58 protein-coding genes and 1 pseudogene (2 of these 59 cut by a window edge) are annotated in these 54,618 nt (G+C 68.9%); 22 read left to right on the forward strand and 37 right to left on the reverse strand.

Going from position 1 to position 54,618, the window contains the following annotated elements; all coding sequences use genetic code 11:
• Nucleotides 1–494, forward strand: the 3' end of a protein-coding gene (locus tag AB0J16_RS04465; RefSeq protein ID WP_358534537.1) for a serine hydrolase domain-containing protein. Its footprint begins 715 nt before the window's first position; 494 of the gene's 1,209 nt are visible here — the last part of the coding sequence; its start codon lies off the left edge, out of view; the stop codon is at nt 492–494.
• Nucleotides 495–550: 56 nt separating this feature from the next.
• Here the strand turns inward: AB0J16_RS04465 and AB0J16_RS04470 are convergent, their stop codons facing one another.
• Nucleotides 551–793, reverse strand: a complete 243-nt coding sequence (locus tag AB0J16_RS04470) for a hypothetical protein (RefSeq protein WP_358534539.1) — start codon at nt 791–793, stop codon at nt 551–553.
• On the reverse strand, nt 706–1,113 hold the full coding sequence (locus AB0J16_RS04475) for a helix-turn-helix domain-containing protein (protein ID WP_358534541.1): 408 nt from the start codon (nt 1,111–1,113) through the stop codon (nt 706–708). The genes AB0J16_RS04470 and AB0J16_RS04475 overlap by 88 nt, the downstream gene beginning before the upstream one ends.
• Before the next feature lie 76 nt (nt 1,114–1,189).
• On the opposite strand from AB0J16_RS04475, the gene AB0J16_RS04480 reads away from it, so the two are divergent.
• Both AB0J16_RS04480 and AB0J16_RS04485 read left to right on the forward strand, forming a co-directional pair.
• A complete protein-coding gene (locus AB0J16_RS04480) occupies nt 1,190–2,395 on the forward strand; it encodes an MFS transporter (protein ID WP_358534543.1) in 1,206 nt (401 codons plus the stop codon).
• 222 nt (nt 2,396–2,617) lie between these two features.
• Nucleotides 2,618–3,508 (forward strand): lipase family protein, encoded by an 891-nt coding sequence (locus AB0J16_RS04485; protein ID WP_358534545.1) that lies wholly within the window; start codon nt 2,618–2,620, stop codon nt 3,506–3,508.
• A 276-nt stretch (nt 3,509–3,784) separates the two neighbouring features.
• Here AB0J16_RS04485 and AB0J16_RS04490 read toward each other — a convergent pair whose 3' ends face one another.
• Genes AB0J16_RS04490 through AB0J16_RS04505 form a run of 4 tightly spaced genes read right to left on the reverse strand, consistent with a single transcriptional unit; the run spans nt 3,785 to nt 6,937 of the window.
• Nucleotides 3,785–4,174, reverse strand: a complete 390-nt coding sequence (locus AB0J16_RS04490) for an Rrf2 family transcriptional regulator (protein ID WP_358534547.1) — start codon at nt 4,172–4,174, stop codon at nt 3,785–3,787.
• A complete protein-coding gene (locus AB0J16_RS04495) occupies nt 4,174–5,028 on the reverse strand; it encodes an ABC transporter permease (protein WP_358534549.1) in 855 nt (284 codons plus the stop codon). The genes AB0J16_RS04490 and AB0J16_RS04495 overlap by 1 nt, the downstream gene beginning before the upstream one ends.
• 53 nt (nt 5,029–5,081) lie before the next feature.
• Nucleotides 5,082–5,900 carry an ABC transporter ATP-binding protein gene (locus AB0J16_RS04500; RefSeq protein ID WP_358534551.1) on the reverse strand — a complete coding sequence of 273 codons (819 nt, stop codon included), beginning with the start codon at nt 5,898–5,900 and terminating at the stop codon, nt 5,082–5,084.
• A 5-nt stretch (nt 5,901–5,905) separates the two neighbouring features.
• Nucleotides 5,906–6,937: an ABC transporter substrate-binding protein gene (locus AB0J16_RS04505; protein WP_358534553.1), complete on the reverse strand. Its 1,032-nt coding sequence runs from the start codon at nt 6,935–6,937 to the stop codon at nt 5,906–5,908.
• A gap of 117 nt (nt 6,938–7,054) precedes the next feature.
• On the opposite strand from AB0J16_RS04505, the gene AB0J16_RS04510 reads away from it, so the two are divergent.
• Nucleotides 7,055–7,771, forward strand: coding sequence for a class I SAM-dependent methyltransferase (locus AB0J16_RS04510; RefSeq protein ID WP_358534555.1), 717 nt, complete (start codon nt 7,055–7,057; stop codon nt 7,769–7,771).
• Between the two features lie 25 nt (nt 7,772–7,796).
• Here AB0J16_RS04510 and AB0J16_RS04515 read toward each other — a convergent pair whose 3' ends face one another.
• The gene (locus AB0J16_RS04515) at nt 7,797–9,164 is read right to left on the reverse strand and encodes an LCP family protein (protein WP_358534557.1); all 1,368 of its coding nucleotides are present in this window, start codon (nt 9,162–9,164) and stop codon (nt 7,797–7,799) included.
• A gap of 126 nt (nt 9,165–9,290) precedes the next feature.
• Here AB0J16_RS04515 and AB0J16_RS04520 point away from each other — a divergent pair, with 126 nt between their 5' ends.
• Entirely contained in the window at nt 9,291–10,148 is an 858-nt protein-coding gene (locus AB0J16_RS04520; RefSeq protein ID WP_358534559.1) for a class I SAM-dependent methyltransferase, read from the forward strand.
• Here the strand turns inward: AB0J16_RS04520 and AB0J16_RS04525 are convergent.
• The 5 genes from AB0J16_RS04525 to AB0J16_RS04545 all read right to left on the reverse strand — a co-directional run bounded on the left by AB0J16_RS04525 (nt 10,103) and on the right by AB0J16_RS04545 (nt 15,138).
• Nucleotides 10,103–11,005, reverse strand: coding sequence for an NAD-dependent epimerase/dehydratase family protein (locus AB0J16_RS04525; RefSeq protein WP_358534561.1), 903 nt, complete (start codon nt 11,003–11,005; stop codon nt 10,103–10,105). The genes AB0J16_RS04520 and AB0J16_RS04525 overlap by 46 nt on opposite strands.
• Nucleotides 11,002–12,240, reverse strand: a complete 1,239-nt coding sequence (locus AB0J16_RS04530; protein WP_358534563.1) for a cytochrome P450 — start codon at nt 12,238–12,240, stop codon at nt 11,002–11,004. Before AB0J16_RS04530 ends, AB0J16_RS04525 begins: the two co-directional genes overlap by 4 nt.
• On the reverse strand, nt 12,237–13,193 hold the full coding sequence (locus AB0J16_RS04535) for a ketoacyl-ACP synthase III (RefSeq protein WP_358534565.1): 957 nt from the start codon (nt 13,191–13,193) through the stop codon (nt 12,237–12,239). The genes AB0J16_RS04530 and AB0J16_RS04535 overlap by 4 nt, the downstream gene beginning before the upstream one ends.
• A 138-nt stretch (nt 13,194–13,331) precedes the next feature.
• Entirely contained in the window at nt 13,332–14,312 is a 981-nt protein-coding gene (locus AB0J16_RS04540; protein WP_358534567.1) for a polyprenyl synthetase family protein, read from the reverse strand.
• 445 nt (nt 14,313–14,757) lie between these two features.
• Nucleotides 14,758–15,138 carry a hypothetical protein gene (locus tag AB0J16_RS04545; protein WP_358534569.1) on the reverse strand — a complete coding sequence of 127 codons (381 nt, stop codon included), beginning with the start codon at nt 15,136–15,138 and terminating at the stop codon, nt 14,758–14,760.
• On the opposite strand from AB0J16_RS04545, the gene AB0J16_RS04550 reads away from it, so the two are divergent.
• Nucleotides 15,131–15,838, forward strand: a complete 708-nt coding sequence (locus AB0J16_RS04550; protein ID WP_358534571.1) for a hypothetical protein — start codon at nt 15,131–15,133, stop codon at nt 15,836–15,838. The two genes, AB0J16_RS04545 and AB0J16_RS04550, sit on opposite strands and share 8 nt — an antisense overlap.
• Nucleotides 15,839–16,206: 368 nt before the next feature.
• On the forward strand, nt 16,207–17,160 hold the full coding sequence (locus AB0J16_RS04555; protein ID WP_358534573.1) for a serine hydrolase domain-containing protein: 954 nt from the start codon (nt 16,207–16,209) through the stop codon (nt 17,158–17,160).
• A gap of 68 nt (nt 17,161–17,228) precedes the next feature.
• Here the strand turns inward: AB0J16_RS04555 and AB0J16_RS04560 are convergent, their stop codons facing one another.
• Complete coding sequence (locus tag AB0J16_RS04560) at nt 17,229–18,188, reverse strand: zinc-binding dehydrogenase (protein WP_358534575.1); 960 nt, start codon at nt 18,186–18,188, stop codon at nt 17,229–17,231.
• 84 nt (nt 18,189–18,272) lie between these two features.
• Here AB0J16_RS04560 and AB0J16_RS04565 point away from each other — a divergent pair, with 84 nt between their 5' ends.
• On the forward strand, nt 18,273–18,887 hold the full coding sequence (locus AB0J16_RS04565; protein ID WP_358534577.1) for a helix-turn-helix domain-containing protein: 615 nt from the start codon (nt 18,273–18,275) through the stop codon (nt 18,885–18,887).
• 205 nt (nt 18,888–19,092) lie between these two features.
• Here AB0J16_RS04565 and AB0J16_RS04570 read toward each other — a convergent pair.
• Nucleotides 19,093–19,215: pseudogene (locus AB0J16_RS04570) on the reverse strand (IS701 family transposase); the annotation flags it as partial.
• A 190-nt stretch (nt 19,216–19,405) separates the two neighbouring features.
• Between AB0J16_RS04570 and AB0J16_RS04575 the strand changes: the two are divergent.
• Entirely contained in the window at nt 19,406–20,719 is a 1,314-nt protein-coding gene (locus AB0J16_RS04575) for a cytochrome P450 (protein WP_358534579.1), read from the forward strand.
• Nucleotides 20,720–21,160: 441 nt separating this feature from the next.
• Here AB0J16_RS04575 and AB0J16_RS04580 read toward each other — a convergent pair whose 3' ends face one another.
• The 3 genes from AB0J16_RS04580 to AB0J16_RS04590 form a co-directional block, all read right to left on the reverse strand.
• Complete coding sequence (locus tag AB0J16_RS04580) at nt 21,161–22,267, reverse strand: CU044_5270 family protein (protein WP_358534581.1); 1,107 nt, start codon at nt 22,265–22,267, stop codon at nt 21,161–21,163.
• A complete protein-coding gene (locus AB0J16_RS04585) occupies nt 22,267–22,854 on the reverse strand; it encodes an RNA polymerase sigma factor (RefSeq protein ID WP_358534583.1) in 588 nt (195 codons plus the stop codon). The genes AB0J16_RS04580 and AB0J16_RS04585 overlap by 1 nt, the downstream gene beginning before the upstream one ends.
• Before the next feature lie 203 nt (nt 22,855–23,057).
• Nucleotides 23,058–23,927, reverse strand: coding sequence for a LysR substrate-binding domain-containing protein (locus tag AB0J16_RS04590; protein ID WP_358534586.1), 870 nt, complete (start codon nt 23,925–23,927; stop codon nt 23,058–23,060).
• Between the two features lie 71 nt (nt 23,928–23,998).
• On the opposite strand from AB0J16_RS04590, the gene dapA reads away from it, so the two are divergent.
• Complete coding sequence (gene dapA, locus AB0J16_RS04595; RefSeq protein WP_358534588.1) at nt 23,999–24,874, forward strand: 4-hydroxy-tetrahydrodipicolinate synthase; 876 nt, start codon at nt 23,999–24,001, stop codon at nt 24,872–24,874.
• Nucleotides 24,875–24,888: 14 nt separating this feature from the next.
• On the opposite strand, the gene AB0J16_RS04600 is transcribed toward dapA, so the two are convergent.
• Nucleotides 24,889–26,034, reverse strand: coding sequence for an FAD-dependent monooxygenase (locus AB0J16_RS04600; RefSeq protein WP_358534590.1), 1,146 nt, complete (start codon nt 26,032–26,034; stop codon nt 24,889–24,891).
• A gap of 51 nt (nt 26,035–26,085) precedes the next feature.
• Here AB0J16_RS04600 and AB0J16_RS04605 point away from each other — a divergent pair, with 51 nt between their 5' ends.
• Nucleotides 26,086–26,562 (forward strand): MarR family transcriptional regulator, encoded by a 477-nt coding sequence (locus tag AB0J16_RS04605; RefSeq protein ID WP_358534592.1) that lies wholly within the window; start codon nt 26,086–26,088, stop codon nt 26,560–26,562.
• A gap of 72 nt (nt 26,563–26,634) precedes the next feature.
• Here the strand turns inward: AB0J16_RS04605 and AB0J16_RS04610 are convergent, their stop codons facing one another.
• From AB0J16_RS04610 to AB0J16_RS04620, 3 genes are all read right to left on the reverse strand, one after another.
• Complete coding sequence (locus tag AB0J16_RS04610; protein WP_358534845.1) at nt 26,635–31,452, reverse strand: DNA repair ATPase; 4,818 nt, start codon at nt 31,450–31,452, stop codon at nt 26,635–26,637.
• Between the two features lie 90 nt (nt 31,453–31,542).
• A complete protein-coding gene (locus AB0J16_RS04615; RefSeq protein ID WP_358534594.1) occupies nt 31,543–33,639 on the reverse strand; it encodes a flotillin family protein in 2,097 nt (698 codons plus the stop codon).
• Nucleotides 33,639–34,193 (reverse strand): hypothetical protein, encoded by a 555-nt coding sequence (locus AB0J16_RS04620; protein ID WP_358534596.1) that lies wholly within the window; start codon nt 34,191–34,193, stop codon nt 33,639–33,641. Before AB0J16_RS04620 ends, AB0J16_RS04615 begins: the two co-directional genes overlap by 1 nt.
• Before the next feature lie 132 nt (nt 34,194–34,325).
• On the opposite strand from AB0J16_RS04620, the gene AB0J16_RS04625 reads away from it, so the two are divergent.
• Entirely contained in the window at nt 34,326–35,294 is a 969-nt protein-coding gene (locus AB0J16_RS04625) for an NADP-dependent oxidoreductase (protein WP_358534598.1), read from the forward strand.
• Between the two features lie 57 nt (nt 35,295–35,351).
• On the opposite strand, the gene AB0J16_RS04630 is transcribed toward AB0J16_RS04625, so the two are convergent.
• The gene (locus tag AB0J16_RS04630; RefSeq protein ID WP_358534600.1) at nt 35,352–35,852 is read right to left on the reverse strand and encodes a CGNR zinc finger domain-containing protein; all 501 of its coding nucleotides are present in this window, start codon (nt 35,850–35,852) and stop codon (nt 35,352–35,354) included.
• A gap of 124 nt (nt 35,853–35,976) precedes the next feature.
• On the opposite strand from AB0J16_RS04630, the gene AB0J16_RS04635 reads away from it, so the two are divergent.
• Complete coding sequence (locus AB0J16_RS04635; RefSeq protein ID WP_358534603.1) at nt 35,977–36,837, forward strand: alpha/beta hydrolase; 861 nt, start codon at nt 35,977–35,979, stop codon at nt 36,835–36,837.
• 14 nt (nt 36,838–36,851) lie between these two features.
• Here the strand turns inward: AB0J16_RS04635 and AB0J16_RS04640 are convergent, their stop codons facing one another.
• Nucleotides 36,852–37,766, reverse strand: coding sequence for an aminoglycoside phosphotransferase family protein (locus AB0J16_RS04640; RefSeq protein WP_358534605.1), 915 nt, complete (start codon nt 37,764–37,766; stop codon nt 36,852–36,854).
• Between the two features lie 68 nt (nt 37,767–37,834).
• On the opposite strand from AB0J16_RS04640, the gene AB0J16_RS04645 reads away from it, so the two are divergent.
• Nucleotides 37,835–38,086: a hypothetical protein gene (locus AB0J16_RS04645; RefSeq protein WP_358534607.1), complete on the forward strand. Its 252-nt coding sequence runs from the start codon at nt 37,835–37,837 to the stop codon at nt 38,084–38,086.
• A gap of 2 nt (nt 38,087–38,088) precedes the next feature.
• Nucleotides 38,089–38,511 carry a hypothetical protein gene (locus AB0J16_RS04650; protein WP_358437180.1) on the forward strand — a complete coding sequence of 141 codons (423 nt, stop codon included), beginning with the start codon at nt 38,089–38,091 and terminating at the stop codon, nt 38,509–38,511.
• A 64-nt stretch (nt 38,512–38,575) separates the two neighbouring features.
• Here the strand turns inward: AB0J16_RS04650 and AB0J16_RS04655 are convergent, their stop codons facing one another.
• From AB0J16_RS04655 to AB0J16_RS04680, 6 genes are all read right to left on the reverse strand, one after another.
• Entirely contained in the window at nt 38,576–39,601 is a 1,026-nt protein-coding gene (locus AB0J16_RS04655) for an MBL fold metallo-hydrolase (RefSeq protein ID WP_358534609.1), read from the reverse strand.
• Nucleotides 39,602–39,881: 280 nt separating this feature from the next.
• Nucleotides 39,882–40,136: a hypothetical protein gene (locus AB0J16_RS04660; protein WP_358534611.1), complete on the reverse strand. Its 255-nt coding sequence runs from the start codon at nt 40,134–40,136 to the stop codon at nt 39,882–39,884.
• Entirely contained in the window at nt 40,133–40,399 is a 267-nt protein-coding gene (locus AB0J16_RS04665) for a hypothetical protein (protein ID WP_358534613.1), read from the reverse strand. Before AB0J16_RS04665 ends, AB0J16_RS04660 begins: the two co-directional genes overlap by 4 nt.
• 123 nt (nt 40,400–40,522) lie before the next feature.
• Nucleotides 40,523–41,785, reverse strand: coding sequence for a hypothetical protein (locus tag AB0J16_RS04670; RefSeq protein WP_358534615.1), 1,263 nt, complete (start codon nt 41,783–41,785; stop codon nt 40,523–40,525).
• Between the two features lie 85 nt (nt 41,786–41,870).
• Complete coding sequence (locus AB0J16_RS04675) at nt 41,871–42,749, reverse strand: 1,4-dihydroxy-2-naphthoyl-CoA synthase (protein ID WP_225301384.1); 879 nt, start codon at nt 42,747–42,749, stop codon at nt 41,871–41,873.
• 9 nt (nt 42,750–42,758) lie between these two features.
• The gene (locus AB0J16_RS04680) at nt 42,759–43,271 is read right to left on the reverse strand and encodes a PadR family transcriptional regulator (protein WP_358534617.1); all 513 of its coding nucleotides are present in this window, start codon (nt 43,269–43,271) and stop codon (nt 42,759–42,761) included.
• A 76-nt stretch (nt 43,272–43,347) separates the two neighbouring features.
• Here AB0J16_RS04680 and AB0J16_RS04685 point away from each other — a divergent pair, with 76 nt between their 5' ends.
• Nucleotides 43,348–43,932 carry a hypothetical protein gene (locus AB0J16_RS04685; RefSeq protein ID WP_358534619.1) on the forward strand — a complete coding sequence of 195 codons (585 nt, stop codon included), beginning with the start codon at nt 43,348–43,350 and terminating at the stop codon, nt 43,930–43,932.
• A 30-nt stretch (nt 43,933–43,962) separates the two neighbouring features.
• On the opposite strand, the gene AB0J16_RS04690 is transcribed toward AB0J16_RS04685, so the two are convergent.
• Nucleotides 43,963–45,165, reverse strand: a complete 1,203-nt coding sequence (locus AB0J16_RS04690) for an alpha/beta hydrolase (protein WP_358534621.1) — start codon at nt 45,163–45,165, stop codon at nt 43,963–43,965.
• Nucleotides 45,166–45,280: 115 nt separating this feature from the next.
• Nucleotides 45,281–45,613, reverse strand: coding sequence for a metalloregulator ArsR/SmtB family transcription factor (locus tag AB0J16_RS04695; RefSeq protein ID WP_358437194.1), 333 nt, complete (start codon nt 45,611–45,613; stop codon nt 45,281–45,283).
• An 86-nt stretch (nt 45,614–45,699) separates the two neighbouring features.
• Here AB0J16_RS04695 and AB0J16_RS04700 point away from each other — a divergent pair, with 86 nt between their 5' ends.
• Nucleotides 45,700–45,870: a DUF3073 domain-containing protein gene (locus tag AB0J16_RS04700; RefSeq protein ID WP_358437197.1), complete on the forward strand. Its 171-nt coding sequence runs from the start codon at nt 45,700–45,702 to the stop codon at nt 45,868–45,870.
• On the opposite strand, the gene AB0J16_RS04705 is transcribed toward AB0J16_RS04700, so the two are convergent.
• On the reverse strand, nt 45,833–47,119 hold the full coding sequence (locus tag AB0J16_RS04705; RefSeq protein WP_358534623.1) for a cytochrome P450: 1,287 nt from the start codon (nt 47,117–47,119) through the stop codon (nt 45,833–45,835). The two genes, AB0J16_RS04700 and AB0J16_RS04705, sit on opposite strands and share 38 nt — an antisense overlap.
• A gap of 68 nt (nt 47,120–47,187) precedes the next feature.
• Between AB0J16_RS04705 and AB0J16_RS04710 the strand changes: the two genes are divergently transcribed.
• Nucleotides 47,188–47,784: a TetR family transcriptional regulator gene (locus AB0J16_RS04710; RefSeq protein ID WP_358534625.1), complete on the forward strand. Its 597-nt coding sequence runs from the start codon at nt 47,188–47,190 to the stop codon at nt 47,782–47,784.
• A 60-nt stretch (nt 47,785–47,844) separates the two neighbouring features.
• On the opposite strand, the gene AB0J16_RS04715 is transcribed toward AB0J16_RS04710, so the two are convergent.
• The 4 genes from AB0J16_RS04715 to AB0J16_RS04730 form a co-directional block, all read right to left on the reverse strand.
• The gene (locus AB0J16_RS04715; protein ID WP_358534627.1) at nt 47,845–49,251 is read right to left on the reverse strand and encodes an LCP family protein; all 1,407 of its coding nucleotides are present in this window, start codon (nt 49,249–49,251) and stop codon (nt 47,845–47,847) included.
• 114 nt (nt 49,252–49,365) lie between these two features.
• Complete coding sequence (locus AB0J16_RS04720) at nt 49,366–49,632, reverse strand: DUF6510 family protein (protein ID WP_357653336.1); 267 nt, start codon at nt 49,630–49,632, stop codon at nt 49,366–49,368.
• A 1-nt stretch (nt 49,633) separates the two neighbouring features.
• On the reverse strand, nt 49,634–50,320 hold the full coding sequence (locus AB0J16_RS04725; protein WP_358534847.1) for a ferredoxin reductase: 687 nt from the start codon (nt 50,318–50,320) through the stop codon (nt 49,634–49,636).
• 39 nt (nt 50,321–50,359) lie between these two features.
• Entirely contained in the window at nt 50,360–50,959 is a 600-nt protein-coding gene (locus AB0J16_RS04730) for a sulfite oxidase-like oxidoreductase (RefSeq protein WP_358534629.1), read from the reverse strand.
• 130 nt (nt 50,960–51,089) lie between these two features.
• On the opposite strand from AB0J16_RS04730, the gene AB0J16_RS04735 reads away from it, so the two are divergent.
• The 4 genes from AB0J16_RS04735 to AB0J16_RS04750 all read left to right on the forward strand — a co-directional run bounded on the left by AB0J16_RS04735 (nt 51,090) and on the right by AB0J16_RS04750 (nt 54,340).
• Nucleotides 51,090–51,686, forward strand: a complete 597-nt coding sequence (locus AB0J16_RS04735; protein ID WP_357960995.1) for a TetR/AcrR family transcriptional regulator — start codon at nt 51,090–51,092, stop codon at nt 51,684–51,686.
• 61 nt (nt 51,687–51,747) lie between these two features.
• Entirely contained in the window at nt 51,748–52,251 is a 504-nt protein-coding gene (locus AB0J16_RS04740; protein ID WP_358534631.1) for a PH domain-containing protein, read from the forward strand.
• Nucleotides 52,248–53,753: a PH domain-containing protein gene (locus AB0J16_RS04745; protein ID WP_358534633.1), complete on the forward strand. Its 1,506-nt coding sequence runs from the start codon at nt 52,248–52,250 to the stop codon at nt 53,751–53,753. The genes AB0J16_RS04740 and AB0J16_RS04745 overlap by 4 nt, the downstream gene beginning before the upstream one ends.
• A gap of 125 nt (nt 53,754–53,878) precedes the next feature.
• Entirely contained in the window at nt 53,879–54,340 is a 462-nt protein-coding gene (locus tag AB0J16_RS04750) for an STAS domain-containing protein (RefSeq protein ID WP_358534635.1), read from the forward strand.
• Between the two features lie 13 nt (nt 54,341–54,353).
• Here the strand turns inward: AB0J16_RS04750 and AB0J16_RS04755 are convergent, their stop codons facing one another.
• On the reverse strand, nt 54,354–54,618 hold the final stretch of the coding sequence (locus tag AB0J16_RS04755; protein ID WP_358534637.1) for a helix-turn-helix domain-containing protein. 449 nt of this gene lie beyond the right edge of the window; only the last 265 of its 714 coding nucleotides appear in the window; its start codon lies beyond the right edge, outside the window — the gene reads right to left on this strand; its stop codon occupies nt 54,354–54,356.

The following is a 54,618-nucleotide window of genomic DNA, read 5'->3' on the forward strand; positions in this document are numbered from 1 at the left end:
GTTTCGCGCACCCGTACATGTACCAGAGCGACGGCTCCCGCATCGACGGCCTCCGCAACCTCGACAAGGGCGGCTCACGAGGCGTCGCGGGAACCAATTCGGCGCGCAGCTACATCGGCACAGGAGGCGGGAATGGCTTCTCCACGGCACCTGACCTGGTCCGCTTCGCGCATGCCCTGCTGAGCAACAAGCTGCTCAACCCGGCCTACACCGCCCTCTACGTGAACGCGAAATTCCCACCCGCTCCTCTCGCAGGCAGCCCGCCCCGCCCCGGCGGATACGAGTCCCTCATGGCGTACGGCCCCATCTCCGGTATTTTCCACAACCAGCGGGTGATAAGCCACGGTGGCGGAATAGCGGGCGGCAACACCAACTGGTCCGTCTACCTCGACATGAACTGGACCTCGGCCATTCTCTGCAATTACGACCTGAACCCCGCCGACTTCGCCGCGCTCATCGACCTGGAAAGGCGGGCCATCACCGGTGTGACGTGATGGATCACGACGGCTAAAGGGCATGGCCGCCAGGACAGTCGCGCATCACCGTCGTTTCAGCGGGGGCGGAGGCCGTCGAGGGCGACCTCGATGTACCGCCGCCAATCGCCCGCGGCGTTGCGGATGACCGCCGCCAAGCCGCAGATGACCATGTTGACGTCCCCGGTCGTCACATCCTGGCCGACCGTGCCGCGCGCCCGCGCCCGGTCGATCAGCTCCGCGACGATGGCGAGCAGCGCCTCCCGAGTCTCGTCCCGTGGCTCGGTCGAGCCCATGGCCTTCTCGATGACCTCGGACATGCCGCGATCGTCGGCCAGTACCTCACCACATGGCGCAGAAATCCGGCCAAGCCGTGAGCCGGATCGTCCGCGTCGGCGAGTCGGCGTGCGGCGGCGATGAGGTCGGCGGCCCGGTGCTCGGCGATGGCCTCGATCAGGGCCTCCCGCGTCGGGAACTTGCGGTAGAGGGTCCCGATGCCGACGCCCGCCGCCCGTGCGATCTCCGACATCTGCACGTCGTAGCCGGACTCGGCGAACAACGCGCGAGCCGCCTCCAGGACGCGATCTCGATTGCGCTCGGCGTCGGTACGCGTCTTGCGGCGGGTCTGCGGAGTTGACATCCCAAACGATCCTCTGCCTAGACTTCATGCGGAATCCGGATTCCTTATTCCGTATTATGCATGAGAGGTCAACACCATGGCGGCGTTCTCATCAGGTTCAAAGCGGCAAGCCCTGCTGGTGTGGGGGTTGCTGGTGGTGGCGGCGAACCTACGGCCGAGCTTGACCGGTGTCGGGCCGTTGCTGGATCGCGTACAAGCCGATCTGGAGTTGGCTCCGGCTGCGGCGGGTCTGCTGAGCACGCTGCCGTTGCTGGCGTTCGCCGCGATATCGCCGATGGTTCCGCGACTGGCGGCGCGATGGGGACCCGAGCGGCTCCTCTGGGGTGCGCTCGTGGTGCTGACGCTCGGGATCGCGGTCCGATGGATACCGACGGCAATCGGGCTGTTCGCGGGAACCGTGCTGACCGGGGCGGGAATCGCTGTCGGCAATGTGTTGCTGCCGAGCCTGATCAAGCGCGACTTTCCTGCCAGAGTGGGACTGCTGACCAGCGCGTACGCCACTGTGATGGGGGCCGTCGCCGCGGTGGCCTCCGGGGTGGCGGTGCCGATCAGCCAGGTCGCCCCCGGCGGTTGGTACACCGCGTTGGGTTGCTGGATCGTGCTCGCGCTGGTGGCCGTCGTGCTGTGGTTTCCACAGGTGCGAACTCCGCGGCCGGCCTCGGAGGCGATTCGCCGACCCCGGTTGCCGTGGAGGTCGGCGCTGGCGTGGGCGGTCACGGCGTTCATGGGATTGCAGTCGCTGGGCTTCTATGTCGTCGTGACGTGGTTGCCTCAGGTGTTCCAGGACAGTGGAGTGAGTGCGGCCACGGCGGGCTGGCTGCTGTTCGTGTTCCAGATGGTCGCGGTGTTGACCAGCCTGGCGGTGCCCGCCGCGCTGCGGTGGGCACGTGATCAACGCGCGGTGGCGACGGTGAGCTCGGTCGTTGTGCTCGTCGGCTACCTGGGACTTTTGGTGGCGCCGGGATGGGCGTTGCTGTGGAGCGTCGTTCTCGGGCTGGGTGGCGGAGCCTGTCTGGTGCTCGCATTGGCCTTCCTCAGCCTGCGAGCCAAGGACGCGACCATGGCGGGCGCGTTGTCCGCGATGGCGCAGTCGATCGGGTACCTGCTGGCCGCCGCGGGACCGGTGATTTTCGGGCTGCTCCACACCGTCAGTTCCGGCTGGCAGGTACCGATCATCCTGATGTGCGGCGCTGCGGCCGGCCAGGTGATCGTCGCAATGATGGCTGGCCGAGGCACGGTGCCGCCGGCCGACGGTCAGGCACCTCACAGGAGTACCGGTTGACGGTGGCCGCCGACGGCACCGTACTGAGACAAGATCATGCAGTTGTGGGAGTGGAAACTGGCCCTCCGCAGCGGGCGAGGAGTGACACCCATTGGGTCGCCGGTCTGGATGGACATGGCATGGAGTAGCCCAAAACCTATGCACTCATGCGTAGCGCTGAGCCGGGGTGGTTAGGTTCACGGCGATCGCAGTCGACCGTCCCGACATCGTCAAGGAGTACCGGTGCCCAACGGAAACGAGATGCCACTCAAGGTTCCTCCCGGCTATGACCTGGACATCGCCCGAACCTGTTCTTTCGTCGTCAACGTAGCCTGCGAGATGTGTGAACAATGGAAGGCTGCGGGCAAGCCGAGTGCCCCCACGTTCTCCTGGACGCCCTCGGATAGCTGCCCTATCACCGGCCCGGCGTTCCCGCTTGACCAGTGGAGGTTCCGCGGCCCGTTCTGGAGCAGTTTCACCCCGGTCGTCAAGAAGATCGCGGAACCCTTCGCGATATTCGCCTACGGGCCTGACAGCAGCACCGTGTTCCTGGCCTTTCGCGGGTCCCAGACGGACGACGACTTCATCATGGACGGCAAGACCGATCTGGTGCCCTATGACCCGCCGACAAGCACGCCCATCAGGAACACCCAGGTGGAGAAAGGGTTCAATGACGTCTTCAACGGCTTCGACCAGGGCGCCTTCGCGGCCGAGTTGTCGCAGATCGCCGAGAGCGGCGCAAGACTCATCGTGACCGGGCACAGCCTCGGTTCGACCCTGGCGACCCTGATCGTTCCGCTGGCCTGCTTCGCGGGAATACCCGTCGCGAAGATCCTGCATTGCAACCAGGCCAGTCCCAAGGTCGGGGAGTCGAATTTCAAGGACTACTACAACGGCCTGCGCGTGCAGACGTTCCGGCTGGTGAACTTCTACGACGAGGTGCCGAAGCTGCCGTCGGGGCCGTATGAGGCGGTCGGCGTCGAGGCCCTGTTCGGTGCCGACTACCCGACCGAGGCGGAATGCCACAATCCCTGCTGTTCGTACTCCTACGCCCTGTTCAACCCAGACACGCCCTACAACCAGGGCATTGATACGTGCATGTCGCAGTCGAATCCTGACATGCGCATTCCCTGAAACGCCTGGCACCAGCGGCACCGCATCCCCGACAGGGAATCAGATGCCGGCTTCGATGACGAAGGTGTTGCCGTCCGAATCCTGGAACCATGCGATACGCCCGCCGCCGCCCGAGCGGTGATCTCGGCCATGCCTTCTCGGGGGCTCGATACGGCTGGGCATCCGAGGGGCGGCGGCGATGGCGGGGCACCGGCCCGACGTGGTGCGTGTCCAGTACCGCATAAGACCTGCTTGGGCATCGCATCTTCAACGCCGCGGCAGTGGAAGCCTGATTGCCTAGCGGGTGGTGGAGACGATCTGCGCGAAGGTGACCTCCGTGAGCAGGCGTTCCTCGTGTTCGCGCAGCGCGCTCCAGACGTCGGCCAGCGGGCCCGCGACACCCGGGTAGCCGCCGTGCGCCGGATACTCGGGCTTGCCCTCGATGACCGCGATCACGTCGGCGAGCGTGATGTCGTCCGCCGGGCGGGCCAGCCAGTAGCCGCCCTCAGGGCCGCGCAGGCTGTGGATGAGTCCGGCCCGCCTGAGCTGCAGCAGGATGTTGTCGAGGAAGCGGCGCGGGATGTTCTGGGCCGAGGCGATGCGCTCGGCCGGCACCGGCCCCGGCGGTGCCGCCGCTAATTCGGTGACCGCCCGCAGCGCGTAATCGGTTCGCGCGGAGACCCGCATCACACCGGATTGAGGCCCCAGCGCCGACGTAGGGCGCTGTCGGCGGCCTCGAACAGCATGTCGATCACGATGCCGATCACCAGGATCACGATCATCGTGCCGATCAGGCCCGGCGAGTCGGACAGTTCCCGTGAGATCGCCAGTTGCTCGCCGAGCGACGACTGGTACGCGATGATGACGAGCAACTCGCCGGCCATCAGTGAGCGCCAGGCGAACGCCCATCCCTGCTTCAGCCCTGCCAGGAACGACGGCAGCGACGCGGGCAGGATCACGTGCCGGTAGAGCTGCAATCGCCGGAACCCGAGCACATGCCCGGCCCGCAGCAACAGCGGAGGCGTGTAGTCGACACCGGTGATCAGGCCGTTGGCGATCGACGGGGCGGCACCCAGGATCACCACAAAAGTGATGGCGCTCTCGGTCAGCCCGAACAGCAGGATCGCGAACGGGAACCAGGCGATCGACGGCATGGTCTGCAGGCCGGTGATCAGCGCGCCGAAGGCGGCCCGCAGCACCTTCACCCGCGACACGGCCGCGCCGACGACCAGGCCCACGAGCATGGCCAGCGCGAAGCCGGTGACGGCCCGGCGCATCGTGGTCGCCACGGCCTGGTAGAACTCGGGGTCGCCGAGGCGGTGCCCGAGGTCCTGGAACGTGGTGATCGGCCCGGCGAAGACGTACTCGGGCCAGCGGCCGCTCAGCACGACCAGCTCCCAGGCGACCAGCACCAGCGCGACCGCGGTCAGCATCGGCCAGAGCCTCGCCCAGACCCGGGACGCCACTCCGGCGCGCTGCTCACCGGCCAGCTCCAGCGCGTCGAGCCCGGCCATCTGCCGCGCGTGCGTGTCAACGGCCATCGCTCGCCCCCGATCCGTACGCGGCCAAGGTCGGCTCGCGCACTGCTGTTCCATCAGTGGCCATGGCGCAGCACCTCTTCCTTCAGCCGGTCGGTGATCCTCGCGGCGAGCCCGGCGACCTCCGCGGAGTCGGTGCGGCGGGGCCGGGCGAGCTCGACCGGGAACTCCTCGACCACGCTGCCGGGACGGCTGCTGAGCAGCACGACCCGGTCGCCGAGCCGGACCGCCTCGCGGACGTTGTGCGTGACGAACAAGACCGACAGCGCCTGTTCCCGCCAGATCCGCTCGAGCTCGTCGTGCAGCAGGTCGCGGGTCATCGCGTCGAGCGCTCCGAACGGCTCGTCCATCAGCAGCACCGCGCCGTCCTCCAACGAGGACGAGGACGAGGACGAGGACGATGTTGAGGATGAGGAGGACTGGGCGAGCGCGCGGGCCAGGGCGACGCGCTGGCGCATGCCGCCGGACAGCTCATGCGGGCGCTTCTTCCCGAACCCACCTAGATGGACCATCTCAAGGAACTCGCCCGCCCTGGTACGACGCTCGCGCTTGGCGAGGTTGTCGGCGCGGAAGGCCATCTCGACGTTGGCCGACACCGTCAGCCACGGGAACAGCGCCGGTTCCTGGAACATCATCGCGACCTGTCGCCCCGCCGTGGAGATCTCCCCCTGCGTCGGCCGGTCGAGCCCGGCGACCAGCGAGAGCAGCGTGCTCTTGCCACAGCCGGAGGCGCCCAGGAGGCAGACGAACTCGCCGGGCCGTACCGACAGTGAGACCTTGTCGAGGGCGAGCAGCCCGTTGCCGCCGTGACCGTAGACCTTGGAGACGGCCTCCAGCCGGACCGCCGCCGTACGATCGACCACCTGCGTCGTCATGTGCGTCACCTGTCCGAAATCGACTGCTGACCCTGCGCGGCCAGCACCTCGTTGAGTGGCTTCAAGAGGTAGATGCCGTTCAGGTCCACCGGCTTGAGCAGCCCGACCTTGACGGCGTGGTCCGCGCTGCCGGTGAGGGAGGAGGCGATGGGGTCGTTCGTGAACGTGATGTTCTTGAACGCGCTCTGCAGCACCTCGGGCTTGAGCGGCTTCTGGGTGAGCTTCTCGATCGCGGCGTTGACGGTCTGCGCGGCCGCGGCGGGGTCGTCGTTGAGGTACTTGGTGGCCTCGACGTGCGCCTCGAGCAGCTTCTTGAGCAGGTCGGGGTTGGCCTTGGCCCAGTCCTGCCGGACGATGAGGTGGGTGATCACGAACTGCTTGTTCGGCCAGAGGTCGCGCTCGTCCTGAAGGATCTTGCCCTTGCTCTCGATGACCAGGCGGCTGGCGAACGGCTCGGGCACCCAGGCGCCGTCGATGTCACCGGTCGCGAAGGTCTGCAGCGTCTGCGCGTTCTCCTGGGGCACGATGTGGACGTCGCCGCCGCCCTTGGTGTCGGTTTTGAGCCCCTTGCTGGCCAGCCAGTAGCGCAGCGCGACGTCCTGGGTGTTGCCGAGCTGCGGTGTGGCGATCTTCTTGCCCTTGAGGTCCGCGGCCGAGTTGATGCCGGGCTTGACGACCAGGTACACACCGCCGGACGCGGCGCCCGCGACGATGTTGATGGCCTTGCCCTTGGACTTCTCCCAGGCGTTGATCGCCGGGTTCGGGCCGATGTAGGTGGCGTCGACGGCGCCGGAGAAGACCGCCTCGATCGCGGCCGGGCCGGCGTTGAACGTACTGGTCTTCACCGGTACGCCGAGGTGCTTGGCGTAGAAGCCCTTCTCGACGCCGACCAGGGCGGTGGCGTGGGTGATGTTCGGGAAGTAGCCGAGGCGCAGCTCCTTCGCCGCGCCACTGGGAGAGGCGCTGCTCCCGCAGGCCACCACGAGCGCGGTGAGTGCGGTTGCGGCCAGAGCGGCTAGCACCCTGCGAGCGTTCATGCCCTACTCCCTATTTCCTACTTAATAAGTCGGCTATGTGCATATGAAACTCTCCAAATCCCGACACGTCAAGTTGGTATAGGGGGATAACTAGGATCTGTCCGTATGGAGAGACAGATGATCAGCCATATCGCGCACGCCGACCACCCGATCGCCTCCCCGATCAGCGAGGCGAACCTGACCCGGTTGCTGCGCCGGGCCGAGCTGCCGAGCGGCGCGCGGATCCTGGACCTGGGGTGCGGCTCAGGGGTCTGGAGTGTTCGGCTTCTTGAGTTGTACGGCGACGCCACCGCCGACGGTGTGGACCTGTCCGACGCGGGCTTCGCCGACGCCCGCCGGATGGCGGCCGAGGCCGGGGTGGCGGACCGGCTGACCCTGCATCATGGCTCCGCGACCGCCTTTGCCGCAGCCGGGCCGTACGACCTGGTGCTATGCGTCGGTGCCACGCACGCGTTCGGCGGGCTGACGCCGTCGATGGAGGCGATCGGCGGCCTGCTCGCTCCCGGGGGGCTGGCGCTGGTGGGTGAGGGGTTCTGGGAGCGGCCGCCGGGCCGGGAGATCGAGGCGGAGATCGGCGAATACGCGGACCTGCCGGGCACCGTGGCACAGGCCGAGTCGTCCGGGTATCACACCGTGTACGCCCACGTCAGCGAGCGGGGCGAGTGGTACGACTACGAGTGGTCGTGGACCGGGACGCTCATCGACTGGGCGCTGCGGCATCCCGGCGACGACGGTGACGCCGCGATGGCCGCGGCGCTGAAGCACCGGAAGATGTGGCTCGACGGGTACCGTGACCTGCTCGGGTTCGTGACGCTGCTGCTCAGACGCGCCTGACGGCAGGCGCCTGCCGTCAGGCGGGCTAACGGCAGGCCGAGTCGAGGGTGATCGGGTTCTCCGGGCTTCCCGTCTGCGTGCCGGCCTGCGGGTGCTGGGTGGGCGAGCTCTGCTCGGCCAGGGCCTGGGAGACCTTGTGCCTGATCAGGGTCCAGTCGGGGTAGACGGTGTCGATCAGCGGCGGTACGAAGTTCAGGCTTCTGATCTTGTGGTCCTTCACCTTCTGCGCCAGATCCACCAGGTCGGGCAGTACGTTCTGCGGGATGTCAGTGGAGATCGCACGCTTCGTCGCCACGGCCAGCTTCTCGAAGCTGTTCAGCACGGTCACCGGATCGGCCTGCTTGGCGACAGCGTTGAGCAGGCATTTCTGGCGGCCCATGCGCACGTAGTCGTCGCTGTCCGTGCGCGAGCGGCCGAACCAGAGCGCTTCCTGGCCCGAGAGCTTGCGGGTGCCGGGGCTCAACAGGCCCTCGCGGTACTTGCCGTAGACGATCGGGTCCTTGATGGTGACCGTCACGCCGCCCATCGCATCGATGATCTGCGCGAAACCCCTCATGTCGACCAGGGCGTAGTAAGTGACAGGGATGCCGAGGATTTCGCTGATCGTCTTCTTGAGGAGGGCCGGGCCGCGCTGCCCCTTGTGTACGCCCGGCTCCATCTCGGGATAGTCCTCGGCGTACTGGAAGATCTCGTTGAGCAGGCCGGGAGTGTCGGGGCCCGCGCCGGTGAAGCCGTCAGGGAAGCGGTCCCTGGGCGGGCCTTCCGGAAGTCGTACCCGCTGCAGGTTGCGCGGCAGGCCGAGCAGGGTCGTCGCTCCGGTGGCGACGTCGACGCTGGCCACGGTGATGCTGTCGGTACGCACACCGGGACGGCCGGGAGCCGCGTCGCCGCCGAGGAGCAGGAGGTTGATCCGCCTCGCGCCGTTCCACGGGTCCTGCGACACGATGGGGGAGACGTTGGCGGTGAACAGGGTGTTGACCACGTCCCGCGACACGTAGGCCACGCGGGCCGCATACACGGCCGGGGCCAGGATGAGCCCGCACAGGGCGATGGTCAGGACGGTGGTCACCGCGCGGCCCACGCGGTTCGCGGGCGCCGGCCGTACGAGCATGTACGACCAGATGATCACGCCCGTCCAGACGACTCCGAGCGTGGCCACCATGATGGTGAGAGCGGTGAGCCAGGCGGGCTGGACGGCCAGCGAGAGCAGCCTGCTGCTGAACACGGTGAGCACGGTGAGGATCGAGGCGAGCATCACCACGTACGTCACCATGAGGGCGAAGCCGGTCTTCCGGCGGTCGGCGGCCAGGTGGGCCACCCCCCACAGCAGGGCTGAGGCCAGGGTGAGCGCGATGCTGAAGCCGAGGCCGAACCCGCGTGTTCTGACTGTCATCCCTGGTCAACCCCTCGTTCTACGAACTATGGCCAAGGTTAGTAACGGTTTGGAGGCGGGCGATTTGGTGAAAAGGCAGTGTCGCGGCAAGTTTCGGTGAAGTCCATCTTGAGATATAACGTGTGTGTGAGACGCGGAAGCTATGGATTCGACGCACCATGGGCCCTCGCCGGACTCTTCTTCGGCGCGGTGGTGCAGCTGGCGTTGGTAGCGGTCTCGTTCGCCTTCGACGTACCGGCGGCTGGGATCGCGTTCCTGCTCGGCGCGCTCTACACACTGGCCAGCGCGGGCAGTTACCTCTACACGACCCGGCGGGGGAAGTTCGTCGTGTGGGGCGAGGAGCTCGGCCGGATCGAGGGCGACGAGCAGGTGCTCGACCTCGGCTGCGGGCGTGGGATGGTGCTGCTGCTCGCGGCCCAGCGGCTGCGCGGCGGCCGGGCCACCGGCATCGACCTGTGGAGCGGCAAGGACCAGTCGGGCAACGCCGAGAGCGTCACCAGGGCCAACGCCGAGGCCGAAGGGGTGTCGGACCGGGTCGATCTGGTCACGGGGGATATGCGCGAGTTGCCGTTCGACGACGGGCGGTTCGACGTGATCGTGTCCAGCCTGGCCATTCACAACATCCCGACCGCCGAAGGCCGCGACCAGGCCGTCAAGGAGGCGCATCGGGTGCTGCGTCCGGGCGGGCTGATGCTGATCGCCGATTTCCAGCACACGTCGCGCTATGAGGACGTGCTGCGTGAGCTCGGTGTGGTCGATGTGCGCAGACGTGACCTGGGGTGGCGGTTCTGGTACGGCGGGCCGTGGTTCAAGTCGGAGATGCTGGAGGCTCGCAAACCAGGTCCAAACGGTGGCGAGGCGCGCTCGGCTGACGGTGAGCTGCGCTCAGCCGACGGTGAAGGCGCGGCGGCGTCGGCGGTGCCGGAGGTGGGGCGGGTTCACCAGGACGCGGCGCCCGTGAAGGACGTCGGCGACGGCGCGTAGCCGAGTCGCGCGCGGGCCGCGGTGATGTCCAGCGTGCGCTCGACGGCCAGGTGGCCGACGGCGTAGCGGGTCAGGCGCGGCTCTCGGGAGAACTGCCCACCGTTGGCGAGCGTCTCGGAGATCGCCGCCAGGCAGTGGGCGAGATGCCGGGGCAGGTAGAGCGGGGTCGCGTCGATGCCCTTTTCCCTCAGTACGGCGCGGAGCGCGTCGTCCAGGACGACCGGCTCGGCGTCGGTCACGTTGTACGTCCCGAGCGGACCCGTGACGGCCAGCAGGCAGGCATGGGCGAGGTTGAACACCGACGTCAGGCTGACACGCTGCCGCCCGTCGCCGACCGCGACCAGTCTGCGGCCTCTGACCGCCCGCAGCACCCGGGGGAGCAGCGTGGTGTCGCCCGGACCGTAGACGGCGTGCGGGCGCAGGATCACCGCCCGCCCCTCGACCAGGCGTTCGGCCGCCGCCTTGGACGCGCCGTAGGCGTTGACGTACCGGCTCACCGGGGCCTCGTGCTCGCGGGCCATGACCGTCGGCCGTCGCGGGTCGTACACGCTGGCCGTGCTGACGTGCACGAACCGGGCGTGCGGGAAGGCGGCCATGGCGTTCGCGGTTCCGGTGTGGTTGGCCCGCCAGATCCCGGCCGGCGGGCCCCAGTCGGTGACGCTCCCCGCGCAGTGGATCAGCGCGTCGAGGTCCGGCTCTGGGCGCTCGTCACCGGTCAGGTCCCACGTCTGGTACGTCACTCCGGGGATCTCCGTGGGCCGGCGCCCGAAGCCGTACACCTGCCAGCCCCTGGCCACGGCCGCCCGGCAGACCGCGCCACCCACGAAACCGGACGCCCCGGTGACCCCGACCCTCATGCGGCCCTGATCAGCAGGTGCCTGTAGGTCGGGAGGAGCACGCCCCTGGCGGCCCGCCGCGCCACCACCTTGACCGGGCGGGCGAGCACGACCCCGGCCACCGCGCGGATCTCGGCCAGTGCCAGCGGGTAGCCGATGCAGAAGTGTGGCCCGGCGCCGAACCACAGGCGGCGCAGCTCCGGCGGGTGCGGCCGGGACGGATCGAACGGGCCGTACGCGCGGGCGCAGTTGTGCGTCACGATCACCACGCGGTCACCGGGCCGGGCCAGGACCTTGCCCAGACGTACGGGCTCGGCGACGGAACGCAGCATCACCGGCGTCGGCGTGGTGACCCGCATCGCCTCCTCGATCGCCAGATCCAGGTCGGCGCCGAAGGCGTCGTGGTCGTGCAGCAACGCGACCAGCCTGGGTACGAACGTGGCGACCGTCTCCGTCCCGGTGAGGAAGAACGCCCCGGCCGCCCCGCGGGCCTCCGCCGCCGACAGCCCGAGCTCGCGCATCCGGCCCATCACCGTGGCGGGATCCCCCGCGTTGTAGGCCGCCTGCGCTATGTCGCCGATCCCGTCGAGCACCTCGCGGGCCACGGTGAGCTGGCGGGCGTTCAGTCCCCTGGTACGCAGCGAGACCATCGACACCACCCGCTCCCCATCGGCGAACAGCCGCCTGGCCCTGGCCGCCGGCACCTCGCCGAGTCCGATCACCCGGCAGATCACCGCCCCGGCCAGCAGCCGCATCTCGTCCACCAGGTCGACCGTGTCGCCTTTCGCCAGGCGTACACGGAGATCGTCCAGCGGGCCGGCCAGCACGTCGGCGACCAGCGTGGCGACGGACGACGGCGTGAACAGCGGCGCCAGCTTGGCGCGTAGCGCGGCGTGCGGGGCGCCCTCCATGTTGAGCAGCACCGACGGGCCGAGTACGGGCGTCCACAGGTCGCCGGGCGAGCCGGGGCCGTCCTTACGGAAACGACCGTCCATGAGCACGCGCCGGGCCAGGGCCGCGTCGTTCACCACCACCCCCAGACCCGGCACCCGCACAACCGGACCCAGCCGGGCCAGCAGGCGCATCAGCGGGTAGGCGAAGGGGTGGGCGGCGAGGTAGAGCCGCGTCTCGTGCCACCGCCCACGCCGGACGTGCCGCTCGCGTAGCTCGTGCTGCTTGTGCTGCTTGTGCCGCTCGTGGGGCTCACGCGGATCGTGGCGCTCGTGATGTTCGGGCGGATTGTCGCGGCTGTTCACAGGTCCGCCAGCATGATGCCCAGGCTGATGCCGCCGCCGAGGCCGAGCAGCGCCACGCGGTCGCCCCTGCGGGCGCGGGCGTGGGTGAGTTGGAGCGGGAGCGTGACCGACGCACAGTTTCCGTGCTCGGGCAGTGTGATCACCAGCCGGTCCTCGGGGAGGTCGAGCGCCCGCGACAGTACGTTCAGGTACGGCAACGCCACCTGATGCACCGCGATCACCGCGAAATCATCCCAGGTCAGGCCGGTGCGTTTGAGCGCGTTGAGGAAGAGGTCGGGGCCGACGAGCTGGAACGCCTCCTTCAGCCGACGGCCGTCGCCGCGGAAGTAGGAGAACTCCGGGTCGCGCGGATGCATGGACCCACCACCCGGAAGGGTGCCGATACCCCACGCCGTACTATCCGCCGAAAAATCGCGATAGAAGATGCCGCGGAGCGGGTCGGCTTCCACGAGCACCGCCGCGCCCGCGTCCGACAGCGTGTACCCCGCGAACGCGTCCACGAACTGCGCCCGATCCCGCACCCGCCAGCGGATCGCCCGCGACGGCGTCTCGCCCGAGCACACCAGCACCCTGCGGTACGACCCGGAGACGATCAGCCCCTCGGCCACCTGGATCCCGTTGAGCAGGCTGTTGCAGGCGTTCTTGACGTCGAACACCGGGCACGACAGGCCGAGCTTGGCGGCCACGATGTGCGCGGTCGCGGGCTCGACCAGGTCCTGCGAGGCCGAGGCGAAGATCAGCAGATCGACGTCGGCCGCCAGCCCCTTGGCGGCCTCGACGGCCAGGTCCGAGGCCTGCTGATCGTCGGCGGCCACGTGGCGGCGCCCGATGCCGGTCATCCGCTCGATGATCCCGGTCGGTGGCCGGTAGCCCTCGATGCGTCGCTCGACCTCGTCGCTGGTCAGCGTGGCTGCGGGAAGGTACGTGGAGATCTGGGTGATGCGGGCCTTCATCTGCCGAAACCTAGCGGGTCGGCCTTGCAGAACGTTTGCCGCCCGTTCACCGGGCCTGTCAGCCGCGCTCGTCCACCGGGCCCGCTTGCCGGGCGTCGCGGCGTACCGGTGGACGACCACCAATCATTTCAATGAATCTCAATTAACGGTGGCCAGGAGAGTTATTTGCGAAACCTGCTCGATGTATGCCGTGGGCAAGGCGTACAGGATGCCGGCTGTTTCGGAATCGTTAATCACCGGCAGGGCGGCGAGCGCGTCGGCGGCCAGGCCGCGGCAGTACTCCAGAGTTTTGGGCACCATGTCGCCGGCGCGCAGCCGACGTAGGACTTCCGCCACCTGGTCGTCGGTCATATTCCTGCCCAGCAATTCCGATACGTCCTCGCCGGCCATCAGCAAAGGCAGGCTGTAGACGCCCTGGCGCAGGTCGTTGCCCGCGGGTTTGCCGAGCTGCCGGCTGGAGGCGGTCAGGTCGAGCAGGTCGTCGAGCACCTGGAAGATCAGCCCGAACCGCTCGCCGTACGCCGCCATCCTGGCCCGGTCCTCCGGCGAGGCGCCCGCGCACACGGCGGCCACCAGGCACCCGGCCCGGAACAGCGCGGCGGTCTTACCGGTGACGGATCGCAGCGCGTTCTCCACGGTTCGGTGCGGGTCGAACAAGTCGGTGGTCTCCAGGTACTGGCCCTCCGCCAGCTCGACGACGGTCGCGGCCAGCACCTCGGCCACCGGTCTCGACACGGCCGTGATGGCCGCCAAACCCGCCCTGGCCAGCATGAAGTCGCCGATCACCAGCGCCTTGCCGTCGCCTAGTTCGGCGTTCAGCGTTCTGGTGCCGCGACGCTCGGTGGCGTTGTCCATCAGATCGTCATGTACGAGGGAACCGGCGTGAATCAACTCCACACACGCCGCGGCCGTGATCACCCGGCGGTCGGGCTGCTTGCCCAGGGCGATCGCCGTGGCCAGGGTCATGGCGGGGCGCAGCCGCTTCCCGCCGGCGCTGATGATCCGCCCGGCGCCCGCGTTGATGCCCGGCAGCGTGGAAGATCCGCTGAGACGGCGGATCCTGGCTTCGACCTTGCGCAGTCCTTGGGCGATGGCGGGGGTGTTCAGCAGTCGGTCCATGGTCACCAGCCTGCTCCGCGGCGGCTGAGCCATCCCTGAGAAACGCTGAGGAAATTCTCAGCCGACTGCCCGAATTGCCGTCGATTACTCGTAAGTACGGTGACTTGAAGAAAGATCTGGGATCTAAAAGTAATTGCGGGAAATGGCAGATCGTCCGACTGGTTAAAATCCTCGAGTGTAAAGAAATCCAGATCGTTCTGGGAGATAGATGCTCCATTGTTGGGGGGTAAGCTCCAGCGGGCCGAAACAACAGCGCATCCATTTCTGGGGGACAGACCTTGTACAAGCACGCGATCACCGCTCTAGCTCTAACCGCCTCCGGCCTTCTGCTGGTGGCGGGGCCAGCGGTCGCCGACGACGAGTTCGACAGCGGCTTCACCAGCTCCCCGAGCAGTGCGATCGGGGCGCGGAACGACAAGGCAGAAGGCCACTTCTTCGCCACCGACTACTGGCATGGTGTCCAGGCCGGCACGTTCGACCTCAGCCGCTCCAGCGTGACCGGTGTCCGCACCGCCCCCACGACCGCCTCCACCGCGAACGCGGCCTGCCCCGCCAAGGTGAGCGTGGCCTGCCCCGACTCGGTGACCACGGTCCGGCCGTCCGCCACGAGCAGCACGCCCTGCTCCGCCGCGGTGACCACGGTCCGGCCCATCGCCACGACCGGCACGGCCTGCCCCGGCGCGGTGAGCAGCGTGACCACGGTCCGCCCGATCCAGGTGACCACGGTCCGGCCCTCCGCTACGACCAACTCGCCCTGCTCCGCCGCGGTGGCCACGGTCCGGCCGACCGCCACGAGCAGCACGCCCTGCCCTGCCGCGGTGACCACGGTCCAGCAGGCCCCGGTCCAGCAGGCCCCGATCCAGCAGGCCCCGATCCAGCAGGCTCCGATCCAGCAGGCCCCGGTCCAGTCGGCTCCGATCCAGCAGGCTCCGATCCAGCAGGCCCCGGTCCAGTCGGCTCCGGTTCAGCAGGCTCCGATCCAGCAGGCCCCGGTCCAGTCGGCTCCGGTTCTGCAGGCTCCGGTTCGGCCGGCCGCCGTGAGCTCGGCGTGCCCCGCCGTGGTGACCATGGCCTGCCCCTCCAGCACGACCACCGTTCGGCCCGCGAACGTGAGCACCACCTGGGCCGCCAACGCGACGACCACCGTCCGCCCCGTCATCGTGGGCACGCTCTGGGCCGCTAACACGACCACCGTCCGTCCGGTGAACGTGAGCACCACCTGGGCCGCCAACACGACGGCCACGGTCCGTCCCGCCGTCGTGGGTACGGCCTGGACCGCCAACGCGATCACGGTCCGCCCCTCCATCGTGGGTACGGCCTGGGCCTCCGTGTCGACCGCGGTCCGGCCCACCGTCGCCATCGCCGTGAACACCGGCCGCGCCGAGGACTGCAAGCCGGCCCAGTCCGCCTCTCAGTCCACCGCCTGGAACGGCATCCGTACCGCAGGCTGGAGCGGCTGGATGGCATCGTCGGAGCGCGACTCGGCGCGCGGATCCGAGCGCGCATGGGCGATCGCCACGAGGTAACTCCGCTGTGAGACGAGCACGGGCGCGGGCCCATCGTCCCTGGTGACGGTCCGACCCGCGACCAAACGGAACCGCTCCGGGCCTGACCTGACGCCTGGCGCGGTTCCGGCTCCCACTCTCTCGAGCCGTCTGCTCGCCGCTGAAGCGAGCAGACGGCTCGACTACGTTCGAAGGTGCCTGGCAGCCCGGAACGATCACAGAGCGCAAACTATGATCCGATCAAACTATGACGCGATCGTAGTTTCCGAGCCGCGAGCGGGACGGCTCGTTGGGAGTGAGGTACTGGACGGTCTGGCACCATGAGCGCGGTTGACTCTCACACGGTGTCAGGTCATAGACCGGGAAGTCCCAGCGAAGAGGAGGTCGTCATGGCATTGGCGGATCGAGTGGACGCCGTCCTACGGGAGGGTAAGGCGCCGAATCTGCACGGGCTCGTGGTCGTCGAGAACGGGCAGGTCATCCTCGAACGCTACGGCGCGGGCCAGGACGTCAAGCTCAACGAACCCCTCGGGCACGTCACGTTCGAGCCGGACACGCTGCACGACGTCCGATCCGTCACCAAGAGTGTGGTCTCGCTCCTGTACGGCATCGCGTTGGCCGAGAAGCTGGTGGCGCCCCCGGAGGAGGGATTACTCGCGCAATTCCCGGAATATCAGGATCTGGCGGCTGATCCCCAGCGGGCTCGCCTCACCATCGAGCACGCCCTGACGATGACGCTCGGTATGGAGTGGGACGAGAGCGTTCCGTACACCAGCACCGCCAACAGTGAGCTGGCGATGGAGTACGCGCCCGACCGCTACCGCTTCGTGCTGGAGCGGCCCATCGTGGAGGAGCCGGGGCAGCGGCGGGTGTACTCCGGCGGAGCTACGGCGCTGATCGGGCGGATCATCGCCAAGGGGACCGGCCGGTCGCTGGCCGAGTTCGCCAGGAGCGCGCTGTTCGAGCCGCTGGGCATCGGCGCGTTCGAGTGGTCGCAGGGTGACGACGGGGACGAGATGGCGGCGTCGGGCCTGCGGCTGACGCCGCGCGACCTGGCCGCCATCGGTACGGTCGTGCTCGACGGCGGGCGTGGGATCGTGCCGCGGAGCTGGATCGAGGAGCTGTGGCGACCCCGGGTGAAGATCGACGACAGGTCCTACTACAGCTACCAGTGGTACGTCGGCACCGGTGAGCGCCCCTCGATCGCCGCACATGGCAACGGCGGCCAGGTGATCCACGTGGCACCCGAGCGCGGGCTGGTCGTGGCCGTGACGGCGGGCGAGTACAACCTCGAACAGCTCAGCGCCGCCGCCGTGCTCGACGCGGTCCTCGAAGGGGCCTGACCGCCGGTGGTCCTCGAAGGGCCTGGCGTGCCGTCAGTGGTCCTCCGAGGGCGCGACCCGCCTGACCGTCAGGGCGTAAGGATCAGCCTGCCCAGTGCCGTGCGGCTTTCCAGGCGGCGGTGGGCCTCGGCGGCCGACTCCAGCGGCAGGGTGGCTTCGACGTACGCGTGGCTGCGTCCGTCGGCCACCCTGGCCAGCATCTCCGGGTAGCTGACGCCGAACACCCCGGCGCCCCACGCGGGCCCGCCGCACCCGATGACCGTCACACCGCTGGCGAGCAGATCGGCGGCGCCCACCGCGGCGGGTTCGCCGCTCAGCAGGCCGTAGCAGAGCATGCGCCCGGAGCCCGGCGTGAGGTGATCGAGCACCTGCCTGGCCGACGGCCCACCGATCGAGTCGAAGACCACGTCCACATCGGGCAACTGGTCGGGCCAGCCCGGCTCCCGGTGGTCGATGACCTCGTCGGCCCCCATCTGCCGGGCCCGCTCCCGCTTCGGCTCGGCGCCCGCGGTGGCGATCATCCGTTCCGCGCCGAACTCCTTGGCATGCCGCAGCAAGTACGTCCCGACGGAGCTCGCCCCGGCCTCCACCAGCACGGTCTCCCCACCCTTGAGCCCGGCCCGGTGCAGCAGCCCCAGCGCGATGGCGCCCGGCGCGGCGGCGGCGACGGCGTCGACCGGCGACACGCCGTCGGGCACCGGGCAGATCAGTGACGCGGACACCGCCGCGTACTCGGCGTAGGAGCCGACTCCGCCGGTCACGCCGGCGACGGTGGTGCCCAGCAGGGTCTCGTCGACTCCGGCCCCGACCTCGGTGACCACGCCGGCCACCTCGGCGCCGAACACCGCGGGCAGCGGCACCGGCATCGGGAACGGCATCGTGCCCGCCCGCAGCTGGGTCTCCGCGTAGCTGACGCCGATGGCCTGCGTACGGATGACCAGCTGTCCTTCTCCCGCCTTCGGCTCCGGCCAGTCCTCGGCCTTGAGCACCTCGGGACCGCCCAGTTCATGGACAACGATCGCGCGCATGGGACACACTCCTCGTAAGTGAACCTCTGGTCCAGTTAATATATGGACCGGCGGTCAAGTTTGTCTATGGGGGACAATGATCCGATGGAACGGCGGGAGCGGGCCGACGCGGCACGCAACAGGCGGGCGATCCTGGCGGCCGCCGAGGAGTTGCTGCGGGAGCATCCGCCGGAGGAGGTCTCCGTCGAGCGGGTCGCCGTCGCGGCGGGGGTGGGCAAGGGGACGGTGTTCCACCGGTTCGGCAGCCGCGTCGGGCTCATGCAGGAGCTGATGTCGGAGCGGGCGCACGGGTTGGAGCAGGCCGTCGTGGACGGACCGCCGCCGCTGGGGCCGGGCGCGCCGGCCGGGGAACGGCTGGTGGCCTTCCTCGACGCGGTGGTCGCGATGGCCACCCGGAACGCCGGACTGATCGCCGCGCACGAGCACGCCCGGCTGACCCAGAAGGCCGGGGGCGGGACGCGGCTGGCCAACCCGATCTACGTGGCGTGGCACCGGCACGTCTCGGCCCTGATCACCGAGGCGCGGCCGGATGTCGACGCCGACCTGGCCGGGCACGTCCTGCTTGGCACGCTGCACACGGAGCCGATCGGCAGCCTGCTGCTCGCCGGGGAATCGGCCAGGGTCGCCGCCACTCTGGGCGACCTGGCCAGGGGCCTACTCGGCGACGCAGGGGGTTCGCTCAGAAGAGGGGGCGGGTGACGGCCGCTCAGCTAACGTTTAACCTGCGATCTACACATATGCCGTGATGTGTCGCATGGGTGACGTCTGCTGCTGTAACGGATTGTGGCGATATGGGTACGGCCAGGCGCTATGCGCAGGGCGGCCATCGCCTCATCGTCGAGTTGAGAAGACCACGAGGAGAGGCGGTGCGGAGCAGGCGTTGCATCGCTTGCGCGCCGGCCAGTCCCGCGTGTTCGGCCGGCCACCAGCAGTCCTTGCGCTCGATCCCGGACAGCAGCCCGGACAGATAGGCGCGGGCGGTACGGCGCGGTTCCACCCGGCAGAACCGGTCCGCGATCCGGCCCATCAGTTCCTCGAAGGTGACCGGTCAGTCTTCAGGCCCTACGCTGTCGCCCGCGGCCACGTCACGAGCGTCTGGCGTTCGAGCAGGCGCTCGAACTCACTGATGATCACGCGGTGGCCGTACTCATGTGGCCTCAACAGCAAGATCGCGAAGTGTCGCTGGGGCCCTCCCCTGGAGTGCTAGGAGACACCGCATGCCCACGAAGCCGTCCCTGCCCGAGGTGGTCGCAGCGCTGCTACGCCGGGACCCGGTCGTGCTGTGTACCCGGCTGGCGCTCACACACGAAGGAGTTGCCCGGCTGCCGATCCCGGGGCGCCGGAAGTTCTGGGTAGTGAGCGATCCCGAGTGTCTTCATCGAATCCTGGTCACCGACGCGACACAGTTCGACAAGGGCGGGCCCATCTATCGGATCATCGCCGATGCCCTGGGCGAGGATGGACTATTCACGGTGAACGATGAGGCGACCTGGCGCCTGCTGCGCCAGATCATGAATCCCGCCTTTCGCCGAGCCGAACTGCGCACCGTAATGGAGTTGACGGCCGATGCTTGGCGGAGCCGAATGGACACATGGGATCTGCGCGGTCCGATAGAGCTCTTCAGCGAGCTGAAGCTGCTGAGTGTCGAGGTGTTGATGCGGCATGCGCTGGGGAACGCAGTCGATACGGCCGAGCTCACGCAGCTCGCCCTGCCGGTCTTCGACGGCATGGCGGGGCGAATCTTTCTCCCGCACTGGGCACCTGGGGCGAGCGGCTATCGAAAGGCCATCGCGGCGCTGGATGGCAGAGTCAGGTCAATCATCTCCTCGCGCCGGGATCAGGGCACCGAGGCCGGAGACCTGCTCGGGCAGCTGATGACCGCCACCGATCCGCAGACCGGTCACCGCCTAAGCGACCGGCAGGTACGAGACCAGGTCTTCACGCTGTTGATGGCGGGATTCGACTCCACGGCAACCGTGCTGTCGTGGGCGTGCGTCCTGATGGCCGAGCGAGGGGATCAGTTGGACCGGCTACGGACCGAGGTGGTCAATGTCTGCGCGGACCGCACCCCTACACTGGAGGACCTTCCGCGGCTCGTCACCGTGCAGGCTCTGCTGCAGGAGTCGCTGCGCCTGCATCCCGCGTTCCCCATGTTCTTCCGCAACGTCAAGGCGGAGACTCAACTTGGTAAGCACCGGCTCGCCGTGGGCGATCAGATCATCATCGCCCCCTATGCGACGCACCGCGATCCGGCCCGATGGCCCGGCCCGGCGGGCTTCGACTCCGGCCGATTCGCTGGCAGGCTCGACCACGGGCAACGGGCGGCTTATCTGCCGTTCGGCGAGGGAAAGCGGAAATGTATCGGTGAGGACATGGCCACCATGACCGGGCTCCTCATCCTGGCTATGTTGGCGCAGCGGTTTACCGCTTTTCGCCGCCCGGATGGCCATAGCGGCCAGGCGGCCCGATACGCGATGACCCGTCCATCGAGGGACAACGCCCGCTTGATCCTCACGCCGATCGGTGAGTAGGCCGACCTGGTGCGGCAGCCTCCATTTGTTTAGCTGAGCTGCTTGTATGCGGTGGCCAGGCAGATTTGTTGGTGGAACCAGCGGGCGCGGGCTTGGTGCTGGCCGTCACACGTCGAGCGGCCACTTATGGCATTAATAGAAAAAGTACACCCAACACTAATGCCGCTTGCTGGACCCTGATCAGCCTTCCCATTGTTCGATGATTGAGCGGGGAGTGAGGGGCGTTCGCCTGCTCGGCACCTCCCACTTCCCGTATCACCGGGCTGCGCGGCCCTCTTAGCTTGACGTTCCAACCCCTACCCTCCCAGCGTCGCTATGGCGGACACCAGTCATTCAGACGGCCCTTGGCCGATCTTCCTCCTTCGACGAGAAGGTCCACGGCCAAGGGTTGCCCCGTCGATCACACGGGGTTACTCCACAAACCGCAACTTGACGATCGAGCTAGCAGAACATCGGCTTGCCGGTGTCCTTGGGAACCTCCGGCATGGAGTCGACGACCTTCACTGTCATCACCGCCATACTGGCGCTCGGAGTCTCCTTGGCCTGTCCGCCCTCTGTCCGTCCGATCCAGCTCTGGTAGCCGAGGAACCGGTAGGTTGCCGGCTCGAAGATGAGTTCCCCGCGTTCCCATCCGCCGTCGGGGGTCTCGAACTTGAGCGAAGCGCCCACGCCGTGCCGTCCGGCAGGGTCGGTGAGGTCCGCGACGATGGTCGCGATCGGCATCTTGGACAGTGAGCCGAAGACTGTCGCCCTGGTCTGGGAGGGGGTGAGCGGGTCCTGCGCCAGTCTGAGCAACGAGCTCGCGACGACCTTCTCGACCCGCATGTTGATCTCGTTCTGGCTCAGGTTCGTCTCTCCTCGTCTGCCCTGGTCCGACTGGACGAACGCAGCCGCGGCGCGGCGGATCTTCGCTAGAACCTGGTCAGGATCGGCGGGAAGATCGGTGGCCTGGGTGGGCAGGCCCAGGCGGTTGTCGTGGCATTGCCCCGCACGCTGGTACTCCACCGTTCCGGGGGATTGCATGGGCTCAGGGCGCCCGCTGGTGGCGTGTGTCTGCCCGTATGTCGAGCGTGTCAGGGCCTTGCCAGGATCCCCGGTGGGCATCCATACCTCGCGGCGCACGTCCTGGGTGTACTCGCCCTCGGAGCCGCTGGCGAATGTGACGTTCTTCTGGTCGACGTAGACGAAGTGCCCAGGCCCAGGCCGTAGGTCCTCCCGCGCCGCGGCGGAGGCCGCATGCCGGAGCAACTCGGCGGCGCTGGCCGGCCGCGTCCCGAATGGAGCGGAGTCGTGACCGCCACGTACCAGGACCAGTCCCGCGGTCACCGCGGCCGCGAGGCCCACCGCCACGCCTGCCCTCATCCCCCACCGGCCGCCGGGGAAAGCGCGAAGAGGCAGCCGACGTGACCGCGTCGGCCGGGGATGGCCGCTCCCGGCCCGCTCGGCCTCGACCTCTTCGACCAGCAGCACCCATGCACGCGCGCTCACCTCGGGCGCGGGTCCGGGCAGGCTGTCGTGGTAGCCCTTGATCGCGTCGAGCTCGTTCATCACAGTCCCTCCTCGGCGGGGCCGATGGTCTTGCGGAGCTTCTTGCGGGCGCGGTTGAGACGCGATCCCACCGTTCCCCGAGGTATGCCGAGGGCCTCGGCCACCTCCTCGTAGCTGAGCTGGGCACAGGCGACCAGCAGCAGGACTTCCCTGTCCCCGGCCGAAAGTCGGACGAGGCCGGCGGCCAACCGCGGCTGCATGACCGCCGCCGAGACCCGTTGCACCACACGCTCGTCGTGACTGGCGATCTCCGCGGCATCGGCGCTTCTGGCCAGCGCCCTATACCTGCGCGCCTCGCTGCGACGATGCTCGGCGACCAGGTTGGAGGCGATGCCGTACAGCCAGGGGCGGGCGCTGGGACAGGCGGAGTCAAAGCGGTCCCGGTCGCGGAAGGCGCGGAGAAAGGTCTCCGCGGCGAGGTCATCCGCGGCCGTCTCACCCAAGCGCAGGTGAACATAGCGGTGGATGGACGCGAAATAGCGATCGTAGACGGCGCCGAAGCGATCAGGATGACGCCGCGACGCCTCTATCACCTGCGCGTCGGTATCCTCGCTGGGCGGTGCCGAATCTTTGGGGGGCGCTGCCATGTATGTCGGCCTTTCAGTCGGTTGCGACCCAACACCCATAGTTCGGCGAACCCCTGATTCTTATTCACGGTCCACCACGGCTGCCACGGCCGCCGGTTCATCGCGTTGCGCATCCCAGAGGGGTTGCCTGTGACCCGAAGATGACCGCGTACCCGCGATCTCCGAACCCTGCCTCCACACCAAAGACCCTTGCCAGCAGGCTCTCAGAGCGGGAGGTGGGTGATCGCTGTGTGGAAGGCCGCGACGGCCGCCTTGATCGCGGGATGCTCCCCGTACCCCCTGCGAAAGGCGGCCAAAGTGCGGCGGCTGAGCGGCAGGCCGGTCAGCGTCACTCCGTGCGGTGGCGCCAGCGCGGCCAGGCGTGGGACGAGCGCCACGCCCTGACCAGCGGCGACGAAGGCAAGTACGGTGTCGAAGTCGTCGATCCGGTGACGGACCCGCGGCTCGAAACCGGCCGCCTGGCAGGCCCGGATCGCCATCGCGTGGCACAGGGTCCCCGGCTTGCCGACGATCCAGGCGTCATCGCGCGCGTCGGCGATCGTGGCCCGGTCCGTGAGGTACATCTGCTCCCCGAACAGCGGCTCCGTCTCCAGCGACGCGTCGGTGACGGGCGGCACGAAGTCGTACTCGTGCACGAGCGCGACGTCCAGTTCGCCCGCACGCAGCGCGGCGGAGACGTCGGCGGGGTCGATCTCGGAGACCATCGGCCGCAGCCCCGGATGCGCGTGGGACAGCTCGGCGAGCGCGGGCGGCAGCAGCACGCGGGCCGCCGTGGGGAACGCGCCGATCCGCAGCGGCCCCGACGGGCCGCTCCGCACCGCGGCGAGCGCCGCGGACGCCCTTTCCAGCTGTTCGAGTACGTCCTGCGCGTGCTCGACGAGCAGATGGCCGGCGGGCGTCAGGGCGACCGTCCGGCCCGTACGCTCCAGCAGTGGTACGCCCGCCTCCCGTTCCAGGGCGCTGAGCTGCTGGGAGACCGCCGACGGAGTGAAGCTGAGCGCCTCGGCGACGGCGGCGATGGTGCCGCGCTGGGCGAGTTCGCGCAGGAGGTGGAGCTTGCGAGGGTCGAGCATCAGGCAAGCTTAAGCTCGTCAGCAGAAATCCGCGCTGGACCTAACGTATTGTCCGGCATCAGGCTGAGAGCATGCTGACAGGAATCCATGTGCCGCTGGTCACGCCGTTCACCCAGGAGGGTGAGGTGGCCGTCGAGGCGATCGACAAGCTCGCCCGCCACGTTCTCGACCAGGGCGCCGCCGGGCTGGTCGCGCTGGGCACCACCGGAGAGGTCGCGGCGCTGACGCCCGCCGAGCGGGCTCGGGTGATCGAGGTCTGCGTCGCGGTCTGCGCGGAACGCGAGGTGCCGCTGACCGTCGGCATCACCGGCAACGACACGCGCTCAACAGCCGCGGCGCTGAAGGAGCTGCCTTCGGGGGTCTCCGCCGCACTGCTGACCGTGCCGTACTTCCTGCGGCCTTCGGAGCGCGGTGTCATCGCGCACTTCGAGGCGTTGGCGGAGGAGACGCCGGTGTCGCTGGTGATGTACCACATTCCCTACCGGACCGGGCAGGCCGTCAGTGCCGCGACCCTGCGTCACCTGGGCGGGCACCCGATGATCGCCGCAGTGAAGTACGCGACGGGCGGGATCGATCAGGATGCCCTGGACCTGCTCGGGGACCTGCCCGAGGGGTTCGAGGTGCTCGGGGGCGACGACCTGTTCATCTCGCCGCTGCTGGCGCTGGGCGCCTCGGGCGGCATCCTGGCCTCGGCGCACCTGGCCACCGACCGGTTCGTCGAGCTGGCCGCGGCGTGGCGCGCGGGTGACGTGGCCAGGGCTCGGGCGCTGGGTCATCGGCTCGCCCGGCTGTCGGCCGCGCTGTTCGCCGAACCGAACCCGACCGTCATCAAGGGCGTCCTGCACGCCAGGGGCCTGATCCCGACCCCCGACGTGCGCCTGCCGCTGCTGCCCGCCAGAGCGGAGGCGGTGTCACAGGCTGACCTGGTGGCTGGCGTCACGGGCTGACCTGGTGACCGGTGTCACAGGCTGACCTGGTGGCGGTACATCCAGGACAGTGACTCCTGGCTGGCCAGCTTCTTCAGGAAGATCGGCATCATCAGGTCGCGGAACACCCGGGCGACCGGGCCCGCGGCCTTGTTGTTGCTGATCGTCCGCGAATAGGCGACGACCTTCTCCACCCGCTCGCGTCGCTCGCTCTCGAACCGCTCGAACGCCGCCCGGTGGTCCTTCGCCTCACGCAGGCACCTGGCCAGCACGACGGCGTCCTCGATGGCCAGCGAGGCGCCCTGCCCGGCGCTCGGCGAGGTGGCGTGCGCGGCGTCGCCGGTGAGCACCACCCGTCCCTTGTGCCAGGTCGGCAGGGGCGGCAGGTCGTGGATCGGCAGCGCCGATGCCACCTCGCTCCGCCTGATCACCTCGGCGGAGAAGTTCGCGTCGTCCCGGAACGCCTCCACCAGCACCGGCTTCCAGTCCGCGGGAACATCGCCCAGCTCGCGGGGCAGGTTGGCGAACCACCAGGTCTCGCCGGAGGCGGCCACGGTATAGCCGAAGAAGGCGCGCTTGCCGAAGACCATGTTGTAGACACCCGGCTCGCCGGTGAACTTCGGGTCGTGCACGAGTCCGCCGAAGCTGTAGAGGCCGCTGTAGCGCGGCTTCGGGGCGCTCGGGTCGAGCTGGGCGCGGGTCCGCGAGTGGACGCCGTCGGCGGCGATCAGTATGTCGCCCGTCTCCTGCGTGCCGTCCTCGAAACGGGCCGTCACCTGGTCGCCCGTGTCGTCGAAGGAGACCAGGCGCTTGCCGTACGAGATCTTGATGCCATGGGAGAGGGCCTCGTCGCGGACGATGCGGTAGAGGTCGGCGCGCAGGATCGTGTGGCTCACCGTGCCGTCGTCCAGGGCCAGGCCGTTGGCCACTTCACCGAGGCGCTTGCCGGAGCCGCTCCACATGACCATCCGCGGGGTGGGGATGCCGGCGGACAGCACCCGGCGGTGCGCGCCCAGCACGCGCAGGGCGTCCAAGCCGTTCGAGGCGACGTTGAGAAACGAGCCGACACTCTCGGCCGTGTCCGGGTAGGCCTCGAAGATCTCGGCGTCGAAGCCGGTCTTGCGTAGAGCCATTGCGGTGGCGGGGCCGCCGATGCCGCATCCTATGATCAGAGCTTTCATGGTGATAACCTTTCGTTCGGTCGAACGAAATATATGCCGGGAAGGAGGACCGTGTCCAGAGATATTTCGGAACACCGAAAGAATTTGCTCGAAGCCCTGTTCATGGCCGGGCGGGACAACAGCAATGCCGCCGTGATGTTCCACAGCGCCGTCGGCGAGCTGCTGGGGGTGGGGATGACCGAGGAGAAGGCGCTCGACCTGCTGCAACGGCTGGGCCCGCTGACCGCGGGGGAGCTGGCGCAGCACACCGGCCTCGCGCCCGCCTCGGTGAGCGGGCTGATCGACCGGTTGGAGGGCAAGTGGCTGGTGCGCCGCACCCGCGACACCAAGGACCGACGGCGGGTGATCGTCGAGGTCAACCACGAGGCGCTGGCCGGCGGCGAGGAGGTCTTCGAGCCGTTGGTGACCGGGCTGTCCGAGCTCTACGCGGGCTACTCGGACGAGCAGCTGGAGCTGATCCTCGACTTCCTCACCCGGGCCACGGCCATCCAGCGAGCGTGCACGACGCAGCTGACCTCGCCACGGTGACGCGTCGGTCCGCGACGTCTGGCCCTCGTCGCGGTGACGCGCGCCAGTCCGGCGCGCGCCCCTGGTGGCCCGTCAGTCCGTCGTGTTCTCCCTGATGGCCGAGCCGACCTCGCCCACCCGGTCCGCGAGCAGGCCGATTGCGCCCACGGCCCTGGTCATCGGGTCGTCCTCGGCGCCGCCGAGCGCCTTGGCGCGCAGGTAGGCCGCCTTGAGGTCGCTCCAGCGAGCGGCCTGGGCGGGGGTCAGCCGGCCGCGCAGCTCGGCGAGCTTGAGCAGATTGGCCTCCGCGTCGCTCGTCAGGGTCTGCGCCTCGCCGAGGTAGTGGTCGTCGATGACCGCCTCCAGCTCGGCCTCGTTCATGGCGGGCACGATCCGCTCGGCCAGCTTGTTCATGTTCCGGTACGAGCCCTGCAGCCGGAACGGCGGCTCGGTACGGGCGGCGTCCGACTGCCCGGCCGAGGCGATGTACGCCTGGTTGTTGGCCAGCACGACCTCCTGCACCCGCACCAGCTTGCGCAGCACGCTGAGGATCTGGTCCAGCTCGGTCTTGGCGTACGGATGCCGGAGCTGGTCCGGCCGGGCGCTCTGGTCGCCGCGCGCCAGCCGTACCAGGAGCTCGACGTCGGCCCGGTCACGGGCGGAGAGCGGCGCCAGCACCGGGTTGGAGGTGAGCGCGTTGTCGATGTAACTCAGCGCGAACAGCTCGTCCTTGCCCGACAGCACGTCGCCGAGGTTCCAGACGTCGGCGCGGTTGGCGAGCATGTCGGGGATGCGGAAGCGCCGGCCCGACTCGGTGTACGGATTGCCCGCCATGCACACCGCGAACCGCTTGCCGCGCAGGTCGTAGGTGCGGGTGCGGCCGTTCCAGACGCCCTCGATCCGGCGCTGGGCGTCGCACAGCGAGATGAACTTCTGCAGCAGCTCGGCCGAGGTGTGCTGGATGTCGTCCAGGTACAGCAGTGTGTTGTTGCCGGTCTCCAGGGCGAAGGAGATCTTCTCGACCTCCTGCCTGGCCGTCGCGTCGGGCGCCTCCGCCGGGTCGAGCGAGGTGACGGCGTGGCCGAGCGCCGGGCCGTTCACCTTGACGAAGACCAGGCCGAGCCGGCTGGCGACGTACTCCATCAGCGTCGTCTTGCCATAACCCGGCGGCGAGATGAGCAGCAGCAGGCCCATCTGGTCGGTCCGCTTGTCCCCTCCGGCGGCGCCCAGCTGCTTGGCCAGGTTGTCGCCGATCAGTGGCAGGTACACCTCGTCGAGCAGCCGATTGCGGACGAACGCGCTCATGACCTTGGGGCGGTATTCGTCCAGCCGCAGCCGGGCCCGCTCGGCGGTCACCAGCTCGGTGCGCCGCTTCTGGTAGGCCCGGTAGGCGGGCACGCGTTCGGTACGGAAGCGGCGGGTCCTGGCCAGCGTTTCGTCCAGGCGCAGCTCCAGCTTGCGGTCGGCGACGCGCGGGTGGGTGCCCAGCAGGCCCTCCACCGTGGCGGTCAGTGTGGCGCTGGAGTCGTGGCGGGGCAGGTCGCAGAGCTGTACGGCGATGGACTCGGGCACCTCGGGGCCCTTGCCGAAGGCGCCGATCCAGGCTCGGGCCAGCTCCAGCCGTTCGGGCAGCGCCACTGCCTTGAGATCCTCCTCGAACTCGCGTGACCTGGCTGGGCCGAGCGTCTGGTGGAAGCCCTGGAGGAGGGTACGGGCCGCCGCGCTGGTCACGAAGCCGGTGGGCTGGGTGGCGAGCTCCTCGACGAGATACTCCCCGGCGAGCGCGACCGTCTCGCCGGGCCCTGAACCGGGCCCTGAACCGGGCCTTGAACCGGCTTCTGAGTGGAATGCGGCGATTTGCGAGCCCAGTTCCGTTGCCAGAGCGGCAATCTCCGGAGTGGGGCCGAAAACGGTGCGGGCGCGCACCAGCGACACGGCCCGTGTGGCCAATGTTTTACGTGAAACCTCGTCCACCCCGAACGCCCAGTACAGCTGCGCCGCCGCCCGAGCCTCCGGCGGATACCGCAGCAGCCCCGCTCCCTCCCGGAGTCGCAGCAGCGTGTCGAGGATGGCGGTGGCGTCGTGGTCGTGGACGCCGCGTTCGTACCCCTCGTCGTAGCGCTGTTCGGCCGCCTGACGTACGAGATCCTGGAGCGGCCCGCCCGGCACGGCCACGTCGAGCAGCGAGGCGGCCAGGTGCTCGGCGCGGTAGACCTCCGGGGTCTCCGAGGCGAGCAGCTGGTCCCAGAAGGGGCGGGTGTCGGCGAACGCGGCGGGGGCGGGGGAGCGGTAGTCGGTCCCGGTGATGGCGAAGTGCATGTCACCGTCGTGCGGCACCAGCGTGAGGTCGATCGGCTGGGTGTTGACCGCGAACCGGTGCCGGCCCAGGCGCAGCGTCTCGCCGCCGTCGGAGAACAGGTCGAGGCGGTCGCGCAGGGCCCGGCCCGCCTCCTGCTGGGCGGCCTTGACCCTGCCGTCCAGCTCCTCGGCGCGTACCGCGTCGCCGAGCCCGCGCAGCTCGGTGGCGACCGAGCGGAGCTTGGCCACCATCGGGTCGGTGGCGAAGAAGGTGTTGACCTCGTCGAGCGAGCCCAGCGACGGCAGCCGCCTGGTGATGCTGCCCAGGATGCGCTCGGCCGAGGCGAAGATCCGGTCGGCCCGGCGGGCCAGCTCGTCCAGCTGCGTCTGCTTGCGGGCCGAGAACGCCTCGTAGACGTCGTCCCGCTTGGCCGCGAGCCGGGTGGCGAAGTCGTCGAACTCGCCGAAGCGCGTCTCCAGCGCCTCCAGCCGCAGCATCAGCCTGCCGAGCTGCTCATCGCACCGCTCAGGCGTGTCCGCCACCGCAAGCGCGCCGGTGATGGCCTGCCCGAGCAGCGCGAACTCGGCCGCGAACGCCGCCCGCCCCTCCGCCCCGAGCAGCTCCCGCCGGCGGCCGTCCAGGAGGGCCCGCGCCCGGTTCACGCCGCCGAGCACCTCGGCTATGCGCTCCAGGATGGAGGTCCGTACGGTGGCGTCGGCGATCTCCAGCGAGCCCACGACCTCGGTGACGACCTCCAGCCCCTCGGACTGGGTGGCCAGGCGTTCCGTGACGGGCTCGGCCTCGGCGACCGTGGTGATCGCGGCGGCCTCGGCGGCCAGCCGCTCGACCGCCTCGTGGTAGCCGGTGAACGCCTCGGCCCCCTGGAGGAACCCGACGGCCCGCTCCCCCACCGAGACCAGCTCGTCGGCCAGCGATGCGGTCAGCGTGTCCAGCTGGGCGAGGTCGAGGTAGCGGACCTCGCGCAGCGTCACCAGGCGGCCCTGGGCCCGGCGCAACGTGGCCAGCAGCGTCACCCAGGCGTCGGCGGTGGCGGGGGTGTCGCCTCGGGCCTGCCGGACGAGCCGGGTGGTCTCCTCCGTCGCCTCGGCGAGGGTGCGGGCGGCCTGGCGGGTGAGCGCCTCCACGTGCTCGTACTCGTCGAGCACCTGCTCGGCGGTGGCCCGTACCTCGGAGAGCGGGGCGCGCAGGCCCTGCTCTCCGAGCCAGTGGTAGTGGTCGAAAGCCCGCGTACAGGCGGCGATCAGCGCCTCGAACGTGGCGGCCGACGGCGCCATCTCACCGATCATGCGGGCCACCGACAGGCAGTCGGAGATGCCGCGCACCAGCTCGGCGTTGCCGATGCGCTCCAGCGGGCCGCTGCCGGTGGGCTGGGCGGCGGCGTAGGTGTCGGAGACGTACGGCGTCTGCCAGACCTGCATGGGGTGGACCCGCGTCGGCTCCTCGGAGGTGGCGCGGAAGACCACCATCGTGCCGTCGTCGAACAGCGAGTAGCCGTGGCAGACGATGGGGTTGGCCACCTCCTTCCTGATGACGTTGTACGGCAGGAGCAGCGAGCGGCCGTCACCTCTGGCGTGGAAGACGTACAGGACGTCCTCGCCGTTGGGGGAGCGGACCACGCGGTCGAACTCCAGGTCCGTGACGTCCGTGTCGAACGTCTTGCTGACCCCGGTGGCCAGGTAGTAGCCGCCGGGAAAGATCAGCCCCTGGTCCTCGGGGAGGCGCTGACAGGCCTGGCCGATGCCGTCGAGCCTGGTCACGGCCTTGGTACGGGTGTTGAAGACCAGGTGGCGCCAGTCGGGCTCCTTGTACGGCCGGATCCTGATCAGGATGAGCGGGCCGATGACGGCGTGCTCGACGTCGGCGTCGGCCAGGCTCTGGAGGGGTTCGGCCACGGGCTCGGCGTAGATGCCCTCGCCGGTCTCGGTGTTGTTCTCGATCTTGATGGTGAGGTCGCCGCCGACCGTTTCGACGAACACCTCGTCGCGGATGGAGATGTGCGGGTGGCGGCCGAGCACGTGATCGTCGCGGGTGGCCGGGGTCCACACGAAGTCGTGCGAGGGCGGGAAGGCATGGTCCCGCTCACCCCTGTTGTCCTGATATTTCGTGACTCCTTGGGAGTCGACCGTCCATCTGAAGACCCGGGTGTCGGCCGGGCCGGTCTGGAAGACGGCCAGCAGCTTGCCCTCGACGCGTCTCAGGTGGTGGAGCCTGGACTCCTTGTAGTAGCGGTACAGCTCGGCGAAGTCCTTCTGGAACGCCGGCTCCTCCAGGGCGGGCAGACGGTCGGGGTCGAACCTGAAGGCGTCGCCGTCCCTGGTGAAGCGGTGCACGGAGAAGACGTCGGCGACCGTGGTCTCCGGCTTCAGCCCGATGAAGACGTTGTAGCCGAACAGCATGACGCCGCCCAGCGAGACGATGTCCCGGGGGACGCAGTTGTTGTCCGTACGGATGCGCTCGGTGCCGAGCAGGCGCAGCTCCGTGCCGCCGAAGACGGTCAGGCGCTGGGCGTTGACCCCTTCGGTGGCCGCGGCGAGGGCCTTGGCCTGGGCTTCCAGCCGGGACTTGAGCACCTCGTAGGTCCCGGCCTCCAGGCCGACCTGGGCGACCTGGCCGGCTGGAGCGGTCGCGCCGGGCTCCGCCGTACGGGAGCCCTGGCGCTGTACGTCGTCGGTCACGCGCGATCAGACCTTCGCGGCGGTGAGCGCGGCCACCGGGGAGTCGGCCACGCCCAGGCGGCGGGCCGTCTCCAGGAGCTCGCCCAGCGGGCCCGAGTCGGGTCCGCCGTTCTGGATGAGCCGCAGCAGCAGCGCCGACACGGTCAAGTTCTTCAGGTCCTCGGTGCTCACCCCGTTGACCAGGGCGCTGAGGTCACCCGCGAGGCTGGCCGATCCGTTGAGGTACGGCGCCGCCAGCGTGCCCGCGACCTGCGAGTGCTCCACGAACCCGTCCACCACCTTGCCCGCGGTGATCGAGCCCACGACCTTGTCGAAGAACATCGTGTCGCCGCCGACGATGTCGATGTTCGCCTTGGCCAGACCGGCGGCCAGCACACTGGCCTGCGACTCCGCCACCTGCCGCGTGACGTCGATCTGCTTGAGCCGTACGTCCTTGTCGGCCTCCAGTCGCAGGCGGAACTCCTCGTGCCCCCGGCTCGCGTCGTCGAGCGCGGCCATCGCGGCGGCCTTCTCGGTCAGACCCTCGGCCTCGGCCTTGAGCTTCTCGCCCACCGCCGTCGCGGCGGCCAGGGCCATCGCCTGCTCACCCTCGGCCTGCGCCTTGAGCCGGTCGCCCTCGACCATGGCCATGGACCTGGCGCCCTCCGCCTCGGCCCGCAGCCTCTCGGCCAGGACCGCCGCCTCCGCGCGGCCGACCTTCTCGATCGCCTCCGCGTCCCGCTCCTTGACCTGGACCTCGGCCAGCCCGGTAGCGGCCGACTCGGCCTGGATGCCCTCGGCCAGCCTGATCTTGGCTCGGGTGTCGAGCTCGGCGGCCTGCTGCCTGGCCTCGGCCAGCGTCAGCTCCTCGCGGGCCTTGAACTTCGACGCCGCCTCCGCGGCCTCGGCCGCCTTGATGCCCTTGACCAGGTTCTCCTGCGCCTCGGCCTCGGCGGCGATGATCACGCTCTGGCGGGTACGCTCGGCCTCCTCGACCACGCGCAGCCGCTTGATGCTCTCCTCCTGCTCGGCCACCGTCTTGTCGACGGCGATCCGCTCGCGCACCACCTCGGCGATCGACCGCTTCTCGGTCTCGACCTCTTTGTCCTTGGCGATGCGCGACAGCTCGGTCTCCCGCTCGCGGGCGATGACCTCCAGCATGCGGTCCTTCTCGATCCGCTCGGTCTCGATCGCGATCACCCGCTCGCGGTTCTTCTCCGCGACGGCGACCTCACGGGCCCGGTTCTCGTGCTGTACGCCGAGCTGCTCGTCGGTCTTGATGTTGGCCGACTGCGATTTCAGCCGCTCCTCGGCCGCCACGCGGGCGATCTCCGCCTCCTCGCGGGCCTTCATCGTCTCGATCTCGCGCCGCTGCTTGACCTCGGCGTCGGCCTGCCGGCGCTGCAGCTCCAGGATCGCCTCGCGGGCGTCCACGTTCTGGCGGGTGATCTCCTTCTCCTCGCGGCGCTGGAACTCGTTGGTCCGTACGTGCTCGATCGCCGTCAGCTCGGTGATCTTGCGGATGCCCTGCGCGTCGAGGATGTTGCTCTTGTCCAGCGCGGCCAGCGAGGTCTGCTCCAGGTAGTCGATGGCCGCGTCCTCCAGGCTGTAGCCGTTGAGGTCGGTGCCGATGAGCCGGACGATCTGGTCGCGGAACTCGTCACGCTTGGTGTAGAGATCAACGAAGTCGAGCTGCTTGCCGGCGGTCTTGAGCGCTTCGGAGAACTTCGCGTTGAACAGCGCCTGCAGGGTCGACTCGTCGCTGGCCCGGACGGTGCCGATGGCCTGGGCGACCTTGATGACGTCCTCGGCGGTCTTGTTGACACGTACGAAGAAGGTGATCTTGATGTCGGCCCGGATGTTGTCCCGGCAGATCAGCCCCTCGCGGCCGGTCCGTTCGATCTCGATGGTCTTCACCGAGATGTCCATGATCTCGGCCTTGTGAAAGACGGGGAGCACAGTGGCCCCGGTGAACGTCACGTCGACCTTGTTGACCTTCGAGATGATCAGGGCTTTGCCCTGCTCGACCTTCCGGAAAAGGCGGCTGATGACGGCAAGTAAGCCGATCACGATGACCAGCACGACGGCGAGGAATACGCCGAATCCGGTGGAGATGACGTCCATCAGTGCTCGCTTTCGTAAGGCATGACCCAGAAGAATTCGCCGTTGGTGTCGTATTCGAAGATGAGCGCGTTGTCGCCGCGCGCGAGCCGGTCCTGGCCCGTCGTCCTGACCTGGACGACGGCCGAGGAGCCGTCGGGCGCGGTGACCTCCGCCTGGCCGAAGTCGGCGGTCGCCTGGCCCGTGCGGATCACGCACATCTGCCCGACGAAGTCACCGCGCGATGGGCGCCGCGCGTCGGGGAAGAGCCGTCGCAACGGCCTGAGCAGCGCCCGCGTACCCAACCAGGCCCCGATCAGGGCGAGGATGGGTACGACCGGCAGCGCGATCCCCGGCACCACCTGACTGCCGATCAAGGCGAGCAGCCACGCGAACGCGATCAGTAGTGACAGTGCGATCCCGGCGGGCACTCCGCCCAGGCCCAGCCAGGGCGCCTCGCCGTCTTCGAAGTCGAAGAGGCCGGTTATGACAATGAACCAGTAGCCGGCGACCACGACGAGAAGGAAGGTGAATACCACCGTCGGGAAGCTCAGCACGACATGTAAGAACTCGGTCATCGAACCCCGGATACCCCGTCCCCCTGTGATGTCCGTCGGACTCTATACAGATAAAGCGGGACTAAAGCCGAAAGTTCCCGAAATGCGATCTGACTTGACCTCAAGTGCAGTTGAGGATGCACAGTCGTCCCCATGAGTGGAAATTTCATGAAAGCGGCGGCGTTTGCTGAGTTCGGGGGACCTGAGGTGCTCACCGTGATGTCCCGGCCCATGCCGGAGGCCGGGCCGGGCCAGGTCCGGGTACGGATCAAGGCCGCCGGGATGCAGCCCTTCGACACGGCGGTGCGGGCCGGTTGGACGCCTCCCGGCGTGACCGACCCGCTGCCACGGATCCCGGGTAACGAGTTCGCGGGCGTGATCGACCAGGTGGGGCCGGGCGTGGTCGATCAAGGAAGTCCGGGCGTGGTCGGCCTAGGGGAGCCGGGTGCGCGCCTCGACGTGGGCGCCGAGGTGCTCGGTTTCTCGCTGCTGAACAGCTACGCCGAGTACATCGTGGTCCCCGCCACCGACGTGACCCCCAAGCCACCGGAGCTTCCCTGGGAGGTGGCCGGCGCGCTGACCGCCGCGGTGCAGACCGCCGACATCGCCATCGGCCAGCTGAACCCGGTCGCGGGTGAGACGTTCCTCGTCCACGCCGCCGCCGGAGCGGTCGGCTCGGTCGCCGTACAGCTCGCCGTCCATAGGGGTGCCACCGTGATCGGCACCGCTCGCGAGGAGAACCACGCCTACCTACGCGACCTCGGCGCCATCCCCGTCGCCTACGGGGACGGCCTCGCCTCCCGGGTACGCGCGCTCGCGCCCGGCGGGGTGGACGCGGCCCTGGACGGGGCGGGTGGCGCGGCGCTGGACGTCTCCCTGGAGGTGGTCCCGGACCGTGGCCGCATCCTGACCATGGTCGACCACGCCAAGGCGGACGAGCTGGGCATCATGGTCACGAAGGGCGTCCGCACGGCTGAGCGTCTTGCTCGGTATGCCGCGCTTGTCGCGAAGGGGGAGCTGAAGTTCCTGATCCGCCGGACGTACCGGCTGGAGGAGGCGGCGGACGCGCACCGCGAGATCGAGACCCGCCACGGCCGCGGCAAGCTCGCCCTCCTCATCTGACCTTCGGGCCGGTCAGCCCTTCGCGCGCCGCGGATCGGCCGGAGGCTGGTGGGCCGGTCAGCCCGCGGTGCGCTGGCGTTGGTGGAACCGGCCCACCTTCGCCCGGTTGCCGCACGCCTCCATCGAGCACCAGCGGCGGCTGCCGTTCTTGCTCGTGTCGAGGAACCACAGCACACACTCCGGGTTCGCGCACTTGCGCACCCGCTCGGGCCGCTCGCGGAGGATTCGCACCAGGTCCGCCGCCGCCACCCACGCCGCATGCCACGCCGCCTCGTCCACGACGATCAGCTCGTACGGCTCATGCGGGTCGGCGGTGCGGATCAGTGGGCGGCGGCTGCCGTGGCCGAGCACGGCGTTGAGCCGCTCGGGCCCGCGCCCGTCCAGCGCGGCCCGCAGGGCGGCACGCGCCTCCACCAGCCGGTCCCGTACGCGCTCCAGCTCGTCGCCACCCGGCAGCTCGTGATCGTCGAGCCAGGCCCGCACGCCATCGAGGTCGTCGAACTGATCGAGCGGCACCCCATGCTCCGACCACATGGTGTTCACCAGGTCGAACGCCACAGACTCCCCGCGAAGCGGCCGCACTCTCACAGGACCTAACCTCTCAAATCAGTTTGACCGGTTAATCAGTCCCATGCTATCACTTAACCATCAAAGCCGATTTAGAAGGTTAAGAGGAGTTGCTATGACCACCCGCTACCGCACCACTGTCATCGACGGCCTGGACGTCTTCTACCGCGAGGCAGGCGACCCGTCGGCCCCCACGCTCGTACTGCTCCACGGCTTCCCCACCTCCTCGATCGCCTACCAGGAGCTGATCGCCGACCTCGCGGATGAGTTCCACCTGATCGCCCCCGACTACCCCGGTTTCGGGCACAGCTCGGCCCCGGCCGCCTCGGAGTGGGAGTACACCTTCGACCATCTCGCCGACGTCGTCGACCGGCTGCTCGACTCGCTCGGCCTGACCAGGTACGCCATTTACGTACACGACTACGGCGCCCCCGTCGGCTTCCGACTCGCCCTGCGCCACCCCGAGCGGATCACCGGCATCATCAGCCAGAACGGCAACGCCTACGAGGACGGACTGGCCCCCTTCTGGAAGGACCTCCGCGAGATCTGGGCGAACCCCACCGAAGCCGACCTCGCACCACTGCGCGCCAACTACACCCGTGAGGCCACGCACTGGCAGTACACGCACGGTGTCCCCGACGTCTCCCTGGTCAACCCCGACAAGGAGGCTCTCGACCAGGCCCTGCTCGACCGTCCGGGCAGCCACGAGATCCAGCTCGCGCTCTTCTTGAACTACGCCACCAACGTGGCCGCGTACCCGCAATGGCAGGACTACCTGCGCACCCACCAGCCCCCTGTGCTCGCCGTCTGGGGTCGCAACGACGAGATCTTCGCCCCGGAAGGCGCCAAGGCGTTCGCCCGCGACGTGAAGGACGCCCACGTCCACCTCCTGGACGCCGGCCACTTCGCCCTGGAAACCCGCCGTCCCCAGATCGCCGCTCTCGTACGAGCCTTCCTCCACAGCCTGTCGGATTGACCCCGGCGGCTGTCCTACAGGCGGTGACGGACCGCCTCGGCCACGGCGAGCTGGATCTCGTTGAGCTCCGGCTCGCCCCGGGCCACGTCCCAGAGCGAGTTCTGCAGCACCCGGCCGAGCGTCCAGCCCGCGGCCCGCCGCCGATCCAGCCCGAGCCCGTCAACCATGAAGTCGAATCGCCGCAACACCGCCCGACGCACATCCCCGGTCGCCACGGCCTCCTCCCACCGGTTGTGCAGCGCGGGCATCAGGTCGAACCCGGGGTCCCCGGCGAGCGGCTTGGGATCGATGGCCAGCCACGGCTCCCGTACCCCGGCCAGCACGTTGTCGTAGTGCAGATCCCAGTGCAGCAACCGATCGCCCGGCTCACCCACCAGCTCGCGTACCGCCCCCGCGCAGACCTCCAACCAGTGCCGATCCCGCTCTCTGGGCAGCACCGCCACCGCGTCGGAAACGCGGTCGAGCATGCCATTCGCGATGTCCCCCAGCTGGCGCATCCCCTGGGGAGCGGGCAGCACCACCAGCCGCCGAAGCAGCTCGGTGAGGATCTCCAGCGCCTTCATGACATCGGGTACGGACGACAGCGGCCGCCCGGCATCGAGCCGTTCGAGCAGCAGGGTGCCGGTGGCAGGATCTTCGTCGACCACCAACACCGACCCGTCACCCGCCCAGGCCCGCAGCCCCAGCCCCTCGCCGGCGGTCTCGTCGGTCACGGGCTGCAGCTTGAGCACCGCCCGCGTCCCATCGGCCCGCACCACGGGCAGCACCAGGGCCACGAACCCGTGCGCGGGCGCACCATCGAGCCGCAGGTCCCACTGCTTGAGATACCGCTCGGCCAGCGCGGGCAACCCCGCCGACCAGGCCCGCCCGGCCTCTCCCTCGTACGTCACGTGAAACTCGGTCAAAGCGGCAGGCACCACGATCTCCACCCACCCAGTCTGCCGCAAGCACCGGCAGGTCATACCCACGAACGTATGCAGTTGCTACCCTCAATCGTATGCAGACGAAGGACAAGCGGACCAGCTTCTCCCACACCGAGGACGTCGGCAGGCAACTCAAGCAAGCCGCAGCCGCCCACGGAGTCACCGTCTCCACCTACATAGACGAAGCCGTCGCCGAGAAACTCGATCGAGATCGCAGAATGGCCGTCTGGCGCGAGCTCGTCGGCTACAACCTCAATGACGCCCCCGCCGACACGCTCGCGCGCGTCCGCGCCATGTTCGACCGTATCGAGGAGAGCCGCCGATAGCCGTGCGCTTTCTGGACACCGGCCTGGTCCTCGACCACGCCGCCCTCACCGACTGGCTCGCCAAGGACATCGAGATCGAAGTGATCATCGGTGAAGCCGTCCGCCGCGGCTACCCCATCGTCATCCCCACGATCGTCGCCGCCGAGGCCGCCCGTCAGGTCCGTACCGAACCCGCCCGCGAACGCCTGCAGGGCCTGCTGTACATGATCGCCCACCACGTCGACCCGCTCGACAGGGATGACGCCGTCACGGTCGGCTCACTGGCGGCGGAGCACGACGTCGCCTCGCTGCCCGCCGCCCACACCGCACTCGCCGCATCACACCGCCGCACCGACGTCGGCAACGCCACCGACTGGCGCATCATCACCCGCGACGCCGGCCCTTACCAGCGACTCTGCCCGGACGTCCCGGTCAACTGGCTCTGACCCCGAATGGAACATGACAGCGCACGCGCGACAAACGTGGCGTTGCCCGGCGCCCGGTCGTCTCTCAGCAGCAGACGTTGGTCGATCGTCCGGGTGAGGCGCTCGCGGCGGCGGAAGACGTGCCGGCGCTCGCCTCCTGGTCTTGGACGATGCGGCCGCGCAGCATGATCTCCATGACCTTCATGAAGCGCTGCGTTCTGGAACGGCCGATGACGAACGGATTCGCCGCTCCCGTGGACCCGGCCCGCAACTCCTCGATGCGCGCCAGGCTGTTGTCGCAGCCTCCATGATTGTTCAGCTCGACGTCCACCCCTGCCTGCCTCATCTTGGAGGCGAAGGCGAGCACGGAGGAGAGATTGATGCGCTTGTCCGCGGTCGCGGCGGGTGGCGCGGTCCCGCCCCACAACATCGCGGTGTGTCGTAGCCCCTTCCAGCGCACCGGGAAGATCGGCGAGACGGTGCCCGGCGTGTGCCCGGGCGTGTGGTGGAACGTGACTGTGGTGTCGCCGAGGGTGAGCCTCTGTCCGTCGGATAGCTCCATGTCTCGCTTGGGCGCATTGGCCGGACGTTCGGCGGCGATGACGTTCCAGTCGGCTCGGCTCATCATGACTCGGGCGCCGTACTGGTCGGCGAGGAACTGGGCGCCGCCGAAATGATCGCTATGGCCGTGGGCGACCACCACGTACTTGATCTTCGCTGGATCCACTCCCACAGAGCGCAGCCCCGGAACGATGATCTTTTCGGCGTCGTCCGGTGATCCCATCGCGTCGATGAGGATGACGCCCTGGGAGGTGAGCAGGGCCGTGGCCTGGACGAAGCTGGTGCCCACCACCGCGACATCGTCGAAGATCCTCAGCGGCGCGAGCGGCTTCGCCGACGGCATCGGGAGTCCCGGCGTGAGCACTTTGACGAGGGCCCGCAGCACCGGGTCGTCGCCGGCCAGCTTGGCCGCGCGGTCGTAGTAGTGCTGTGCGCTCTTGGGAGCGGCGGCCGATGCCGCCGATGCCTCGGCCTCGCGTCCCGCCAGCGGCAGGAGGGCCGCGGCGGCCAGCAACGCGCGGCGGGACGGGCTGGACTGCCCGAAGGACATGGGCGAACACCTGCTTTCACGGGCCAGAGACCTGGAGGCGATCACGACCCCGATGGACGTCAATGCCCGCTCAGCAGACCAGAACCGATCTCCATGCGTCCAATATTGCTATCTATCGTCCATCGATAAGGAAGTAGATATTAAAGCTGATCAGGCACCAATGTCGCCCCCAGCCCAGGCGCGTCGAACGAGGTAGATCCGTACAGCCTGCGCGACGAACGGGCCGACCGTCGGTTGACATCACCGCCGTGTGCTCGCCGACCTCCAGCCGTGGTCCCTGTCAGAGGTGGATCTGGCGGGTGATTGACGGGTCGGTGATGGTGGTGTCGGCAGCCAGGAGGAAGGCCTTGGACAGGATGAGCGGCGGCACCTCGGACAGCAGGACTGTCTCGCCCTCGGAGGTGAAGCGGAGATGCGCGGAGGCCTTACGGAGCAGGGGATGGTCCAGCTCGTCCAATGCCACTCGAGCAGGCGGGAGCTCGGCGAAGCCGAGATCATCGCGCAGGCAGCGGATTGTCGGACGAGTCGGATTCATTCTTGGGATACCCCTCCTAGCTCCTCGATCTGCTCCTGGGTCAGCCCGGTGACGAGTGCGACCCGCGCCGTGTGTGTCCCGTCCAGTTGAGCCATCGCCTCCTGCATGGCCGCGTGCAACTCCGCCTGCCGGACCTGGAGGTAAACACGTACGGCCTGCGCGACGAACTCTTTCTTGGTTACGTGCAGGAAATGCGCTCCATGCGAGATCAGTCGGTCGGTCTCCGAATCGACTTTGAGCGGTGCGACGTTCGATGCTGCCATGACATCCCTCCGGTACCCAATGGTACTTATACCCGACCGAGAAGAGCAGATGTTTCGATAGCCGCACACGCCGTGTGGAGCGGCCTCAGCTCGTGCGTGACCGGTCGGCGTTACGAGTCGTCGTCAGGGCCTTGTGGCGGAGCGGCGGCGCATGAGGAGGCCGCCCGCACCGGCGGCTGCGATCAGGGCGGAGCCCGTCAGTACGAACAGGCGGCCGTCCGGACCGGCGTCGCCGCCCGCGCCCGTGTCGGCTCCCGCCTTCGGGGTGGCGGAAGACTCAGACTTGTAGGAGGTCTTGGTCGACGACTTGGGGGTCGGGGACTTGGACTTCGTGGGGGTCGGCGATGGGCTGCTGCCGCTGCCTGCCCCGATGGTGAGGGGGTACGTCTTGAGGCTGGTGTCGCTCTGAACCTCGCACTCGATGACCGGGGCGGTCGGTGAGGTGCCGATGTTGATGGCGGCCGGCTTCACCGTCGCCGAGCCCGAGTTCTTCGAGGTGGTCTTCATCTCGACGCTGGTGGGCAGCGTGATGGGCTCGCTCGCGGTGGCCGCGGCCAGCTCGCCCACTCCGGTCGCGGAGGTCAGCTGGGTGATGCCGGAGATCGCGGCGTAGGCGTATAGCTTGCTGCCGGTGGCCAGGCCGGTCGACGGGGCCTCGAGTTCGTAACCTGTCTCATAGGTGCCCGCCCAGCCGATCGAGAACTGTTCGCCGGTCTTGGGGGTAGTCGTCGGCATCGTCAGCGTGACCTTGATCTTGACGGTCTGCGGGGTGGCCTCCGTGCCGGTCTTGCAGGAGTAGGTCACCACGTCGCCGGTCCCGTTGCCGGTGCCGCCCTGGCCGACTGTGATCACCACGCTGGTCGTGCTGGTGGTCGTGCACGAGGTCACGTCCGACGGCGCGCTGGCCAGGCTGAGCTTCAGGCTGCCCTGCTCGGTGGAGCCCTGGACCGTCACCTCGCCACCCGTCGTGGCGGTCACCGACACCGTGCTCGCCACCTGTGCGGCCAGCACGGAGGTGGATCCGGAGGTGACGCTCGCGCCGGTCTTGCTGAGATCCGTGTGCGTTCCGCCGACCACCATGAGCTTTCCGGCGACGTGGACCTGCGTGGTGGTGGTCGGTGCCGTGCGCAGCGTCAGGGCGGGAATGCGCCACTTGACGTCAAATGTGCCAGTCGCCGTGTCGGGCATGGTGAGCGGCACGCTGAGCGAGGTGTCGCTGAACGGGCCGCCTGTACAGGTGTAGGCCAGGGTGAGGGTCTTGTCGGCCATGGCTCGCGCTTGCGCGGGAGACGGCAGGCATAACGCGATCACCGCGCCGACGAGCCACAGAGCGGACGCGTGCCTGACGAAGCGGCGCCACACCCCGGATGCCGGCAACTGTCTCATCCCCATCCCACGACTAAGTCAAAGGACGTATCAGAATTCCAGCTCTTGGTCACGATTGGGTAGAGAAGGGGAATGAGAGAGCGGATCAGTAGTGCCAGGGGAAGGGGGACCAGTCGGGTGCGCGCTTCTCCAGGAACGAGTCGCGGCCCTCGGCGGCCTCGTCCGTCATGTACGCCAACCGCGTCGCCTCGCCGGCGAACACCTGCTGCCCGACCAACCCGTCATCGACCATGTTGAAGGCATATTTCAACATCCGCTGGGCCGTGGGCGACTTGCCATTGATCTTGCGGCCCCACTCCAACGCCCGCTCCTCCAGCTCGGCATGGGGGACGACGGCGTTCACCATCCCCATCCGGTGCGCGTCGGCGGCGGAGTAGGTGTCGCCGAGGAAGAAGATCTCGCGGGCGAACTTCTGCCCCACCTGCCGGGCCAGGTACGCCGACCCGAAGCCGCCGTCGAAGCTGGCCACGTCGGCGTCCGTCTGCTTGAAGCGGGCGTGCTCCTCGCTGGCCAGCGTGAGGTCCGACACGACGTGCAGGCTGTGCCCGCCGCCAGCGGCCCAGCCGGGCACCACGCAGATGACGATCTTGGGCATGAAGCGGATCAGCCGCTGCACCTCCAGGATGTGCAGCCGGCCGGTGGACGCCGAGCCGTCGGCGTACTGGTAGCCGTCCTTGCCCCTGATCCGCTGGTCGCCGCCCGAGCAGAAGGCCCAGCCGCCGTCCTTGGGCGAGGGGCCGTTGCCGGTGAGCAGCACGCAGCCCACGTCCGTGGTCTGCCGGGCGTGGTCGAGCGCTCGGTAGAGCTCATCGACCGTCTGCGGCCGGAACGCGTTGCGTACCTCGGGGCGGTTGAAGGCGATCCGTACGGTGCCCTGGTCGACCGCCCGGTGATAGGTGATGTCGGTGAAGTCGAATCCCTCGACCACCTGCCATGCCTTCGGATCGAACAGTTCGGAGACCATGGGGCGAGCCTAACGGATCTGCCCTTCGGCCCATTCGGCCCAGTCCCGCGCCGTGGTGCTGAGGTGGTGGCCGTACTCCAGCACGAGCCTCCCGTACACCGACAGATTGTCCTGCCCGGACTCCACGAAGTCCCTGATGCTCTCTATGTGCGCCAGACGTTCGGCCGCCATCTCCGCCTGCCGCCGCAGGTAGTCCTTGGCCTGTGACGGATCCACCTGGGCCAGGAAGAACACGCGCAACAGCATGTCGCTGCGTACGTTCCGGACCGGCTCCACCTCGATGAGCCAGTGGCGCAGCTCGGCCAGGCCCTCTTCGGTGATGGCATACTCCTTGCGGCCGCGCGGCCCCTCGGCCGCCACGCTCACCAACCCGGCGTCGGCCAGCTTGCCGAGCTCGGCGTAGAGCTGGCTCTGCGTGGCCGGCCAGACGTTCGCGAGGGAGACGTCGAACATCTTCATCAGGTCATAGCCGCTCGCCGGTCCCTCGGAAAGCAGGCCGAGCGCGGCATGTCGAAGACTCATATTCCTATATTGACATATCGAGCTCGCAGGTTCTACCTTCGACATGTCTACATAGGAATGTCGTAGGGAGATTGACATGCGCGGCCTGCTGGGATTCGCCCCCTGGATCCTCTACGCGATCATCGCCACCGGAGACGAGTGGCGCTGGGGCGCCATCACCGGCCTCGTCATCGCGCTGATCCTCGTCGTCGTGGACCGCCGAGCGGGGCGGGCCTGGGACGAGATGGTGATCGAGTCGAGCGCCGCGGTGTTCTTCGCCTGCCTCACCGTCCTCTCGCTGATCGATCCGCATTCGTTCCTCACGCCGTACGGCCCGGCGCTGGTCAACGTCTGGCTGGCGGGCACCGCCTGGGGCTCGCTGGCCATCCGCAGACCGTTCACGCTCGGCATCGCGCGCACCATGGCGCCCAAGGAGGCCTGGAACACCCCGGCCTTCTACCGGGTCAACGCGGTCATCACCACGGTCTGGGCGAGCGCGTTCACCATCGCCGCCGTATCGCTGACGTTCGTGCTGGCCGCCGCGCCGCACGCGACGGCCGTGGTCATCGCCATCAAGGTGATCACGTTCGCCGCCCCGGCCGTCTTCACCGCCCGCTACCCCAAGGTCGTCCAGGCCCGTGCCCGCCGCGCGGCCGCCGCCGGCACCCCTGCCGACGAGTAGGAACAAGCAGGAGCGTCCTCAACGCGGTCTCTAGGGGTTCTGGAAAAAGACCTCGGGGTTGGCGGTGGACGGGCCGTCCAGCAACTCCTGGTGTTCGCCACGTAGGTGCTGGTCGAAGAAGGCGCCCACGTACGCTGTGGTGATCTGGCCCGACCGCGTTCCGGAGAGCGGCGCCTTGGGGTCGGTGATCCCCGCCTGCCCGCCCAGGATGGGCAGGTCGATGAAGGTGAAGTGGCCGGCGTCGGCCACTGTCAGCCAACGCTTCCAGCCGTCCAGGCGTCGCCAGTCTCGCGCCCAGCTCGTGTCCGTGGAGTCGGGCGAGTGCTGGGCCTTGGTGCCGAGCATGAGGAACGGCCGTTTGCCGAGACCGGCAATCGGAACCGGCTCGAAGAACGTGCCGTCCATGTTCACCCCGGCGCGTACACGGCGGTCCGCGGCCATGACGCTCGCCGCGGCATTGCCGCCGAGCGAGTGACCGGCGGCGCCGATTCGCCGCGGATCGATCAACTTCCAGCGCTTCCAGACAGGCGCGTGTCCATCGGCGCGGGTCAGTTGGCCGATGACGAAGGAGATATCGGCCGCCCGGCCGGCGGCGGCCTTGCCCAGCAGCTTCTTCTCCTCCTCATCGGAGGGAGCCTTCTCCACCGTCTCGCATGCGACGCAGGTCAGCGTGCGGCCGCCTGGGAAAGTGGTGCCGTACGACTCGTAGGCGTGATCGACGAGTGCGACGACGTAGCCCTTGGAGGCGAGCTCCTCGGCGAGCGTGGTCAGGGTGGCGCGGTTGAGGGTGAAGCCGGGGGAGAGCACCACCAAGGGGTGCCTGCCGCCGACCGGGCGGGCGCCGACGCGTGCGTTCGTGCGCGTGCCGGCCAGCAGCTCGGCTTTGAAGAGGGTGTCGAGCTTCTGCCCCTTGAGAAGGAGCCGGGCCTCGTCCACAGTCATGTACGGAGCGGCGCTCCCGCCGGTGCCGGCCGGGTAGTACATGGACACCATCAGCTCACGCGCGCCCGCACCTGGCACCCACGGGTCGCGGCGCTTGCCGTCGACGAGATGCAGGGTGTCGCGCCCGACGTCGTACTGACCGGTGGGGTGCGGGATCGCCAGGCGCGTGTCGGAACGGTCCGCGGATGAGGCCGCGGCGGCCGGGGCCGACATCGAGGGGGCCGTCGCGACCGACAGGGGCAGCGTCAGACTGAGGAGGACGGCCGCGGCGTCGCGGCGAGTTCTGATCATGGGCAGCAGCGTAGGAAGGTCCCGAAGCGCCCGACACTGCGGAAAGACCAGCTCCTACCCCGACTTTCGGCCAATTGACAGTGTGCTCAACGTCATAGACGGTGACGCTCCACGGTCAGGGAACCTCGGCTCGTAGCTCCGCGAGCAGCTCGCCCTGGTCGGCGAGCATGTCGGTGAGGATGCGGCGAGCGGCCCCGAGCAGATCGGCCAGCTCAGGGGTGGCCAGCGTGTAGACGACGGTGCTGCCCTCGCGGATGGCGCTCACGATCCCGGCTCTTCGCAGCACGGCCAGTTGCTGGGAGAGGCTCGACGGCTCGATGTCGATCTGGGCCAGGAGTTCCCGGACGGGGAGCGGGCCTTCCTGGAGTAGCTCCAGCACTTTGATGCGAGCGGGGTGGCCGAGAGTTCGGAAGAAATCGGCCTTGGCCTGGTAGACCTCCACGTGCATAGTGTCAGACTAATCCAGCGCACTTGCATAGTTCTTCAAGTCGTAACGTTGTTGGCTAAGATGACAGCGGGGACTAGGGAGTAGCCATGGGCCGAGGAAGAGCCAAGGCGAAGCAGACGAAGGTCGCTCGCCAGCTTAAGTACACTGATCACAACATCGACTACGACCGGCTCCGCAAGGAGCTGGGCGCCGACTCGCCGCATGACGAGATGCACCCGACTACGGCGTCCGAGCAGGAGTCCGAGCACGCGCGCTGACGCGTGTCAGCTTCGCAGGGGCAAGGGTGACGAGCTTGAGCCGCCTGGCCTCCGGCGCCGGATCCGGCGCGGAGAGCTCCAGGCGGCCCAGCACCTCTCGGAGGATGACGCGCATCTCCAGGAGGGCGAGTTGGGCGCCGACGCAGAAGCGCCGGCCGCCGCCGAAGGGCATCCACGCCTTGCCGTGGGCGTCCGCGCCGTCCAGGAAGCGTTCGGGCCTGAATTCCTCAGGTGACGGCCAGATCGACGGGTCCTGGTGGATGAGTGCGATGAGCGGTGCCGCGTACCATCCCGCGGGCACCTCATAGTCGCCCAGCCGCAGCGGGGCGTCGACCAGCCGGGGCGCCTCGAAGACGACCGGCCTGACGCGCAGTGCCTCCTTGACCACGGCATCGAGATACTCCTCGTCATGCGGCAGCCGGTCGAGCACGTCAGGGGTGCGCAGCAGCCGCTCGAACGCCCACGCCAGCCCCGTGGCCGTCGTCTCGTGACCGGCGATGAGCAGGGTGATCAGCTCGTCGCGCACTTCCTGGTCCCCGAGCTCGGTCTCGAGCAGCCTGCCCAGCACGTCGGTGCCGCCCGGCTCGGCGCGCCGCCGGCCGATCTCGTCGAACAGGATCTCGTCGACGGCCGCGCGCAGCCGCAGGAACCGCGCGTACGGCGTGAACGGCAGCCGCCGCGAGGCCTCGCGCAGCCGGGGCGGCAGCACCATCATCGCCGGCGAGCCGCCGACCTCGATCAGCTTCGGCAACAGCCCGCGTAGCCGGTCGAGCCGCCGGCCGTCGCGGATGCCGAAGACCAGCCGGAGTATGACCTCCAGGGTGATCTCCTGCATGCGGTCGCGCAGCGCGAACGGGGTGCCGAGCGGCCAGGTCGCGATCTTCTCGGCGGCGATGGCGGCGATCTCGCCCTCGTACCCGGCGATCTGCTTGGCACGGAGCGGCGGGGTGAGCAGCCGCCGGTGCCGCCACCACGGCTCGTCGTCCAGGGTGAGCAGGGAGTGCGCGCCGACCATCGGCTCAAGGAAGTCGCGCCGGACGCGACCGGCCCGTCCGCCGCCCTGGTCGAGCCGGTAGACCTGCTCGGCCAGCTCGGGGGTGGCGACGTAGACCTCGGGCGGGAAGCCGAAGAGGCGGACGGTGAAGATCGGACCGTATTTGCGGCGGCACTTCTCGAGCGCGCCTATCGGGTCGCTCAGCAGCCAGGCGGTCTGGAGCAGCGCGGGGAGTCTCGGTCCAGGGGGAAGCATCGTTCGACCTCTCTGTCGTATATATACGTACGTCATAGACGATCGTATATATCGATAGCATAGAACGCGTGTCGAGAACAGAGCTCGGTGGATACCGGGAGAGACTTCTGGCGGCGGCGGTCAGCTGCCTGCAGGAGAAGGGCTACGCCCGTACGACCGCCCGCGACCTGGTCGCCGCGTCGGGCACCAACCTGGCCTCCATCGGCTACCACTTCGGCGGCAAGGACGCCCTGCTCAACGAGGCGATCGTGGCCGCCTATGACGCCTGGATCGAGCACGTGGAGGAGTCGGTCTTCGGGGGCCCGCTGGCCGGCCCGAAGGAGATGCTCGAACGCGCCATGGTGGCCCTGGTCGACGTCTTCGCGGAGATGCGGCCGCAGTTGGTCCTGGCCGTGGAGGCATACCCGGCCGCCCTGCGTGAGGACGTGCTGAGGGAGAAGCTGGCCGCCGTCTACGCCAGGGCCAGGAAGGCGGGCGTCGACATGATCAACAGGGCGGCGGGGGAGCTGGGGGTGGAGCTGGGGTTCGCGCCGGACGCCCTGATCGCGGTCCTGATCGCGATCTCGGACGGCCTGATGATCCAATGGCTCCTGGACCCGGAGAGCACCCCGGACGCCCACCAGGTGGTGGAGGCGCTGGCGGCACTGTCGGCCTTCATCGCCTGACCCCTGATCTCCTGACCCCTGATCTGGACGTGCGGGTGTCGTGGGTCGCGAGTCGCGTGGTCAGGATGCCGCGCAGGTGTCGTGGGTCGCGTCGAAGCCCTTCAGTGCCTCTGTGTCGTCGGTGCGGATGGGCTTGGTGCCCTTCCAGTCGTCGCCGATCACCAGCACCAACCGGCTCGTCTGCGCCCCCGCCACCAACCGCGTCGTGGATGTGAGCAGGTCCTTGGTCAGGGTCGGGACGCCCGTCTCGCCCTTGGGTCCGTAGAAGATCGTCGTCTTGGCGTTCGGCTTGCGGGCCGTGTCGCCGATCTTGGTGATGTGGTAGCCCCGCTGCTCCAACGAGGCGGCCACCTGCGTGCCGAGACCAGTGCGGTAGGTGCCGTTGCGCAGCTCGATCTGCATCTTGGACCTGGACACCTTGGTCTGCCCGCCCTTGACGCCCTGCACGCTCTCGTCCTTGGACACGATCTGGAACAACTTCCCGGCCTGCGGCTGGACCCATTCCACCCGGCCCGGCTGGGTGAGTGAGTAGTGCCACGGCGTGGTGATGAAGCGGATCTGCCCCGCGTTGAGGCCCTGCAAGCTGGTCGCCAGGTCCTTCATCACGCCGGGGGTGAGGTCGGGATCGGTGGTGACGGCCTTGGTGCCGGCGTCGAGGAAGTTGAAGAGTTTGGCCGGGTCGGTGAGCGTCTGCCCGCTCATGACCTTCTTCACCATCGACGCGATGAACATCTGCTGGCGCTGGATCCGCCCGATGTCGGAGCCGTCGCCCATGCTGTAGCGGGCACGGACGTAGCCGAGCGCCTGCTCGCCGTTGACCGTCTGCCGCCCGGCGGCCAGGTGGAGCAGCGCCTTCTTGTCGTTGACCGCCTCGGGCAGGCAGATCTCGACGCCGCCCACGGCGTCGACCATGCTCTTGAAGCCGGTGAAGTCGACCTTGACGAAGTGGTCGATGTGGATGCCGGTGAGCGACTCGATCGTCTTCCAGGTGCAGGCGATGCCGCCGGAGTTGAACGACTCGTTGATCATGCCCAGGTGCGGCTGCTGCCCGGTCAGTCCGGCCTTGGCGCGGCAGGCGGGCAGCTGCACGAGCGAGTCGCGCGGGAAGCTGATGACCATGGCGTTGTCCCGCTTCGACGAGACGTGAGCCAGCATGATCGTGTCGGTACGCTCACCCGCGACGCGGCGGCCGTACTTGGCGTTCTTGCCGTCGCGCTGGTCGGAGCCGACGATCAGCACGTTCATCGCGGTGTCCGCCACCTTGGGCGGACGGGACGCGCCGAGGTCCTCGGCCGAGACGGCGTCGTGCTTCACGTTGCCGTACAGCTTGAGGTAGACGCCGACCGCGACGCCCGCGATCACCAGCACGATCGTCATCACGATCGCGACCGTCCACCTCAGCCAGCGTTTGCGGCCGCGGGCCGGCGCTTGTGGGGATGGTGGCGCGTCCAGCAGCCCGCGGTTCACGTGACTCCCATGGGACAGGGCCAACGGGCCGCCGCCCATGGCCAAGACCTCCGCCGTACAGATCTCGGCCGGTTGGACCTGCCGAGTGTACTAAGCCGGATCGAGTGAGATCCGCTATTCGGGCAGTCGCACGCGCAACGACACCGCGCCGCGCAGGTCGAGCCACGCCGCGCCCGGCCCGCGTACCAGACGCAGTACGACCTCGTCGCAGCCGGGGCAGCGGGCGACCAGCCCCGGTTCGGGACCATACACGCGGAGTTCGGCTACGGGGCCGGTCAGCCCGCAGCTCGCGCAGCGGCCGACGGCCGCGGTGACATCCACGGCGAAGATCTCGCTCAGCGGGCCGGCGAGGGCGTTGCCATCCAGGTGTTCAGCGGTCATGTCAGCCTCCGGTCGGGCCGAAGCGTTCGGTTCTGATGCGCTCGGGCGCGTGCCCGAGCGCGAGCAGCAGGTCGGCGGTCGCCTCGACGAACCCCGTCGGCCCGCAGACGTAGCACTCCGGCTCGAAGCCGGCGGGCCAGCCGCCTTCCGCCAGGTCGTCCAGCAGGAGGCGCCCGGCCGGGCGGGGCCAGCCGTCCGGCACGGCTCGCGTGTAGATGTAGCCGACGTCGAGCCCGGCGTCGGGACGGCGCAGCTCCTCGGCGTAGTAGCGGCTGCCGGGCTCGCGCAGTGAGTACAGCAGCCGGAACGGCACCCGGCTGCCTGCCCGGCGACGCTCGCGGATCATGGCCATCAGCGGGACGATGCCCGAGCCGCCGCCGACCAGCAGCACCGGTGAGGTGCTCTCGGGCCGCCAGACGAACCAGCCGCCGACCGGCCCACGGATCTCCACCTGGTCACCGGGCGCTATGACCTCCGTGAGGTACGGCGAGACCTCCCCGTCGGGTACGCGTTCGACAGTGAGCTCGACCGTGTCGCCGTCGGCCGGGGCGGATATCGAGTAACTGCGCTGGGCGCTGTAGCCGTCCTCGGCGGTCAGCCGCACGTCCACGTGCTGTCCGGCCAGGTGCCCCGGCCAGCCCGGCACCTGGAAGACCAGCGTGCGGGCGCTGGCGGTCTCGTCGCGCAGCGCGGTCAGCCTGGCGGGCCGCCAGGTCAGGCGGCGCACCTAGTCGCCCTCGTAGCGCTGCTCGCGCCACGGGTCGCCGTAGTTGTGGTAGCCGGCGGTCTCCCAGAAGCCCGGCCAGTCCTCGTCGAGCAGCCGGATGCCGTGGATCCACTTGGCCGACTTCCACAGGTACAGGTGCGGCACCAGCAGCCGGGCCGGGCCGCCGTGCTGGGGTGCGAGCTCCTCGCCGTCGAACTTGTGGACGATCCACGCCTTGCCGTCGAGCAGGTCCTCCAGGGGGAGGTTCGTGGTGTAGCCGCCATACGAGTAGGCCAGCGCGTATTCAGCGGCCGACTCGACATTCTCGAACAGCGTGTCCAGCGAGACGCCCTGCCAGCCGGTGCCGAGCTTGGACCATTTGGTGACGCAGTGGATGTCGACCGTCGGCGTCTCCTGCGGCAGCGCCATCAGCTCCGGCCAGGTCCACCGGTGGGTCTGCTCGGCCTCGGTGTCGATGGCGAACTCCCACCGCTCCAACGGGATCCGCGGCGTCGGCCCGGTCGACAGCACCGGGAAGTCGTCGACCAGGTATTGGCCGGGCGGCAACCGGTCGTCGTCGCCCCTGCGCCGACCCTGGAAGCCGCGCGAAATGATGCCCACCGGCACTCCCTTCAGCGATGCACCAGATCACGTTCGCACGTTCGGGTACGGGGTGCACTTCTCCTCGCTCTGGTTATGCCAAGTCATACGTATTGAGTACCGTTAAGGGACGTAAAAGAGAGGAGTACGGGTGCCCAAGCAGGTGGACCACGAGGCCCGGCGTACCCAGATCGCCAAGGCGCTGTGGCGGGTGGCGCAGGCCCGGGGGCTCGACCGGGTGAGCCTGAGAGAGGTCGCCGCGGCGGCGGACATGTCGCTCGGCCAGCTCCAGCACTATTTCACCAACCGTGAGGACATGATGGTCTTCGCGGTCGAGTTCATGAACAGGAAGAACGTCGAGCGCGTGGCCGAGCGCATGCTGGCCGCCGGATCGCAGGCGCCGCGGGCCAGGCTCCGGGCCATCGTGCTGGAGATGCTCCCCGTCGACCGGGCGGCGGAGGCGGGCAGCCTGATCAACATCAGCTTCCTGCTGGAGGCCGCGCGCAGTGAGCCGCTGCGTGACTACGCCCGCAAGCGCGCGCTGGCGCTGCGTGGCGTGCTGGAGGGCCAGATCGCGCTGGCCATGCGGGCGGGCGACATCGACGGGTCCCGCGATCCGGCGGCCGAGGCGGCGCTGCTGGTCAGCCTGGCCGACGGGCTGCGCGCCAACTTCCACCTGGGCGTGCACACCGCCGAGGAGACGGTGGCGCTGATGGACGGGCAGCTGGCCCGGCTCTTCGGCGGTTGATCCAAGTCAGCTGTCTTGCTATGGTCGAAAAAATACAGCTGACTTGGAAAGGACGCGCCGCGTGAACAACCTCCGCCCGCCGCTGCACAGGGTCGATCCCAGGGCCAGACGATGGTGGACGCTCCAGGCGCTGGTGGCCCTGTCGGGGCCGGCGCTGCTGACGGCGCTGTGCTTGTTCGTGCTGTCGCTGCTGTTCTTTCCCGGGGCGCTGGTCTGGCTGGGGCCGCTGCTGCTGGTCGTCCTGGTGCTGCCCGCGGTCGTCTATCTGACGGTCATGCCGCGTTGGCGCTACCGGGTGCACGCGTGGGAGCTGGGCGAGCTCGCCGTCTACTCGGCCAGCGGGTGGTTCTGGCAGAAGCGGCGGATCGCGCCGCTGTCCCGGGTGCAGACGGTCGACACCATGCGCGGCCCCATCCAGCAGTCGCTCGGGCTGGCCACGGTGACCGTGACCACCGCCTCGACGGCCGGCAACGTGAAGATCGCCGGCCTGGCCGACGCCGACGCCGAGGAGCTCGCCCGCCGCATCGGCGCCGCGGCGCAGGCCGTACCGGGTGATGCCGCGTGAACGGGCCGGCCGAGCACGTGAACAAGCCGGACGCGCGGGCGGACGAGCCGGACGCGCGAGTGGACGGGTCGGACGTACGGGCGGACGGGCGGTGGCGGCGGCTTGATGGGCGCGTCATCGCGGCGCACTGCTTCTGGCTGGTCGCGCCGCTGGCGTCGGTCGGGCTGACCGCGCTCGCCACCGGCGGCCGGTTCGACCCGCGGGCCTGGATCACGCTCGGCTCGATCGCCCTGACCTTCGCCGTCCTCAGCGCCAACGGCCTGGCGCGCTGGCTGCGCACCCGATACCGGGTGACCGGCGAGCACTTCGAGGTGCGCTCGGGGTTGTTCGTCCGCAGGCTCCGCTCGGTGCCGCTGAGCCGGATCCGCAACGTCGACCTGACCGCGAACCTCGTACACCGTCTCCTCGGCCTCGCCGTCCTGCGCGCGGGCACCGCCGACCGCGACGAGCTCCGGCTGGAGGCCCTGTCCCGGCAGGACGCGGCCCGGCTGCGGGGTGAGCTGCTGCGGCGGGCCGATACGCGGGAGAGCGCCGATCCGGTGCTGGCCATGTTCGACCCGCGGTGGGTGCGCTACGCGCCGCTGACGTTCTGGACGATCGGCGGCGTGTTCGTGGTCCTCGGCACCGCGTATCGGATCCTCAACGACATCGGGATCGAGCCGTGGCGCCTCGGCTTCCTGCGCGACCTCGCGGCCGGCGCGGTCTGGGTGACGATCCCGCTGACGTTCCTGGCCTTCTTGGTCGTCGGCAGTGTGGGGGCGACCGCGCTGTACGCCGAGAACTGGTGGAACTACCGCCTGGAATGGGCGGACTCCGGCACACTCGCGGTGCGCCGCGGCCTGTTCACGACCCGATCGGTGTCGATGGGCCGCGAGCGGCTGCGTGGCGTACTCCTGCGCGAACCGCTGCTGCTCCGGGCCGGTGGCGGCGCCAAGGTCACCGCCGTGGCCAGCGGGCTCGGCGACGACGAGGAGAACCGGCGCCGCAGCTCGCTGCTGCCACCCGCCCCCCGCGCCGAGGCCCTGCGCGTGGTCGAGCGGCTCACCGGCAAGGCGGCCGACCGGCCCATGCTCCGCCATCCCCGCGTCGCACTGCGGCGCCGCGTCATGCGCGGTCTGACGCTGGTGGTCCTTCCCGTGGCCGTCGCCGTGGCCGCGCTCGGCCTGCCGCTCGTCGCGGGCATCTTCCTGGTCGTGGCGACGCCGATCGTCTGGTGGCTGGCCCGGGACGCCTACCGCAACCTGGGTCACGCCGTCGATGGCGACTATCTGCTGGCGCGGTCCGGCACGTTCAGCCGCGACACGCTCGCGCTGCGCCGTACCGGCATCGTCGCCTGGACCTTCAGCTCCTCGCCGTTCGGCAGGCGGGCCGGTGTCGTGACGCTGACGGCCGCGGTGGCGGCGGGCGAACAGGGCTACCGCATCCCCGACCTCGCCGCGGGCGACGCTCCCGCGCTGGCGGAGAGGGCCGCGCCGGGCATCCTCCCCGAATTCCTGGTTTAGGGCACCACGGGCATCCAGACGCCAGGGGTTTCGCGGCGTGTGATGGCCTTCACGCTGACCAGCCGTTGAATGCGGCTTTTCCCGGGCAGAAAGAAGGGTGACGCTACTGGAAGTGAGTGCGAACCATGAGCGCGCGTGCGGTGCGAATCGACACTATCCGACACGTTCATTGCACAGTTCTTCGAGCGAGCGGCGAGCTGGATCACGCCGGCCGGGCGCGCCTGAGCGCCCGCATCCGGGAGGTATGGGACTGGTCCGACGGGCCCATCCTGGTGTTCGACCTGACTGACGTGGTGTTCTACGACTCCTCCCTGATCGGGGCGCTGGCGGTGGCGTTACAGCGTGTACGGGCCACGCGCAGCGGCCGCATCATCCTGGCCAGCCCTCCCGACCGGCTGCTCACCGCTCTGGAACGTACTGGTCTGCTGGAGTACGTCGAGATCCGCGGCGGCCTCCAGGAGACGGTGGCGGAGATCATGATCGAGCGGGAGCGGGGACGGAAGCGTAGGGCGGGCTCCGGCGGCGCGTCCGTCGAAGAGGGCCGCGGTGCGCGGGACTTCCGAACCGCCCTGCCCTATCTGCGGTAAGTGTCCTTGGACGTCAGCCCTCGGGGATGCCCGACTCGGCGCGATCGGCGTCGATCAGGTCGCTGAGCAGGGTGACGGTGGCCGCGGCGAGGTCGCGCAGCCTGGCCTCGGGGATGGCCGCCTCGCTCTCGAAGGCGCGTTGGACGGTCCGCGCGAGCAGGTCCGCCCGTTGCGCCGGACCATCGGCGGAGGCATCGCCTTCGGCGCGCAGGAAACCCTCGAACGTGGCCTGGTAGGCGTAGCCGATCTCGTCGGTGCGCATGTCATCGCGGAGCAGC

The sequence above is a fragment of the Nonomuraea sp. NPDC049750 genome (genome assembly GCF_040659625.1).
GTDB lineage: Bacteria > Actinomycetota > Actinomycetes > Streptosporangiales > Streptosporangiaceae > Nonomuraea.

What these genes read in the sequence shown, in the direction of transcription:
- AB0J16_RS04495 (WP_358534549.1), bottom strand. Translation starts at nt 5,028, where the DNA reads ATGGCCGTTGACACGCACGCGCGGCAGATGGCCGGGCTCGACGCGCTG.
- AB0J16_RS04580 (WP_358534581.1), bottom strand. Translation starts at nt 22,267, where the DNA reads ATGAACGAGCTCGACGCGATCAAGGGCTACCACGACAGCCTGCCCGGA.
- AB0J16_RS04675 (WP_225301384.1), bottom strand. Translation starts at nt 42,749, where the DNA reads ATGGTCTCCGAACTGTTCGATCCGAAGGCATGGCAGGTGGTCGAGGGA.
- AB0J16_RS04480 (WP_358534543.1), top strand. Translation starts at nt 1,190, where the DNA reads ATGGCGGCGTTCTCATCAGGTTCAAAGCGGCAAGCCCTGCTGGTGTGG.
- AB0J16_RS04670 (WP_358534615.1), bottom strand. Translation starts at nt 41,785, where the DNA reads ATGAGACAGTTGCCGGCATCCGGGGTGTGGCGCCGCTTCGTCAGGCAC.
- AB0J16_RS04555 (WP_358534573.1), top strand. Translation starts at nt 16,207, where the DNA reads ATGGCATTGGCGGATCGAGTGGACGCCGTCCTACGGGAGGGTAAGGCG.
- AB0J16_RS04700 (WP_358437197.1), top strand. Translation starts at nt 45,700, where the DNA reads ATGGGCCGAGGAAGAGCCAAGGCGAAGCAGACGAAGGTCGCTCGCCAG.
- AB0J16_RS04475 (WP_358534541.1), bottom strand. Translation starts at nt 1,113, where the DNA reads ATGTCAACTCCGCAGACCCGCCGCAAGACGCGTACCGACGCCGAGCGC.
- AB0J16_RS04540 (WP_358534567.1), bottom strand. Translation starts at nt 14,312, where the DNA reads ATGGACCGACTGCTGAACACCCCCGCCATCGCCCAAGGACTGCGCAAG.
- AB0J16_RS04685 (WP_358534619.1), top strand. Translation starts at nt 43,348, where the DNA reads ATGCGCGGCCTGCTGGGATTCGCCCCCTGGATCCTCTACGCGATCATC.
- AB0J16_RS04490 (WP_358534547.1), bottom strand. Translation starts at nt 4,174, where the DNA reads ATGCGGGTCTCCGCGCGAACCGATTACGCGCTGCGGGCGGTCACCGAA.
- AB0J16_RS04515 (WP_358534557.1), bottom strand. Translation starts at nt 9,164, where the DNA reads ATGACAGTCAGAACACGCGGGTTCGGCCTCGGCTTCAGCATCGCGCTC.
- AB0J16_RS04505 (WP_358534553.1), bottom strand. Translation starts at nt 6,937, where the DNA reads ATGAACGCTCGCAGGGTGCTAGCCGCTCTGGCCGCAACCGCACTCACC.
- AB0J16_RS04750 (WP_358534635.1), top strand. Translation starts at nt 53,879, where the DNA reads ATGAGCGCGCGTGCGGTGCGAATCGACACTATCCGACACGTTCATTGC.
- AB0J16_RS04510 (WP_358534555.1), top strand. Translation starts at nt 7,055, where the DNA reads ATGATCAGCCATATCGCGCACGCCGACCACCCGATCGCCTCCCCGATC.
- AB0J16_RS04585 (WP_358534583.1), bottom strand. Translation starts at nt 22,854, where the DNA reads ATGGCAGCGCCCCCCAAAGATTCGGCACCGCCCAGCGAGGATACCGAC.
- AB0J16_RS04660 (WP_358534611.1), bottom strand. Translation starts at nt 40,136, where the DNA reads ATGAATCCGACTCGTCCGACAATCCGCTGCCTGCGCGATGATCTCGGC.
- AB0J16_RS04560 (WP_358534575.1), bottom strand. Translation starts at nt 18,188, where the DNA reads ATGCGCGCGATCGTTGTCCATGAACTGGGCGGTCCCGAGGTGCTCAAG.
- AB0J16_RS04615 (WP_358534594.1), bottom strand. Translation starts at nt 33,639, where the DNA reads ATGGACGTCATCTCCACCGGATTCGGCGTATTCCTCGCCGTCGTGCTG.
- AB0J16_RS04690 (WP_358534621.1), bottom strand. Translation starts at nt 45,165, where the DNA reads ATGATCAGAACTCGCCGCGACGCCGCGGCCGTCCTCCTCAGTCTGACG.
- AB0J16_RS04575 (WP_358534579.1), top strand. Translation starts at nt 19,406, where the DNA reads ATGCCCACGAAGCCGTCCCTGCCCGAGGTGGTCGCAGCGCTGCTACGC.
- AB0J16_RS04525 (WP_358534561.1), bottom strand. Translation starts at nt 11,005, where the DNA reads ATGAGGGTCGGGGTCACCGGGGCGTCCGGTTTCGTGGGTGGCGCGGTC.
- AB0J16_RS04655 (WP_358534609.1), bottom strand. Translation starts at nt 39,601, where the DNA reads ATGTCCTTCGGGCAGTCCAGCCCGTCCCGCCGCGCGTTGCTGGCCGCC.
- AB0J16_RS04720 (WP_357653336.1), bottom strand. Translation starts at nt 49,632, where the DNA reads ATGACCGCTGAACACCTGGATGGCAACGCCCTCGCCGGCCCGCTGAGC.
- AB0J16_RS04665 (WP_358534613.1), bottom strand. Translation starts at nt 40,399, where the DNA reads ATGGCAGCATCGAACGTCGCACCGCTCAAAGTCGATTCGGAGACCGAC.
- AB0J16_RS04535 (WP_358534565.1), bottom strand. Translation starts at nt 13,193, where the DNA reads ATGAAGGCCCGCATCACCCAGATCTCCACGTACCTTCCCGCAGCCACG.
- AB0J16_RS04695 (WP_358437194.1), bottom strand. Translation starts at nt 45,613, where the DNA reads ATGCACGTGGAGGTCTACCAGGCCAAGGCCGATTTCTTCCGAACTCTC.
- AB0J16_RS04590 (WP_358534586.1), bottom strand. Translation starts at nt 23,927, where the DNA reads ATGCTCGACCCTCGCAAGCTCCACCTCCTGCGCGAACTCGCCCAGCGC.
- AB0J16_RS04565 (WP_358534577.1), top strand. Translation starts at nt 18,273, where the DNA reads ATGGAACGGCGGGAGCGGGCCGACGCGGCACGCAACAGGCGGGCGATC.
- AB0J16_RS04600 (WP_358534590.1), bottom strand. Translation starts at nt 26,034, where the DNA reads ATGAAAGCTCTGATCATAGGATGCGGCATCGGCGGCCCCGCCACCGCA.
- AB0J16_RS04625 (WP_358534598.1), top strand. Translation starts at nt 34,326, where the DNA reads ATGAGTGGAAATTTCATGAAAGCGGCGGCGTTTGCTGAGTTCGGGGGA.
- AB0J16_RS04680 (WP_358534617.1), bottom strand. Translation starts at nt 43,271, where the DNA reads ATGAGTCTTCGACATGCCGCGCTCGGCCTGCTTTCCGAGGGACCGGCG.
- AB0J16_RS04470 (WP_358534539.1), bottom strand. Translation starts at nt 793, where the DNA reads ATGTCCGAGGTCATCGAGAAGGCCATGGGCTCGACCGAGCCACGGGAC.
- AB0J16_RS04635 (WP_358534603.1), top strand. Translation starts at nt 35,977, where the DNA reads ATGACCACCCGCTACCGCACCACTGTCATCGACGGCCTGGACGTCTTC.
- AB0J16_RS04645 (WP_358534607.1), top strand. Translation starts at nt 37,835, where the DNA reads ATGCAGACGAAGGACAAGCGGACCAGCTTCTCCCACACCGAGGACGTC.
- AB0J16_RS04705 (WP_358534623.1), bottom strand. Translation starts at nt 47,119, where the DNA reads ATGCTTCCCCCTGGACCGAGACTCCCCGCGCTGCTCCAGACCGCCTGG.
- dapA (WP_358534588.1), top strand. Translation starts at nt 23,999, where the DNA reads ATGCTGACAGGAATCCATGTGCCGCTGGTCACGCCGTTCACCCAGGAG.
- AB0J16_RS04620 (WP_358534596.1), bottom strand. Translation starts at nt 34,193, where the DNA reads ATGACCGAGTTCTTACATGTCGTGCTGAGCTTCCCGACGGTGGTATTC.
- AB0J16_RS04500 (WP_358534551.1), bottom strand. Translation starts at nt 5,900, where the DNA reads ATGACGACGCAGGTGGTCGATCGTACGGCGGCGGTCCGGCTGGAGGCC.